This window comes from Novosphingobium sp. 18050, from assembly GCF_902706195.1.
GTDB lineage: Bacteria > Pseudomonadota > Alphaproteobacteria > Sphingomonadales > Sphingomonadaceae > Novosphingobium.
Genome location: NZ_CACSJO010000019.1, coordinates 51,999 through 101,001, shown reverse-complemented (window position 1 = coordinate 101,001; position 49,003 = coordinate 51,999). Strand labels below are relative to the sequence as shown.

General features: G+C 66.5%; 42 protein-coding genes (1 of these 42 running past the window's edge). 24 read left to right on the top strand and 18 right to left on the bottom strand.

The window, feature by feature from the left end:
- The 5 genes from ssb to GVL61_RS17670 all read right to left on the bottom strand — a co-directional run.
- Positions 1-429, bottom strand: a 429-nt coding sequence (gene ssb, locus GVL61_RS17690; RefSeq protein ID WP_159981979.1) for a single-stranded DNA-binding protein, incomplete at its 3' end; no start/stop codon positions are given.
- 81 nt (positions 430-510) lie between these two features.
- The gene (locus GVL61_RS17685) at positions 511-2,355 is read right to left on the bottom strand and encodes a ferrous iron transporter B (protein ID WP_159981978.1); all 1,845 of its coding nucleotides are present in this window, start codon (positions 2,353-2,355) and stop codon (positions 511-513) included.
- The gene (locus tag GVL61_RS17680) at positions 2,352-2,606 is read right to left on the bottom strand and encodes a FeoA family protein (protein WP_159981977.1); all 255 of its coding nucleotides are present in this window, start codon (positions 2,604-2,606) and stop codon (positions 2,352-2,354) included. The genes GVL61_RS17685 and GVL61_RS17680 overlap by 4 nt, the downstream gene beginning before the upstream one ends.
- Positions 2,607-2,797: 191 nt before the next feature.
- Positions 2,798-3,454 (bottom strand): COQ9 family protein, encoded by a 657-nt coding sequence (locus GVL61_RS17675; RefSeq protein ID WP_159981976.1) that lies wholly within the window; start codon positions 3,452-3,454, stop codon positions 2,798-2,800.
- Between the two features lie 10 nt (positions 3,455-3,464).
- Positions 3,465-4,106, bottom strand: coding sequence for an ankyrin repeat domain-containing protein (locus GVL61_RS17670; RefSeq protein WP_159981975.1), 642 nt, complete (start codon positions 4,104-4,106; stop codon positions 3,465-3,467).
- Positions 4,107-4,198: 92 nt separating this feature from the next.
- On the opposite strand from GVL61_RS17670, the gene GVL61_RS17665 reads away from it, so the two are divergent.
- From GVL61_RS17665 to GVL61_RS17635, 7 genes are all read left to right on the top strand, one after another.
- Entirely contained in the window at positions 4,199-4,801 is a 603-nt protein-coding gene (locus GVL61_RS17665) for an SCO family protein (protein ID WP_235037767.1), read from the top strand.
- Positions 4,798-5,322, top strand: coding sequence for a YcgN family cysteine cluster protein (locus GVL61_RS17660; protein WP_159981973.1), 525 nt, complete (start codon positions 4,798-4,800; stop codon positions 5,320-5,322). The genes GVL61_RS17665 and GVL61_RS17660 overlap by 4 nt, the downstream gene beginning before the upstream one ends.
- 5 nt (positions 5,323-5,327) lie before the next feature.
- Complete coding sequence (locus GVL61_RS17655; RefSeq protein ID WP_159981972.1) at positions 5,328-6,053, top strand: M48 family metallopeptidase; 726 nt, start codon at positions 5,328-5,330, stop codon at positions 6,051-6,053.
- A gap of 32 nt (positions 6,054-6,085) precedes the next feature.
- The gene (locus tag GVL61_RS17650; RefSeq protein WP_159981971.1) at positions 6,086-6,577 is read left to right on the top strand and encodes a hypothetical protein; all 492 of its coding nucleotides are present in this window, start codon (positions 6,086-6,088) and stop codon (positions 6,575-6,577) included.
- A complete protein-coding gene (gene ribD, locus GVL61_RS17645; RefSeq protein WP_159981970.1) occupies positions 6,574-7,560 on the top strand; it encodes a bifunctional diaminohydroxyphosphoribosylaminopyrimidine deaminase/5-amino-6-(5-phosphoribosylamino)uracil reductase RibD in 987 nt (328 codons plus the stop codon). Before GVL61_RS17650 ends, ribD begins: the two co-directional genes overlap by 4 nt.
- Before the next feature lie 4 nt (positions 7,561-7,564).
- Positions 7,565-8,182 carry a riboflavin synthase gene (locus GVL61_RS17640; protein WP_159981969.1) on the top strand — a complete coding sequence of 206 codons (618 nt, stop codon included), beginning with the start codon at positions 7,565-7,567 and terminating at the stop codon, positions 8,180-8,182.
- Between the two features lie 153 nt (positions 8,183-8,335).
- Positions 8,336-9,436: an acyltransferase gene (locus GVL61_RS17635; RefSeq protein WP_159981968.1), complete on the top strand. Its 1,101-nt coding sequence runs from the start codon at positions 8,336-8,338 to the stop codon at positions 9,434-9,436.
- Between the two features lie 6 nt (positions 9,437-9,442).
- Here the strand turns inward: GVL61_RS17635 and GVL61_RS17630 are convergent, their stop codons facing one another.
- Both GVL61_RS17630 and GVL61_RS17625 read right to left on the bottom strand, forming a co-directional pair.
- A complete protein-coding gene (locus tag GVL61_RS17630) occupies positions 9,443-10,231 on the bottom strand; it encodes a sulfite exporter TauE/SafE family protein (protein WP_159981967.1) in 789 nt (262 codons plus the stop codon).
- Positions 10,228-11,610, bottom strand: coding sequence for a RimK family alpha-L-glutamate ligase (locus GVL61_RS17625; protein ID WP_159981966.1), 1,383 nt, complete (start codon positions 11,608-11,610; stop codon positions 10,228-10,230). The genes GVL61_RS17630 and GVL61_RS17625 overlap by 4 nt, the downstream gene beginning before the upstream one ends.
- A gap of 237 nt (positions 11,611-11,847) precedes the next feature.
- Here GVL61_RS17625 and GVL61_RS17620 point away from each other — a divergent pair, with 237 nt between their 5' ends.
- From GVL61_RS17620 to GVL61_RS17605, 4 genes are all read left to right on the top strand, one after another.
- Positions 11,848-12,777, top strand: a complete 930-nt coding sequence (locus GVL61_RS17620; protein WP_159981986.1) for a formylglycine-generating enzyme family protein — start codon at positions 11,848-11,850, stop codon at positions 12,775-12,777.
- Between the two features lie 103 nt (positions 12,778-12,880).
- A complete protein-coding gene (locus GVL61_RS17615; protein ID WP_159981965.1) occupies positions 12,881-14,062 on the top strand; it encodes a GGDEF domain-containing protein in 1,182 nt (393 codons plus the stop codon).
- A 151-nt stretch (positions 14,063-14,213) separates the two neighbouring features.
- Positions 14,214-17,858: a PAS domain S-box protein gene (locus GVL61_RS17610; RefSeq protein WP_159981964.1), complete on the top strand. Its 3,645-nt coding sequence runs from the start codon at positions 14,214-14,216 to the stop codon at positions 17,856-17,858.
- Between the two features lie 82 nt (positions 17,859-17,940).
- A complete protein-coding gene (locus GVL61_RS17605; RefSeq protein WP_159981963.1) occupies positions 17,941-18,324 on the top strand; it encodes a response regulator in 384 nt (127 codons plus the stop codon).
- Positions 18,325-18,383: 59 nt separating this feature from the next.
- Here GVL61_RS17605 and GVL61_RS17600 read toward each other — a convergent pair whose 3' ends face one another.
- On the bottom strand, positions 18,384-19,202 hold the full coding sequence (locus GVL61_RS17600) for an energy transducer TonB (protein WP_159981962.1): 819 nt from the start codon (positions 19,200-19,202) through the stop codon (positions 18,384-18,386).
- Between the two features lie 232 nt (positions 19,203-19,434).
- Here GVL61_RS17600 and GVL61_RS17595 point away from each other — a divergent pair, with 232 nt between their 5' ends.
- The 6 genes from GVL61_RS17595 (at position 19,435) to GVL61_RS17570 (ending at position 24,497) form a co-directional block, all read left to right on the top strand.
- Positions 19,435-20,094, top strand: coding sequence for a PepSY-associated TM helix domain-containing protein (locus GVL61_RS17595; RefSeq protein ID WP_159981985.1), 660 nt, complete (start codon positions 19,435-19,437; stop codon positions 20,092-20,094).
- A 14-nt stretch (positions 20,095-20,108) separates the two neighbouring features.
- Positions 20,109-20,597 (top strand): DUF2271 domain-containing protein, encoded by a 489-nt coding sequence (locus GVL61_RS17590; RefSeq protein WP_159981961.1) that lies wholly within the window; start codon positions 20,109-20,111, stop codon positions 20,595-20,597.
- Positions 20,598-20,675: 78 nt separating this feature from the next.
- Positions 20,676-21,587 carry a DUF4198 domain-containing protein gene (locus tag GVL61_RS17585; RefSeq protein ID WP_159981960.1) on the top strand — a complete coding sequence of 304 codons (912 nt, stop codon included), beginning with the start codon at positions 20,676-20,678 and terminating at the stop codon, positions 21,585-21,587.
- 20 nt (positions 21,588-21,607) lie between these two features.
- Positions 21,608-22,594 (top strand): FAD:protein FMN transferase, encoded by a 987-nt coding sequence (locus GVL61_RS17580; protein WP_200844851.1) that lies wholly within the window; start codon positions 21,608-21,610, stop codon positions 22,592-22,594.
- Positions 22,595-22,698: 104 nt separating this feature from the next.
- Entirely contained in the window at positions 22,699-23,379 is a 681-nt protein-coding gene (locus GVL61_RS17575; RefSeq protein ID WP_159981959.1) for a Fe2+-dependent dioxygenase, read from the top strand.
- Positions 23,376-24,497, top strand: coding sequence for an alpha-hydroxy acid oxidase (locus GVL61_RS17570; protein ID WP_235037766.1), 1,122 nt, complete (start codon positions 23,376-23,378; stop codon positions 24,495-24,497). Before GVL61_RS17575 ends, GVL61_RS17570 begins: the two co-directional genes overlap by 4 nt.
- Here the strand turns inward: GVL61_RS17570 and GVL61_RS17565 are convergent.
- On the bottom strand, positions 24,494-26,920 hold the full coding sequence (locus GVL61_RS17565; protein ID WP_235037765.1) for a hypothetical protein: 2,427 nt from the start codon (positions 26,918-26,920) through the stop codon (positions 24,494-24,496). The two genes, GVL61_RS17570 and GVL61_RS17565, sit on opposite strands and share 4 nt — an antisense overlap.
- Positions 26,921-27,236: 316 nt before the next feature.
- On the opposite strand from GVL61_RS17565, the gene GVL61_RS17560 reads away from it, so the two are divergent.
- Positions 27,237-27,653 carry a hypothetical protein gene (locus GVL61_RS17560; protein WP_159981957.1) on the top strand — a complete coding sequence of 139 codons (417 nt, stop codon included), beginning with the start codon at positions 27,237-27,239 and terminating at the stop codon, positions 27,651-27,653.
- Positions 27,654-27,669: 16 nt separating this feature from the next.
- Here the strand turns inward: GVL61_RS17560 and GVL61_RS17555 are convergent, their stop codons facing one another.
- The 7 genes from GVL61_RS17555 to GVL61_RS17525 form a co-directional block, all read right to left on the bottom strand.
- Positions 27,670-28,821, bottom strand: coding sequence for a glycosyltransferase family 4 protein (locus GVL61_RS17555; protein WP_159981956.1), 1,152 nt, complete (start codon positions 28,819-28,821; stop codon positions 27,670-27,672).
- The gene (locus GVL61_RS17550) at positions 28,814-30,043 is read right to left on the bottom strand and encodes a CDP-glycerol glycerophosphotransferase family protein (protein WP_235037764.1); all 1,230 of its coding nucleotides are present in this window, start codon (positions 30,041-30,043) and stop codon (positions 28,814-28,816) included. Before GVL61_RS17550 ends, GVL61_RS17555 begins: the two co-directional genes overlap by 8 nt.
- A 247-nt stretch (positions 30,044-30,290) precedes the next feature.
- On the bottom strand, positions 30,291-31,466 hold the full coding sequence (locus GVL61_RS17545) for an ATP-binding protein (protein ID WP_368667130.1): 1,176 nt from the start codon (positions 31,464-31,466) through the stop codon (positions 30,291-30,293).
- A gap of 5 nt (positions 31,467-31,471) precedes the next feature.
- On the bottom strand, positions 31,472-32,065 hold the full coding sequence (locus GVL61_RS17540; protein WP_235037763.1) for a chemotaxis protein CheB: 594 nt from the start codon (positions 32,063-32,065) through the stop codon (positions 31,472-31,474).
- Positions 32,062-32,889 (bottom strand): protein-glutamate O-methyltransferase CheR, encoded by an 828-nt coding sequence (locus GVL61_RS17535; protein WP_159981954.1) that lies wholly within the window; start codon positions 32,887-32,889, stop codon positions 32,062-32,064. Before GVL61_RS17535 ends, GVL61_RS17540 begins: the two co-directional genes overlap by 4 nt.
- Positions 32,890-32,902: 13 nt before the next feature.
- Positions 32,903-36,322, bottom strand: a complete 3,420-nt coding sequence (locus tag GVL61_RS17530; protein WP_159981953.1) for a response regulator — start codon at positions 36,320-36,322, stop codon at positions 32,903-32,905.
- 106 nt (positions 36,323-36,428) lie between these two features.
- Positions 36,429-36,896: an Lrp/AsnC family transcriptional regulator gene (locus GVL61_RS17525; RefSeq protein WP_159981952.1), complete on the bottom strand. Its 468-nt coding sequence runs from the start codon at positions 36,894-36,896 to the stop codon at positions 36,429-36,431.
- A 140-nt stretch (positions 36,897-37,036) separates the two neighbouring features.
- On the opposite strand from GVL61_RS17525, the gene alr reads away from it, so the two are divergent.
- From alr to GVL61_RS17505, 4 genes are all read left to right on the top strand, one after another.
- Positions 37,037-38,167 (top strand): alanine racemase, encoded by a 1,131-nt coding sequence (gene alr, locus GVL61_RS17520; RefSeq protein ID WP_159981951.1) that lies wholly within the window; start codon positions 37,037-37,039, stop codon positions 38,165-38,167.
- A complete protein-coding gene (locus GVL61_RS17515) occupies positions 38,164-39,426 on the top strand; it encodes a D-amino acid dehydrogenase (RefSeq protein ID WP_159981950.1) in 1,263 nt (420 codons plus the stop codon). The genes alr and GVL61_RS17515 overlap by 4 nt, the downstream gene beginning before the upstream one ends.
- A gap of 42 nt (positions 39,427-39,468) precedes the next feature.
- On the top strand, positions 39,469-39,816 hold the full coding sequence (locus GVL61_RS17510; protein ID WP_043976798.1) for a RidA family protein: 348 nt from the start codon (positions 39,469-39,471) through the stop codon (positions 39,814-39,816).
- Between the two features lie 515 nt (positions 39,817-40,331).
- Complete coding sequence (locus tag GVL61_RS17505) at positions 40,332-40,733, top strand: MerC domain-containing protein (protein ID WP_159981949.1); 402 nt, start codon at positions 40,332-40,334, stop codon at positions 40,731-40,733.
- Between the two features lie 10 nt (positions 40,734-40,743).
- On the opposite strand, the gene GVL61_RS17500 is transcribed toward GVL61_RS17505, so the two are convergent.
- On the bottom strand, positions 40,744-42,906 hold the full coding sequence (locus GVL61_RS17500; protein WP_159981948.1) for a TonB-dependent receptor: 2,163 nt from the start codon (positions 42,904-42,906) through the stop codon (positions 40,744-40,746).
- 218 nt (positions 42,907-43,124) lie between these two features.
- Between GVL61_RS17500 and GVL61_RS17495 the strand changes: the two genes are divergently transcribed.
- Positions 43,125-44,435 (top strand): Hsp70 family protein, encoded by a 1,311-nt coding sequence (locus GVL61_RS17495; RefSeq protein ID WP_159981947.1) that lies wholly within the window; start codon positions 43,125-43,127, stop codon positions 44,433-44,435.
- A 192-nt stretch (positions 44,436-44,627) separates the two neighbouring features.
- A complete protein-coding gene (locus GVL61_RS17490) occupies positions 44,628-46,907 on the top strand; it encodes an NADP-dependent malic enzyme (protein WP_159981946.1) in 2,280 nt (759 codons plus the stop codon).
- A gap of 95 nt (positions 46,908-47,002) precedes the next feature.
- Here the strand turns inward: GVL61_RS17490 and GVL61_RS17485 are convergent, their stop codons facing one another.
- Positions 47,003-49,003 carry the 3' portion of a TonB-dependent receptor gene (locus GVL61_RS17485; RefSeq protein WP_159981945.1) on the bottom strand. It continues 561 nt past the right edge of the window, so 2,001 of the gene's 2,562 nt are visible here — the last part of the coding sequence; the start codon falls outside the window, past its right edge; the stop codon is at positions 47,003-47,005.

Below are 49,003 nucleotides of genomic sequence, written 5' to 3'. Positions count from 1 at the left end.
GCCCCCGCCCGAGGAACCACCCTCGTTCCAGCCGCCGCCACCGCCGCTGCGCTGGCCGCCACCACCGCCGCCGCCCTGGGCGCCGTCGAGCATGGTCAGCACGCCGCCGATACCGCCCACCGAGACTTCGGTGGTGTAGCGGTCGTTGCCGTTCTGATCCTGCCACTTGCGGGTACGCAGCTGGCCTTCGATGTAGACCTTGGAGCCCTTCTTCAGGAAACGCTCGGCGACGCCGACGAGACCGTCGGACTGGAGCACGACCGAATGCCACTCGGTACGCTCCTTGCGCTCTCCGGTGGCCTTGTCCTTCCAGGTTTCCGACGTGGCGATGCGCAAGTTGGCGATGCGCCCGCCGTTCTGGAACGACTTGACCTCGGGGTCGGCCCCCAGGTTGCCCACGATGATGACCTTGTTGACGCTGCCTGCCATGGGTGAATCGCTTTCGTATCTGAATTTGGCGAACGGGGTAGCGAAAGGCGGTGGCCGGAGCGAGTCAGCGGCGCCGGTTGTCTACAGCCCTGCCGCCACCGCGACCCAATAGGTCACGCCTGCCGATATATAGGCCAGCACGAAGAGGTAGACGAGCATGAACGTCGGCCACTTCCAGCCATTGGTCTCGCGCCGGGTCACCGCAATCGTCGACATGCACTGCGGAGCGAAGACGAACCAAGCCAGGAACGCCAGCGCCATCGGCAGGGTCCAGCGGGCCTTGAGCTGGTCCCCCAGCTCCGCCGCCTGCTCGTCCTCGTTGTCACCGGCGTCGACCGCATAAGTCGTCGCCAGCGAGGAAACCGCAACCTCGCGCGCGGCCATCGCCGGGATCAAGGCCAGGGCCATGTCGCGGTTGAAGCCGATCGGCTCCACTACCACGGCCAACGCGCTGGCGACTTTACCCGCGATCGAGGCATCGACCTGGCTTTCGCCCGGCCCGGCCTTCGGGAAGTTGAGCATCAGCCACAGCACCACGGTGACCATGAAGATGATCGTGCCGGCGCGCCGCAGGAAGATCCAGGCACGCTGCCACAGACCGATCGCCATGTCCTTGAGGCGGGGCATCTGATACTTCGGCATTTCCATGATGAAGCCGGAGGCTGCACCCTTGGTCATCGAACTGCGCATCAGCAGTGCTACCGCCATCGCCCCCAGCACACCAGCAAGGTACAGCACCAGAAGCACCAGCCCCTGAAGGCCGACACCGCCGCCGACATTTTTGTTGGGAATGAAGGCGGCGATGATCACCGCGTAGACCGGCAGGCGCGCCGAACAGGTCATCATCGGCGCGATCAGGATCGTCGTCAGCCGGTCCTTGGGATCGGTGATCGAACGGGTCGCCATGATGCCGGGAATGGCGCAGGCGAAGCTGGACAGCAGCGGAATGAAGCTGCGCCCCGAAAGGCCTACGCCCGCCATCATCCGGTCCATCAGGAAGGCTGCACGGGCCATGTAGCCCGAGGCTTCCATCGCCAGGATGAAGGCGAAGAGAATGACGATCTGCGGCAGGAACACGATCACCGAACCTACGCCGGAAATCACGCCGTCGGTCAGGAGGTCGCGCAGCAGGCTTTCGGGCAGGGTCGCTTTAACCGTGTCGTGCAGCCAGCCTACACCGGCCTCGAGCGCATCGGCGAAGGGCGTCGCCCAGGCGAACACCGCCTGGAACACCACGAACAGGATGCCCAGCAGGAGTAGCGGGCCGAGCCATGGATTGAGCAGCAGGCGGTCGAGGCTGGCATGCAGCCGGTACTGCCGGGATTCGGACAGGATCGCAGCGCCCGCCATGGCATGGGCGGCGACGCGCCGTTCGGTCTGCGTCAGATCGGTAAGGCCGGGGCCGGCATGGCGCTCCCCCGCGTTGGCGATCGCCTCGCCCAGTTCGGCCAGGCCGCGTCGGCGCACCGCCACGGTCGAGACCACGGGTACGCCCAGTTCCTCGGCCAGCACGGCGGGGTCCAGCACCAGCCCGTCCCGCTCGGCAAGGTCGACCATGTTGAGCGCGATGACGCTGGGCTTGCCGAGCGCCAGCACTTCCTGCGCGAAGACGAGGTGCTGCTCAAGGTTCGAGGCATCGAGCACGATCACCAGCACATCGGGGGCCGCCTCGCCCGCGAAGGCGCCGCGAATGACCTTGGAGGTCACTTCTTCGTCAGGGCTGGTCGGGTCGAGCCCGTAGGCGCCCGGAAGGTCGGTCATCTCCACCGGTTCGCCGGTGGGCAGCACGAAGCGGCCCGACTTGCGCTCTACAGTGACCCCCGGATAGTTGGCGATCTTCTGGCGAGCGCCGGTCAGGGCATTGAACAGCGCGCTTTTACCGGCATTGGGATTGCCGACCAGTGCGACTTTGCGTTGACGGCTCATTTACCAGTGCTTTCCAGGACTTCGACTTCCATGGTGGCCGCATGGGCGCGGCGCACGGCCACGGTCATGCGGCCCACGGTGATGGCGATGGGATCGCGGCCGCCCAGGATTCCCCGGTGCGCGATGGAAACACGGGCCCCTTCCTCAAGCCCGAGCGCGCGCAGGCGCCGGGCTTCTTCCTGAACGAGAGCGGACCAGTCGACAGCGACAATGCGCGCGCCCTGGCCGATGGGAAGCAGGTCTAAGGTCATGCCGATGCGCTGCCAGATAACGCCGCCGTTTGCAACTGGATCGCATTAGCTGAAACGTGAGCTTGTGGCATCGCAAGATTCGGGAAACATGGCCGGCACGGCGCGCGATCGCCCCAGGTTCACATTCTACCCGGCGCGGCTGAGGACAGCCGGGCGGCCCGCCTGCACGGTAGCAGGCGGAACCGGCCGAATTACCGCGCCGGGTAGCGCATCCTGCCCAGCAGGCGGGTCACGCTGAAACGCTCGTCCGGCTTGCGCAGTAGCTGCGACTTGGCCTTTTCGAAGCGCATGATGCCCTGGATGCGGCGGTCGAGGAAGGCGCGGGTCTCGGCCTTGTCCTCGCTCTTGTCGCGGGCGAAGACGTGGAGCGTGGCGGCGTAGATGCTGCCCAGAATCGCGCGCTTGGTATAGTGATTGTAATCGGTGGCCTTGTCACCGGCCAGCCGCCACATCGAATCCGCACTACGCCAGCCCAGCCGCGTCGAAGCGGCAAGGTTCTGCGGCATCGCCATGATCGTGAGCGCGCGGATCAACGCTTCCTCGCGCCCGGCGACGGCTTCGAGCCGCGCCCAGACCAGCCGGCGGATACGTTCGCGGATCGGCTGGTTGGACAGGGCGGCAGGCGTCACCGCGCCGACCATGGTCCAGTCGACATGGTCGATCCATGCCGTGATCATCGACATGGCGCCGTCCCGAAAGGCGAAGGCGGCCAGTTCGGGGTCGATTCCACTTGCGACAGCCGCCTGCTTCACCGCTTGCGCCGACCAGCCATCGAACACCGCCGCATCGGCAATGGCAGGTGCCACACGGCGGCGCAGTTCATCGAGAGTGGTAGAGTCTTGCGTCATGACCAAAGCCTCAGAATGTCGGTCCGTAGACGGGCTTGGCCGACTTGACGTTCTTCTTCGCATAAGTGTCGATCGTGGTGAGCAGGTTCTGGCCGCCCCCTTCGAGCTTGGCATAATCCCGCGCGCTGCGGCCGGAATTGTCCGAACGGTCGGGATTGGCCCCGGCGTCGAGCAGCGCCTTCATCATGTTCGCATCCTTGCGGTGGACAGCGAAGATCAGCGGCGTTTCGCCCGCGTCGTTCGAGGGGTCCGGCGATGCCTTCTGTTCCAGCAGAACCGTCGCACCTTCGCGCCAGCCCAGGTTCACCGCGAGTTCGAGCGCAGTGCGGCCACGGTCGTCGGCGCCATTGACGTTGGCGCCCTTGGCGATGAGATAATTGAGCCAGGTCAGGTCGCGGCGGGCGGTGACGATGTGCAGGGCGGTTTCGCCCGTGGTCACGTCCTTGGCATTGACGATCTGGGAGGATTTCATCAGCGCCTCCTCGACCTTGTCGCCTTCCTTCTTCTTCACCGCTTCGAGGAACTTGTAGCCTTCCGAGAAATCGGCCCGCGCGGGGCTGGCGATCAGCAGGCTGGCCGCGAAAACCGGAATGGCAACCTTCAGGATCGCGCGTGAGAGGCCTACCACACCGCGGATCGAAATCTTCAACACCTTGAATTTCCTCCAAGCACAGGATTTTCAGACACGGCCCCGCCACCCGCGCCTTGCATGCCGGCGTTTAGCAGGTCATGAACCGGCGCGCCATGACCTACCTTTTCCGCCGCTTCGCTTTCCTTGCACTCGGGCTTGCGCTCGCCGTGCCCCTTGCCGCCTGCCAGCAGCAGTCTTCGGCAGAGGCGCCGCCGCTGGAGGGCGCCGCCATCGGCGGGCCCTTCACGCTCGTCGACAAGGACGGCAAAACCGTGACCTGGGACCAGTTCAAGGGCCGCTGGCGGATCGTCTACTTCGGCTATACCTTCTGCCCCGATGCCTGCCCGCTCGACGTGCAGGCGATGATGCGCGGCTTCTCGCTGTTCGAAAAGGCCCACGCAGCACAGGCCGCCAAGGTCCAGCCGATCTTCATCACGATCGATCCCGCGCGCGATACGCCGCAGGTGGTCGGCGAATGGACCGCCGCCTTCGGGCCGCGCCTGCTCGGCCTCACCGGCAGCCCGGCGCAGGTAGACAAGGCGGCCAAGGCCTTCGCCTCCTATTACAAGAAGGGCGAGGAAACGCCCGGCGGATACCTGATGGACCACAGCCGCATCGCCTTCCTGATGGACCCAGACGGCAAGCCCATCGCCATGCTGCCGATCGACAAGGGCCCCGAGGACGTCTCGGCCGAACTCGCCAAGTGGGTTAAGTGAACGCGCCGAAACCCTCCGCCCGGCCCTTCTGGGAGCGCCCTCTCGACCAGCTCACCCGCGACGAGTGGGAAGCGCTGTGCGACGGCTGCGGCCAGTGCTGCCTGCACAAGGTGGAAGACGAGGACACCGGCGAGATCTACCACACCAACGTCGCCTGCAAGCTGCTCAACCTCAAGACCGCGCAGTGCAGCGACTATCCCAACCGCCGCAAGTTCGTGCCCGACTGCATGAAGCTGACGCCGGAGACGGCAGGCTCGCTCGCCTGGCTCCCGCCCAGCTGCGCCTACCGTCTGCGCGCCGACGGCGACCCGCTGCCGGAATGGCACTACCTTGTGAGCGGGGACCGCGATGCGGTGCACCGCGCCGGCATGTCGGTGGCCGGAAAGGTCATCTCAGAGAACGTGGCCGGTCCGCTGGAGAACCACATCGTCTGGCCCTACGGCGATGACGGCGACTTCGACGACGACGGTGATGAGGGCAACGCCCCCTGGGCGGTCCTGCCTCCGGGGCGGAAGGACTAGCCGCAATGCTCGACTGGCTGCGGCGCGACCCCAAGGAGGAGCCGGTCGTCGAAGTCGCGGGGCGGCATTTGCCGGTGGTGATTCGCCGGCTGGAACGCGCACGCCGCATGACCATGCGCCTCGCCCCCGATGGCAGCGAAGTGCGCATCTCGATCCCGCACTGGACCCGTACCGCAGAGGCCCTCACATTCGCGCAAAGCCGCCGCGACTGGCTGGTCCGGCAGCTTGAAGCTCTGCCCAGCGCCAATCCGGTGGCAGACGGCGCGACGCTGGTCTTTCGGGGAGAAACGCTGGCCATCGTCCATGACCCGCTTGCCCCGCGCCGCCCGGTCGTGGCTCCGGGAGAGCTGCGCGTAGGCGGCCCGCCCGATTCGCTCAGCCAGCGCCTCGCCCGCTGGCTCCAGGCCGAGGGGCGCGTACTGCTCGCCGCCGATCTCGCCGAATATTGCGAGCGTGCCCAACAGCCCTGCCCGGCCCTGGGCCTGTCGAGCGCGCAGCGCCGCTGGGGGTCTTGCGCGCATGACGGCTCGATCCGCATCAACTGGCGACTGGTCATGGCACCGGACATGGTGCGCCGATCGGTGGTCGCGCACGAGGTCGCGCATCTCGTCCATTTCGATCACTCGCCGGCGTTCCACCACTGTCTCAAGACGATCTTCGAAGGCTCGGTGCATGAGGCCAATCGCTGGCTGAAGGCGCACGGCCGCACGCTCTATGTGCCGTTCGGGTAGATTTAGGTGCGGTTAGGGACTAGATAGCGCCCATGTCCCCGTTCAAACGCTCCGGAATCTGGAAAGACGTCAACCCCACCGGCATGGTTGGGGATTTCGTGCAAGTGTGGAAGCAGGCGGGCGCCAACCGCTGGCGCATCGCCGCCGTTTCCGCGGCCTGCACATTCGGCGTGTTCTACCTGATGAGCACGCAGGAAGGCAAAGCCCCGCACCTGCCGCCCAAGGTCACCTATATCTCCGTGTTCAAGGCGCACCGCACGGATGCGCAGATCATGGAAGAGAACCTCGCCAACCAGAAGAACAAGGAAGCCTGGGCCCGCGAGATGGCTCGCCGCGACAAGGACGTGCGCGAGATGTACAAGACCATCGGGCGCATGTCCGGCATCGACGTCGACAAGATCGCCCGCGAAGCCGATGCCGAAGACGCCGCAAGGGACAAGGCCGAGCGCGAACGCGTCGAGGCTACCCTCAAGCGCTCGGGCATCGCCAATCCGAAACTTTCGCCGGAACCTGCCGGCCAGTGAGGGAAGACGCGCGCTGGCTCGCGGCGGCCGCCGCGCTGGCCGCACGCGCACGCCCGCTCAGCCGGCCCAATCCGGGCGTCGGCGCGATCGTGGTCCGGGGTGGCCGCGTCGTGGCGCGCGGCTGGACGCAGGCAGGCGGACGCCCTCATGCCGAAGCCATGGCGCTGGCTGCCGCCGGTGAAGCCGCCAGGGGCGCGACGCTTTACGTTACGCTGGAGCCCTGCGCCCACCGCTCGGCGCGCGGGCCCGCCTGCGCCGACCTGGTAAGCGCGTCAGGCCTTGCCCGCGTCGTCATCGGCTGCATGGACCCCGATCCGCGCACTTCGGGCGCCGGTATCGCGCGTATCCGCGAGGCCGGGGTCGCCGCCGATTTCCTGCCCTCATCCGCCTGCGCGCGCAGCCTTTCCGGCTACCTTACCTCCAAGCGGCTGGCGCGGCCCGAGGTCACCCTGAAACTCGCTCTATCGCTCGACGGCTGCATCGCCCTGGCGAGCGGCGAGAGCCAGTGGATCACCGGAGCGCAGGCCCGCGCCCATACCCATGCGATGCGCGCCCGTTCGGATGCGATTCTTGTCGGCGGCGGCACCCTGCGCGCCGACAATCCCCGCCTCGACGTGCGCCTGCCGGGGCTGGAAGACCGCAGCCCGCAGCGCTGGGTCCTGACACGCGGCCCGGTGCCCGAGGGCTGGCACGCCCTGTCCTCTCCCGAGGACATCTCACGGATGGAGGGCGTGCTGCACCTTTTCGTCGAAGGCGGGGCGAAGACGGCGACTGCCTTCCTTGCCGCCGGACTTGTCCACCGGCTGCTGATCTACCGTGCCCCGGTCCTGCTGGGCGGCCGCCCTGCGCTGGGCGACTTCGGCCTGTCCGCACTGGCCCACGCCCATGGCCAATGGCGCCTTACCGAGCGCCGCCAGCTTGGCAGCGACACGCTCGAAGTCTACGACGCGCGAAATTCCACCGACAGCCCCTCGGAAAGCTAGACCCATGTTCACCGGAATCGTCACTGCCGTCGGCACCATTCGCGAAGCCCGCCAAGCCGGCGACCTGCGCGCCGTCATTGCCTGCCCGTTCGATCCGGCGGGCATCGCCATGGGCGCCTCGATCGCCTGCTCGGGCGTGTGCCTCACCGTTGTCGACAAGGGCGGCACGGCCGGCGATGCATGGTTCGCGGTCGACATCTCGGGCGAATCGGTCGCCCGCACGGTGCCGGCGCGCTGGCAGCAGGGCCGCCACCTCAACCTCGAACCCGCACTGAAGCTGGGCGACGAGCTGGGCGGTCACATCGTCACCGGCCATGTCGACGGCGTGGGCGCCGTGGTGAGCATCGAACCCGTGGGCGATTCGCACCGCTTCGTGATCGCCGCGCCGAAGGAACTGGCGCCTTACCTCGCCCCCAAAGGCTCGATCACCGTGGACGGCATCTCGCTGACGGTGAACGAAGTGAGCGACGAGGCCGACGGCACCTGCCATTTTACGCTAAACATCATCCCGCACACCGCCGAAGTCACCACCATCGGCGCGATGCGCGAAGGTGACGGGGTGAACCTGGAGATCGACGTGCTGGCCCGCTACCTCCAGCGGATGCAGTCGCTGCGCGCGTGAGGTAAGTCGGAATTTCATTTCCTTTCAGGCGCATTCTCCAACCATCCCGTCGCGCCTACCGTCCGTTTCATGGCAGAGGCGTGGCAACCCCGGCGAACTTCGGGTGTTGCGAAGAGATAACTGGAAGAGGGAAAATAATGCGCGGGATACCGCTTGCCTGAACCGATGAGCGCCGAAGCGCGCCGCCGATCCGATGCGATCCGCGTTGCCCGTGTCATCTGCATAACCGGTGTCGTCTACGTCCATGCCTGGACTGGCCTCGACGGATACAGTCTCGAACTGGCCCGGGGCACCCCTCAGGAAATATTGCGCTGGGTGCTGATGGAAGTGTTCGGCCGCAGCGCCGTGCCCTTGCTGGGCCTCATTTCCGGCTGGCTGGTCGCAGGATCGAGCCGTACCCAGGACTGGCGCTCGCACATCCCCCGCAAGGCCCGCACTATCCTGCTGCCGATGGCGCTGTGGAATGTGCTGGCGATTATCCTCGTATCGGGCGCGGCGTGGCTTCTGGGCCTGGCTGCGCCCGTGCCGCAATCGCTGCGCTGGGTGGTGGAGGAGACGCTGATCCTCACCCGCCCGCCGGACATCGACGTGCAGATGCCGTTCCTGCGCGACCTCTTCGTCTGCATGGTGCTGGCCCCGCTGTTGATACGCCTGCCGACATGGGCGCTGGCGCTGCTGGCGCTCGCCGCAGGGGCCTGCCATATCGCCGGCATAGGTCCGCCGGTGATGCTGCGCCCCTCGATCCTGATGTTCTTCACCATCGGCGTCATCGCCCGCCGCAACGGCCTTGCCGAGCGTATCGCCTTCGCGCCGCTGGTGCTGGCCGCCCTGCCCTTCGCGGTGCTGATGCCGCTGCATCTGTACGTTTCGCTCGGCGATGCGCGGCCCTTCGATGATGGCTCGACCGCCGCACTGGACCTTGCCACGCGCGTCGCTGCCTCGATCGCCGTCTGGCGCCTTGCCTGGGAACTGGCCGCAAGCCGCGCGGCGCCGGTCCTCCAGCGGATCGAGCCCTACATGTTCTTCTACTTCTGCGCTCACCTCATCCTGCTGTGGCTGTTCGGACCGCTGGTCGGCAAGCTGACCGGAAAGCTCGGCTCGCCGCTTTATCCGGTCTACCTGCTGGCCCAGCCGTTCCTGATCCTGGCCGCCGTGATCGCGATTGCGCAGGGCCTGATCCGGGTAGCCCCGGGCGCGACGAAAGTGCTGAGCGGAGGCAGGTTGACCCGCATCACCCCAACCACCGCAGCCTGACGCCGATCACATACGGAAGAACAGCGGCCCCGGCGCAAGCGTCAGCGAGATGAGGCCCCAAAGCGCGACCACGATCAGAACGCCGCCGACCCACTGCGTCATGTTTCTGCTCGAGGCGCGGCGCGTCACCAGCGCTCCCAGCGGCGCGGCGACCACGCCGCCGATCAGTAGCCCCGCAGCGGCAAGCGCAAAGGACTGCAGGCCCAGCGAACCGATGAAGGCCGAAAGCACGGTAACCGAGACGAAGAACTCGGCGGCGTTGACCGTGCCCACCGCCATGCGGGGGGTCATCCCCTGCGCGATCAAACTGCCTGTCGTCACCGGCCCCCAGGCCCCCCCGAACGAATCGAGGAAGCCCGCCACCAGCCCCAGCGGGCCGACCATGCGCATCCGCCGATAGGCCTGCGCCCGCCGTGCCCCGCGCCAGATGAGATAAATCCCCACTGCCGCCAGATAGACCAGCACTACCGGGCGTACGAAATCGAGATGCAGGTGCGTCAGCGCCCATACCCCGGTCAGGCCGCCGGCAATGCCGGGGACGACGAGACGCGCGAACAGTGGCCAGTCGACGTTGCGCTGCAGCGCGTGGGAAATGCCCGAGACGCCGCTGGTGAAACTTTCCACGGTATGGGTGACCGAGGACGCCGTCGCCGGCGGCAGGCCGAGCACCACCAGCAGCGAATTGGCTATTACCCCGAAGGCCATGCCCAGTGCGCTGTCGACCAGCTGGGCCAGAAACCCCGCGATGATGAAGGGGGCAAGGTCCGCCCAGGGGATCGCCGAAAGATCGATCATGCCCCGCCTCCCTTGCGCGCGCCGGTCCTTCGCCGCGACTTGCCGAAACGGCCCGCCGGCGCTGTCAGCAGGAACAGGACCGGGAAGCTCAGCGCCAGCACCGAGAGGACCCCGCTGACGATGGCTTCGGCGCCGACCAGCCAGGGCAGCACCGCCGCCCAGATCGCCACGGCCAGCACGACCATGAGCGTGCGCTCCTGCGCGCGGTCGTCGAGGTGGTTGAGTTCGGAAGCCACGCGCCCCTCGAACAGCGAGCGAAGGCCGATTCCCACCGGGCTGCGGCGATCCACCAACATCCGCGGGAAGCTGGCCTGCACCAGCGCGCCGATCCCCGTCGCGACCATGCGCAGCCCCACGGCGCTGGCAAACCGGCGGAACTCGGTATTGCGATCGGTCAGCGCGCGCAGGCCTGCGCGGCCACCGAAGACCATGTCGGACAGTGCAGTGCTTTCCGCCGGTAGCGGCTCACGCTCGCGCGCGGCGTCCTGTGTCGAGACCACCCATTCGAGAATGGCGGTCGGCACGTCCATGCCGGTCGCCCGTTCCAGGCCCTGAAATCCGGGGGCGGAATTGGCCTCGCAGATACGGTAGCCGTCCTCGTCGAACAGAATGTCGATGCCGGTTATGTCCAGTTCCAGCACGTCGGCGGCCTGTACTGCCAGTTCGGCCATCTCCTGCGGCGGGTTGTAGGCGACCCCGACTCCGCCCAGAGAGACGTTCGATTTGAAGCCGCCCGTCAGCGAGCGCCGCTCCATCGCGGCCACCACCCGGCCGCCCACCACCAGCACGCGCACGTCACGGCCGTGGCTGGCGCGCACGTAATGCTGGAGGATGAAGTCCGCCTTGGCCTCTGCGCTTTCAAGCAGGCCGGCGAGATCCTCGAACTGGCTGCGATCCTCGCACTTGAGGACACCGGCCCCGCGCGTGCCCTTCAGTGTCTTGACGATCACCGGGAAGCCCAGTTCCCGCTCGACCAGATCGATGTCGATCGGGAAGGTGCCCAGGATCGTGCGGGGGATCGGCAGACCCGCGCGGTTAAGGGTCTGCAAGGTATGCAGTTTATCCGCCACCGTCTCGATCGTCGCCGGGCCGTTGACCAGACGCACCCCGCGCCGCTCGATATGGCGCAGCAGGGCCAGCGTGAAATAGTCGGTCTCGGCGCCGGTACGGCAGATCACGAAGTCGGGCCGCGCCACCGGCTGGCCCTGATACTTCATCGACCAGTCGCCCCCGGTGCCGACCACCAGTTCGAAGCGGTGCGGCTGGAAGACGTGCAGTTCGATACCCATCGCCCCCGCCGCTTCCTGGAAACGGAACACCTCGGGCACTTCCGGGATCGCCGGGTCGAGTTCATGCTGAAAGAGAATCCAGCCGCGCAAAGCGATACGTCCCCCGATAGACTGTTGTCATGGTGCGAAAAACGAGTTCGCCTCCGCGCGTACGGTAGGCAGGCCCTTCAGCCGTAAATCTTGCGGCAGTCGCCGGTTTCAGGCTGATGCTGCCTGTTGTCCCGCCTTGCCGTGCGCCCTAGGTAAGGCGCAATCACGGGGCAGGAAAGGCCTTATCGCTTGCAGACCACCGACGACGCACCCGATACCGCAGATACGCCCGCCGACATGATCGCGGTTCCCGGCGGCACCTTCACGATGGGATCGGAGCGCTTCTATCCCGAGGAAGCGCCCCTGCGCCGGGTTTCGGTGGACGCCTTCCTGATCGACCGGACGCCGGTGACCAACCGCCAGTTCGCCGCCTTCGTGGAGGCGACCGGCCATGTGACCGGAGCCGAAATCGCGCCGGACCCCAAAGACTACCCAGACATGCTGCCCGGCATGGACCGCCCCGGATCGCTGGTCTTCCACAAGAGCGCCGCTCCGGTCGACACATCGAACCCGGCCAACTGGTGGCGCTTCGAATTCGGTGCCTGGTGGCGCCAGCCGCTTGGCCCCGGCAGCGATATCGAGAGCCTGGACCTGTGGGACCACCCGGTCGTCCAGATCGCTTACAGCGATGCCGAGGCCTATGCGAAATGGGCGGGCAAGGACCTCCCCACAGAAGCCGAATTCGAATTTGCCGCGCGCGGCGGACTGGAAGGCAAGGACTACGCCTGGGGCGACGAACTTTCGCCCGGCGGGACGATGATGGCGAATACCTGGCAGGGCCTGTTCCCCTTCGCCAACCAGATGCTGGACGGTTGGGAGCGGACTTCGCCGGTCGGCACTTATGCGCCGAACGGCTACGGCCTCGTCGATATGATCGGCAATACCTGGGAATGGACCAGCGACTGGTGGAGTGAGAAACCTGAAACCCCGAAGAAAACGGCGGGCAAGTCATGCTGCACCCTCAGCAATCCGCGCGGCGGTAAGCTGAAGGACAGTCTCGACCCCGCGCAGCCGGGCGTGCGCATCGGGCGGAAAGTGCTGAAGGGCGGCTCGCACCTTTGCGCCCCCAACTACTGCCAGCGCTACCGGCCCGCAGCCCGCCACCCCGAAATGATCGACACCTCCACTTCGCACATCGGCTTTCGCTGCGTGGTGCGCAAAGGCTGATCGCTACCCGCCCTCAACGAAATGAAATGAACGCTTTGTTTAGGATAATCGCGTAAGCGAACCCTACGCGAGACGGGGCTCGTGCGACGGGGTTCAAGGTTACATGGCGGTTGATGCGCAAACGATGATGTGGCTGACGGATGGCATTGCCTTCGTCGCCGCGACATTCCTATTCATCGAGTGGCGGACGCTGCACGAACGCTTTCTGCTGAGCTTCGCGCTGGGTTTCCTGTGCATCGTCGTAGGCTGCTCGCTGGCGCCGCTGCGGGAGGCGGGATCGTTCTACATCGGCATCTGGCTCTCCAATTCGATGCTGCCGCTGGCGCACCTGTGCTTTCTGCACGGCACCGCCGCCTTCGTTGGCCACCGGCTCGCGCGTGCCTGGTTCTTCGTTCCGGCCCTTTGTTCCGGGCTGATGGCGATGCCGCATATGGACGCCCAGACGCTCTCGCTATTCAACGCCGGCTGCGTCGCCGTGCTCTCGCTGAGCACTGCGGGCGTGCTGCTCGGCGAAAGGCGCACGAACGGCTCGGAAACGCAGATGCTGCTCTGCACTTTCCTGTTCCACGGCGGGTTCTACGCAGTGAAGGCCCTGTCCGCCTTCGCTCCCGGCGCTTTCGTCAACCTTTACCACTACAGCGGCACCATGATCGTGATTTCGCTATTCGAGGGCGTGCTGGTGGAGGTCGCGCTGGCGATGTCTATCGCGGGCGCCCTGCGCCGCCGCCGCGAACACCGCGTCACCCGGCTGGCCGAAAGCGATCCGCTCACCGGCCTCCTCAACCGCCGCGGCTTCGAGGCACAGGCCAAGTCCCTGCTTGCCAAGGCCGGGAAAGGCGGCGGCGCCCTGCTGTTGATCGACGTCGACCATTTCAAGACCGTCAATGACAGCTTCGGCCACCAGGAAGGCGACCGCCTGCTGGTCGCCCTCGCCCGCTATCTGCAGCTCGAAACTCCGGTCGATGCCGTGATCGGCAGGCTTGGCGGAGACGAATTCGCCGTCATCCTGCCCCGGCTCGACGAAGCTGCCGCCCTGCAGTTCGCCCAAGGCTTGTGCTCGGGCTTCGGCCGCCGCGTGGGCCCGCAGCACTGCGGCACTCTCAGCATCGGCTGTGCCTCGTTCGGCGCGGGCACCGGCAACCTGTCCGAAGTTCACCTGCAAGCCGACCGGGGCCTCTACGACGCCAAGAGCAAGGGCCGCAATCGCCCCGGACTCGGACCGCAAAACCTGCGCGGCTACGAGGACGAAGGCCCCTTCTTCTTCCCCTTCGCGGCGGCCGGCTGATCCCACCGCCAAGACCTCCTGCCGCCTTCCTTTCGGGCCGTCATGCAAATCACCGATTGACCGGGAACCCCCTGAAGGAAGAAGTGTTTTTCACGTACGAATGGCGTACGAGCAAAGCGCCGGACGGGGCGCGAAGGGACACTCAAGGCGAATGATGCGCAGCGAAGAGAACGACGCCGGGTTCATGGGACTCGCTGGCGATCTCGCGCGCCGTATCGCCGCGCATGATTGGGCCTCGACGCCGATCGGCCCCATCGCGGGCTGGCCGGTCAGCCTGCGCCATACCGTGAGCATGATGCTGCCTTCCCCGGTGCCGCTGGTCTTACTGTGGGGCCCTGAAGGCGTGATGCTCTACAACGACGCCTATTCCACATTCGCGGGCGGTCGCGACAGCCGCCTGCTCGGCTCCCATGTGCTCGATGGCTGGGACGAAGTCGCCGACTTCAACGAGAACGTGATGCGCGTCGGCCTGGCCGGGGGCTCGCTGAGCTACCGCGACCATGCGCTTACCCTCTACAGGGACGGGCGGCCCGAGGAGCTGCGACTGAACCTCGACTATTCGCCGGTGCCGGGCGACGATGGCAAACCCGCCGGCGTGATCGCGGTCGTGGTCGAAACCACACAGGCCCACCGCGCCCGCGAAGTTCTGGAGGAAAGCGAGACCCGCCTGCGCTTCCTGGACACCCTTTCGCGCGCCGTGGCCGATTGCCGGGGCGCGGACCAGATCCTGGAGATCACCACCCGCCTCACCGCCCAGCACCTCAGCCTGTCCAACTGCGCTTATGCCGATATGGATGAGGCCGGAGACGGCTTCACCATCCGCGGCAACTGGTATGCGCCCGGCTCGCCTTCGATCGTCGGGCATTATCACCTTTCCGACTTCGGCACCTTGGCGGTCCGCGAACTGACAGCCGGACAGGCGTTGGTGATCGGCGATAACGCCGCAGAACTGCCGCCCGAGGAAGCCGGGGCGTTCCAGGCCATCGGCGTCGCCGCCACGATCTGCATGCCGCTGGTCAAGGAAGGCCGGCTGACCGCGCTCATGGCCATCCACGACAGCAGCCCACGCCGCTGGAGCGCCGCCGAACTGAGCGTTATCCGCGAGGTCACCGAACGGTCCTGGGCGCACATCCAGCGCGCGGGCGCGGAAGTGCTGCTGCGCGAGCGCGAAGAGTACAACCGCCAGATCCTGGACGGCGCGACAGACTACGGCATCGTCGCCACCGATCTGGGCGGCAACATCACTCTTTGGAACGCCGGAGCGGCAGCGATGCTCGGCTGGACCGAGGCGGAAGTGCTGGGCCAGCCGATCGAGCTGCTGTTCACGCCCGAGGACCGCGCCTCCGGGCGCCCCGCCGCCAAGCGGCAAGAGGCGCTCGAAACCGGCCGCGCCCACGACGCGCGCTGGCACGTCCGCAAATCGGGCGAACGCTTCTGGGGGCTGGGGGAAATGACCCCGCTGCACGGCGACGGCGGCGCCGCGACCGGCTTCGTCAAGCTGCTGCGAGACCGCACCCACGAATACGAGGCACAGGAAGCGCTGCGCCTGAGCGAAGACCAGCTGCGCCGCGCGCAAGTGGCCGGCGGCGTCGGCCTGTTCTCGGTCGATATCGCCGCCAATACGATCACCGGCACCGACGAATTCTGCCGCATTTTCGGCGTCGAGCAGCGGGGTTCCGTCGCGCCGGAGATATTCGAGAGCCTGGTCGTCCCCGAAGACCGCGAGCGAACCTCCAACCTGTCGAAGCGAAATGGCGGCGCCGCCACGCTGGACATCGAATACCGCATCCACCGCGCCGATACCGGCGAGGAACGTGCCATCGCCCGCAAGGCCGATTTCGAATTGGACGCGGCCGGCAATCCCGTGCGCATGGTTGGCATTGTACAGGACGTCACAGACCGGCATCGTACCAAGCTGGCCCTCGAAAAGAGCGAGGCGCAGTTCAGCACTCTGGCGCAGAACATGCCCACGCAGGTCTGGACCGCCCGCGCCGATGGCCGGATGGACTGGTTCAACGACCGTGCCTACGCCTATGCCGGCAAGCAGCGCGGCACTTTCGATGAGAATGGCTGGACCCAGATCGTCCATCCCGAAGACCGCGACGGCGTGCTCGAACGCTGGGCGCAGTCGGTTGCCAGCGGCGAGGTCTACGATACCGAAATGCGGCTGCGCGATGCCGCTGGTCACTACCGCTGGCACCTCGCGCGCGCGCTGCCGCTCACCGATGCGCGCGGCACCATCGCTGCATGGGTCGGCACCAATACCGAAATCGAAGCGCAGAAGCAGGCCGAGGCCGCCTTTGCGCAGGACCGCGACCGGCTGTGGACGATAACCCGCGACCTTATGCTGGTTTGCGATTTCACCGGCACCATCACGGCGGTCAACCCTTCTGCCGAACGCCTGCTGGGCTGGCACGAAGGCGAGATGCTGGGCCGCCGCATCGCCAGCTTCATCCATCCCGAGGATCTTGAGGCGACCGGTGCCGAAGTCGCCAAACTCTCCACCGGCAAGCGCACCGTCGCTTTCGAGAACCGCTACCGCACCCGGGACGGCGATTATCGCCTGCTGGCCTGGACTGCAGTGCCCGACGAACATCGCATCCACGCCATCGGCCGCGACATCACCGACCAGCGCGCGGTCGAGGACGCCCTGCGCCAGAGCCAGAAGATGGAAGCGGTTGGCCAGCTTACCGGCGGCATTGCCCATGATTTCAACAACCTGCTGCAGGGCATCACCGGCAGTCTCGACGTCATGCACAACCGCCTGGCGCAGGGGCGCACCGGCGATCTCGAGCGCTGGCTGACCGGCGCGCGCACCTCGGCGGAGCGGGCGGCGGCATTGACGCACCGCCTGCTCGCCTTCTCGCGCCGCCAGCCGCTCGATCCCCGTCCAGTGCGAACCAATCCGCTGGTCGCCTCGATGGAGGACATGCTGCGCCGCACGCTGGGCGAGCATATCGAGCTGGAATTCGTACTGGCCGGCGGCCTCTGGCTGACCCGGTGCGACCCCAACCAGCTGGAAAGCGCGATCCTCAACCTGGTCATCAACGCGCGCGATGCCATGCCCCGCGGCGGCAGGCTGACGATAGAGACCTGCAACGCCCACCTCGACGCCCACTACGTGGCACGCCAGCGCGACGTGAAGCCGGGCCAGTACGTGTGTATCTCCATCACCGACACCGGCGTGGGCATGAGCACGGAAACCGCCGCGCGCGCTTTCGAGCCGTTCTTCACCACCAAACCGATGGGCCAGGGCACCGGGCTCGGCCTCTCGATGATCTACGGCTTCGCGCGCCAGTCCGAAGGCTATGCCCGGATCTATTCCGAGGAAGGCATCGGCAGCACGGTCAAACTCTATCTGCCCCGGCACCACGGCGCCGAGGGCATCCCCGACGAAACCGGCCTCCAGGACAATCCCCCGACCGCCAGGCAAGGCGAAGTGGTGCTGGTGGTAGAGGACGAGCCGGTCGTGCGCGGACTCATCCTCGAGGTGCTGGACGAACTGGGCTACCAGGCGATCGAGGCGTCGGACGGTCCTTCGGGACTCGCGATCCTGCAATCGGAGCGCCGCATCGACCTGCTCATTACCGACATCGGCCTGCCCGGCCTCAACGGCCGCCAGGTCGCCGATGGCGCCCGCGCTTCGCGTCCCGCGCTCAAAGTACTTTTCATGACCGGCTATGCCGAGAATGCGGCGATGGCCTCCGGCTTCCTTGAACCCGGCATGGCGATGATAACAAAGCCCTTCGCCATCGACATGCTGGCGGGGCGGATACGGGAGATCATAGAAGGCTAAATGGCGGCTTGCCGAATTCCGAGAGCGCTGCCAAGACTTCGACACAATTCGATGCGCTTCGTGCATCTTCAAAGGTCGGACGATGTCTGGGGATACATCCAACTTCAACGGAATGCGTGTGCTGGTGGCCGAAGACGAATTTCTCGTCTCAATGCTGCTGGAGGAAATGCTGGCCGATCTGGGCTGCGAAGTCGTCGGCCCTTATGCCACGCTTTCGGCCGCGCTGGACGGCGCCCGTAACCAGGCATTCGACGTCGCCGTGATCGACCTTAACCTCGGCGGCGAAAAAGCCGACCCGATCATCGCCGAAGTTGCGGCACGGGCAATCCCGCTGGCCATCGCCAGCGGCGGCTATGACGCTTCAAGCGGTCACCGCCCGACCGTGCTGCTCGACAAGCCCTACAGCTCCGCCCAGCTGGAGCGGGCAATGCAGGTCCTGCGCGAGGCGCTCGGCGCCGCCCGGTAGTTGGAGCGTCGCTGCAATCCCGTGCATCCTCCCGAATCAGGTCCGGGATGCAGTTCGGATCAGGCCGCTACCAGCACGAACGGTATCGTCACATAGCCGCGTACCGACATCGCCGTGCCGCCGTTCATCGTCGGCGACCAGCGCCAGCGCTTCACCGCCTGCAGGGCCGCGCGGTCGAGCCGCTGGCTGCCGCTGCTGGCCGCGACCTGGATATCCCTGACGGTGCCGTCGGTGCCCACCAGGACCAGCAGCTTCACGATGCCCTGCTCATGTGAGCGCCGTGCCTCGGTCGGATACGTCGGCGGCTTGGCGAACAGCACCTTGCTCGAAAGGTCCCCGCCTTCCATCGTCGTGGAAGCGGCCGGGGCCACGGCCGGGGCGGCGCTTGTCTTCACGCCTTCGCTGGTGACCGTCGGCGGGGCCGGCGGCGGCGGCGCGTCGACCATGACCTGCACCGGGCCCGGCGAGGGAAGTTCGATCATCGGCCGGGGCGCTACGGTCTGGGTCATCGCCGCTTCGGGCGTTTCCAGCTTAGTCGGCTCGGGCGGGGGCGGCGGGGTCACGTCGAGATCGCGCACGTCAACGGTGGTCAGACGCACGCGTTCCTGGTGGGTGGCGACCATATTGAGCGTAGCCATCGCTGCCGCGATCGCCAGAATCGCGCCCGCAGATGCGAGGAACGCTACGGGCCGGGCCCGGCTTGAGGCCTGATAGCCCGATCGTTCATACGCGGCGACATACCCAGTCGCACCCATTGCCGCCGATTCGCCCGCAGGGTGCCGAAGCCCTCCCGCGAACTCTGCGGAAGGGTTACTGATCACGTCCGAGGTCGGAATACGGGCGAACTCATCCAGTTCGGGGACTGCGAGTGTCGCCAATTGTAATCTCCTGCCAACCACTATTGCGAGCGATTTGCATATACATTAAGCACCGGGTCGTCCAGAGGGAAGACGGCTTTCAGGCACTTGCAATGCCGCAGGACTGCCGATTTCTAACCCCTCCCCCGGAAGACAAGGATGTGACACGTTGGAAGCTGCCGATGCCCTTGAACAACGCGCCGACAATCCGCGCGTGACGGGTGCTCCGGCCGGCGGCGAACCCGCGCAGCCCATGCCCGCCCCGCCCCGCGCAAAAACCGCGACGCCGGGCGCGAAGAAGAAAAAGAAGGTCCGCGCCTTCTGGCTCAAGCAACTCCACACCTGGCACTGGGTCAGCGCGGCGATCTCGCTGGCGGCGATGTTCCTGTTTTCGGTTACCGGCATCACCCTTAACCATGCCGCCTCGATCGGCGCGGAGCCGGTGGTGACCAAGAGCGAGGGCAAGCTGCCCGCCGCCCTGCTGACAAAGCTCCGCGCCCCCGGCGATGCGACCGATCCGCTGCCCGCCGACGTGGCAAAAGCCGTGGCCGGCGCAGTGCCGCTGAACCCTGCCGGACGCGCGGCCGACTGGTCCGCCGACGACGAAGTGTACATCGCCATGCCCGGCCCCGGGCGCGATGCCTGGGTCAGCATCGACCGCACCACCGGCCAGGTCGCGGCCGAAGTGACCGACCGCGGCTGGATTTCCTACCTCAACGACCTCCACAAGGGCCGCAATACCGGCGACGCGTGGTTCTGGTTCATCGACCTGTTCGCAGGCGCCTGCGTGCTGTTCACGCTGACCGGCCTGCTCCTGCTGCAACTTCATGCCAAGCACCGGCCGATGACCTGGCCGCTGGTGATCCTCAGCCTCATTGCGCCGGTGCTGCTGGCGCTCCTGTTCATCCACTGACGAGAAAGCCCGTGATGTCACCATCCAAAATCCTGCCCGCGCTGCCGCTGCTGGTCGCCGGAACGATTGCCACCCCCGCGATGGCCGCGTCGGTGACGATCACCATCCCGCAGATCAAGGTGGCCGAATACCACCGCCCCTACGTCGCCGGTTGGGTGGAGCCTGTCGCAGGCGGCAACGCGCGCACGATCTTCGTCTGGTACGACGTCAAGAAGGCTGGCCGCGAACCGGGCACCAAGTGGCTGGCAGACCTGCGCACCTGGTGGCGCAAGGGCGGCAGCTCGATGAAGATGCCGGCGGACGGCCTCACCGGCGCCACGCGCGCACCCGGCAGCTACACCGTGGCGATTCCCGCGAACCTCCCCGCCGGACAGTATGTCCTCAAGGTAGAAGCTGCGCGCGAAACCGGCGGACGCGAACTGGTCTCGGTGCCGTTCTCGGTCCCGGCCAAGGGCGGCACCGCATCGGGCAAGACCGAACTGGGCACCATCACCATCCGCTGAGCCGGATCTTCTCGCTGAGCCGAGTGGGCACCGCTCGCTTACTTCACGACATTTTTCTTGCAAACATGGGGAATTGAAATGCGTTTCCGCACCATCATGATCGCCGCCGCCGTATCTTCGGCGCTGGCAACGCCGGCCCTTGCCCATCGCATGTGGCTGCTGCCTTCGACCACCACGCTGGCCGGCACGAACGAATATGTCACCGTCGACGCCGCCGTGTCGAACGACCTGTTCTACCCCGACCACATGCCCATGGACCCTGCGCAGGTGTCGGTCTGGGCCCCCGACGGCAGCGAAGGCAAACTCGAGAACGCATCCAAGGGCCGGTATCGCGGTACGTTCGACGTTGCGATCAACAAGCCGGGCACGTGGAAGATCGGCATGAACCGCTCCTCCATCGGCGGCACCTTCAAGGTGGGTACCGAGGAATGGCGTGTGGGCGGACGCGGCCGTCCCGCCGGCCCTCCGGGCGCCCCCGGAGCGGGTGGCCCGGGCGCAGGTGGTCCGGGCGCAGGTGGCCCCGGCGGTGCAGGCGGACAGCCCCCGCGCATGGTCGCCACGGTCGCCGATATCCCGGCCAATGCAACCGCCATCAAGCTCAGCGAATCGCAGACCTCCTACGCCATCTACGTATCGTCCGACGCGCCGACCAAGGGCGTACTGACACCGACCGGCAAGGGCCTGGAGTTCGATCCGATCACTCACCCCGACGCGCTCGTCTCGGATGAGGAGGCGCAGTTCCGCTTCCTCATCGACGGCAAGCCCGCTGCCGGCGTCAAGGTTACCGTGATCCCCGGCGGCAAGAAGTACCGCGAGGCGGAAGACGCGCAGGAACTGACCACCGGCGCGGACGGCGTGCTGCGTATCAAGTGGCCTGTCGCCGGCATGTACTGGATGAGCGCCAGCGCCGAGGACAACAAGCCCAGCGACAAGCGCGCGCAGACCCGCCGCATGTCCTTCACCAGCACGCTGGAAGTCGTGGCACCCTGATCGCCTGACTCCCGAACCCCATGCGTTTCGCCGTCCCGCTAGAGATCGACCCGACCTGCTTCGCCACCTGGCGGCAGGACAATCCGGTCGCCTCGATGGACGGCGAGACCATGGGCACTACCTGGCACGTCAAGCTCTCCGCTCCGGCGGGCTTCGACCGCAAGGCTCTGTCGGCGGCGATCGAGGCCCGGCTGGAAACGATCCTCGCGCAGATGAGCCATTGGCGCGAGGACTCCGCATTGGGCCGCTTCAACCGCGCGACCGGTGGTACGTGGCACGCCCTGCCCCCCGACTTCGCGCTGGTGATGGACACGGCGCTCACTATCGCGGAACGATCCGCCGGAGCTTTCGACCCGGCGATCGGCGCGCTCGTCGACATCTGGGGGCACGGCCCCGTCCAAGTCACGCGCCCGCCAGACCAGACCGAAATCGAACAGGCTCTGGCCGTTTCCGGCTTCACCCGCCTCGCCCATGACCGCGAAGCACAGCGACTGCGCCAGCCGGGCGCGCTGCGGCTGGACCTGTCCGGCATCGCCAAGGGCTTTGCGGTGGACGCACTGGCCCGGCTGCTGCGCGAAAGGGGCTTTCACCATGCCCTTGTCGAGATCGGCGGCGAACTGGTCGGGCTCGGCCTCAGGCCCGATGGCGACCCATGGTGGGTGGACCTCGAAACGCCCGCCAACGGCGTCACTCCCTTGCGCCTTGCCTTGCACCAGCTCGCCGTGGCGACCTCGGGCGACTATGTGCGCGGCCGCCACACCATCGACCCCCGCAGCGGCCAGCCGGTCGAACACGCCATGGCCGTCAGCGTGATCCACTCCTCCGCGATGCTGGCCGACGTCTGGGCGACGGCCCTGAGCGTCCACGCACAAGGCGCCATGCAGGCCCTCGCCACGCGCGAGAAGCTGGCCGTGCGCGCGCTGGTCCGCAGCGGCGAATCGATCACCGAATGGATCAGCCCGGTCCTCCATTCGATGCTGGAGCCGGAGGACGAGCCGCGAGGCTGACCCCTCATGGCTGCGCGGCAGCCACCTGCCGAGTACACCCGCCGGGCCTTCGCCCCTTGATCACGATCATTGTCACGCCCCGAATATTGGGCAAGAGAGTCTGCATGGTCATCGAAATTCCCGAGCTTTTCGACGCGTCCGAAGTGCGCGAAATCCGCAGTGCCCTCGAAAACGCAGACTGGGCTGACGGACGCGCCACCGCCGGCCACCGCGCCGTCCGCGTGAAGGAGAACGAGCAGCTCGCGCTCGACCATCCGCTGGCGCGGCAACTGGCGGACCGCGTCCTTGCCCGCCTTGCCCAGACACCGCTGTTCATCGCCGCCGCCCTGCCCGCGCGCGTGCTGCAGCCGCGCTTCTCGCGCTATGACGGGCGCGGCCACTACGGCAACCATGTCGACAACGCGATATTCCCCATCCCCGGCACCGGCGATCACTTGCGCTCCGACGTGTCGAGCACCCTGTTCCTCAGCGACCCCGAGGAATACGACGGCGGCGAACTTGTCATCGAGGACATGTTCGGCACCCACAGCGCCAAGCTGCCCGCCGGCCACATGATCGTCTATCCCGGCTCCAGCCTGCACCGGGTCATGCCGGTGACACGAGGTACGCGCTTCGTCTCGTTCTTCTGGACCCAGAGCTTCGTCGCCTCACCCGAAAGGCGGCGACTGATGTTCGAACTGGACGGCGCGATCCAGTCGGTCGCCACCGACCATCCCGAACATGCCTCGGTAGACACTCTGACGCAGGTCTACCACAACCTCCTGCGCCAGTGGTCGGCCACGTGAGCGAAGTCCCGCTGCCGCCGCTGACCACGATTCCCGCCGACCTGCGCAGCCTGACCGACTACGAGGCCCGCGCCCCGCTGCACATGACGGATCAGGTCTGGCACCACATCCGGGAAGGTGCCGGCAGGGAAGTCACCTTGCGCGAAAACCGCGCGGCCTTCGACCGCATCGGCCTGCTGCCGCGCGCCATGGCCGACCTCGACGGCGACACCCGGATCGACCTTTTCGGTCGCTCCCACGCATCCCCGATCCTGCTCGCGCCGCTGGCCTATATGCGCCTCGCCCACCCGGAGGGCGAACTGGCAGCCGTGCGCGCCGCTGCCGCGCTGGATACCGGGATGGTGGTCAGCACCCTCGCCAGCGCATCGCTGGAGGACATCGCCGCCGCTGGCCGCGCGCTGACCGAAGAACTCGGCAGGAAGCCCGCCCCGCTATGGTTCCAGCTCTACCTCCAGCCCGAGCGTGAACATAGCCTGCAACTGCTGCGCCGAGCCGAGGCTGCCGGCTACGAAGCAATCGTGCTGACCATTGACGCGGGGCTGAAACCTGCGGGCATGACCCTGCCGCCGGGGGTAGACGCGGTGAACCTCGCCGGAATGCCGCGTCCGCGTCAGACCTCGCTGCCCGGTGGACGCATTCTCCTGGGCACTCCGCTGACCGACGCGGCGCCCAAGTGGGCCGATCTCGCCTGGCTGCGCAGCGCCACGAGCTTACCGATCCTCGTCAAAGGTCTGGTTCTGGGCGACGACGCCCGCCGAACCGTGGACGAAGGCGCGGACGGCCTGATCGTTTCAAACCACGGCGGCCGCGTGCTGGACGGTCTGCCCAGCGCGCTGGACCTGCTTCAGGCAGTGGCCGAAGCGACGCGGGGACACGTGCCGCTGCTGCTCGACGGCGGTGTTCGGCAAGGTACGGACGTGGTCAAGGCGCTGGCTCTGGGGGCCAGCGCCGTGCTGATAGGCCGCCCGCAAATGCACGGGCTGGCGGTAGCCGGAATGCCCGGCCTCGCCCATGTGATCCACCTTTTGCGTACCGAACTGGAAGCCGCGATGGCGCAGCTGGGCTGTCCCCGCGTGGCCCTGCTCGGCGCGGAGCGTCTGGTGGCGCTGGGCGCCTAGCCGACCGGCAGCTTCACCGGCGTACCGGGCGCATCCCTGAGGCGCAGATAGAGCACTCCGTCCGCAGGCTTCGGCACCTTCAGCGCGGAGCCGGTATAACCCGGCGGCACCGTGGCGGCTTTCGCAAACCCGGCATCCGCGCCCACCGCGTCTACGAGGAACAGCGAGCGCGCGGTGATCGTGCACTCCTCTGCCTCGCATACCACATCCTCGATGCCCGGCAGGCGCACCAGCGTTGCCAATGGCTGCCAGTCACCCGCCGTAGCGCCGCCGCGCAGCAACCGGAAGCGCAAGGGGCCAAAGGTGCCCGCGGGAATATCCGCGCCCTTGAGGCGGGCCACCAGCACTTCAGGGCCTTCCAGCGTCAGGCCCTTGCCCGCTCCCAGCCGCACGACGCTTTCACCATCGGCCGCCGCGATCTCCACCGTGTCCAGCGCCCCCAGCTTCATGCCGCCCCCGGCCTTGACCGAGAACACCAGCTCGCCGGTATCCGGCAGCAGATCCCCGGCCGCGCCGAGGTCCAGCGCGCGCGCGCCCTTGGCGACGGCGGCGGGATTGACGGTGCGGTTCAGCAGCGAGACTTGCGGACGCGGCGGGGCAACGCGGACCTGCATGGGCAGGCTGCGCCCATCCTCCAGCTTGACGATTGCCTTGGCCGCATCGCCCTGATCGGGGGCATGTCCGGTGCCTTGAGCGGTCAGCCGCAGCCGGTCGACCGCGCCTTCACGGGTCAGCCCATCGGGGCGAAACTCGACATTGCCCACCATGAGCGTGCGGACCTGATCGAGCCGCTGCCCGGTCAGGCTGGCATGGGTATCCCCGGCATGCAGTTCCAGCGCATCCAGCCGGCTTGCCTCGGCGCGGGCCCTGAGAGTGACGGCCGCCGGTTCCTTCGCGCCCTGATAGCGCACCTCGATGCGCATATCCCCCGGACGCGCGCCTTCCAGCGGCACCGTCAAGGCAAGGCGGTTGTCCTGAACGGCCCGCCACTTGAGCGGCATGGCAGCGCCATTACCCTGACGCAGCGTGACTTCCTCGACGCAGGACGGGGCGCTGCCTTCCAGGGCCACTTCGTTGTCGCGGCCCACGATCATGCCGTCGGCGGCATCCTGGCCCGCCACTTTCCAGGCGCCGCCATCGGGCCGCTGGAGCACGAAGTCCGGCCCCTCAAACCCGGCAAACCCCCATAGGCCATGCAGGTGCGCCCGCACGGTGCCGGTAAAGGCAGCGGGCAGGCTTTCGGCAGCGAGTTGATAGCCGCCCTTGTCGGCGCGCGGCGTCGCCGCCACTTCCAGCACTTGTCCCGATGCCGAAGTAAGGCGGACCTGCATGGCGTGGGCGAACTGGGTCGAGAACACCAGCGGCGCCCCTTCTACCGGCAGCACCGCGCCTGTCTCCGCGGCGCAGATGGGCGCTTTGGCAGTGCCGCGCAGCTGCGGGGGAATGTCCGCCTCGATCGCCGGGAGCGCAGTGACCATGACCGACTTGGGCTTCTGAAACGAAGGCGCAGCATTGAGGAGCAGCGACATCGTCTCATCGTTGCGCACGCTCAGCGTCGGCAGGTAATTGAAGGAAGGGTTGCTGAACGCGCCGAAGATGCGCGCGATGTCGCGGGCGACACCGATGTAGGCGCTGTAATAGCCCGCCCCGGCCTCCCGCGTGGCGCTAAGCTGCAGGGCAAGGTCGGTCGGCGTGCCGGTGAGCGTATCGGCGATCGAACTGGAATGCACGTCGCTGAGCACCAGCGATTCGCGGTTCTGCACCAGACACGATGCCTGCTGTTCGATCACCTTTGACAGGCAGTCTGCCTGAAGCTTGATCGACAGGCTGTTCGCCAGTGTCGGCGCCACGGTACGCAGGTATTCTGGCCCGTTGTCATCCTGCGCACGGACCGCGGCCATGAAGGCGATCAGGCGCGAATGGTCGAGGCTGGCCTGGTTGAGGTCCTGACTGGCACGCACGAATTCGCCGGGCTTGCCGCGCACCGCGTCGACCAGCGCGCCTTCAGCACCGCCGGTTTCCGGCACCATCAGCAGCACCAGCTGGCGCGCGCCCTTGGGGACGGTCAAGGTTAGCGCCTTGTCCTTGTCCTTGGACTTCCAGGTGCGGGCAATGTCGATCCAGTCTTTGGGCGGCGGATTGGTAGCGCCGCGCAGGAAGGCGGAAACCAGCACGAAATTCGCGCCCTGATCCTCGGAGAATGCCCCCCGGACGACCACCTTGTCACCCGCCGCAAGGCTGGGGACCTTGGCGATCGGCAGGGTCTTTTCCCCCCGCGTGACCTCGATCTGCAAGTCCGGCCCGGTCAGCTCGAACGGCGCCGGATCGGCGGCAGCGGTCATCGGGATCACGCAAGTGGCAGCGGCCAGCAAAGGTGGCAGCAGGGGCCGGAAGGCCGGGCGGTTCGTCAAATCGTTCGGCAAGGAGCGAAAATTCCCGTCATTTGTCCTGACACTGCGCCCCCGCAGCCCCCTTTAGCCGCATCCACCGGCTGCGTACATGCCCATCGTAATCCGGCAATCGGCCCGGATGTTCCCGAAAATGCGGCGCCGTCCTGTCCTGCAACCCCGATCCCGAAACGAACTGACAGCAATTGTTACAATTCTTTATATTGAGAATCATTCGCAATTATTCTACAAAACAATCAAGGATCAGGGGATGAGGACAAAGGAGATCACGCGCCATGGCGCAACGACAGTCCCTATCATCGATCGCCGCCCTGTGCCCGGGGAGGAAGTCATGATGATGCATTCCGCCATCGCCCGTGCCGCCGCCCCGGCCCGCAGGCCGGTTTCTCCATCCGCTCTCGTGACTTCCGTCGCCCGCCGCTGGCGCTCCGCCCGCGATCATGGACTGCCCGTGCAGGCGCGGCTCTATGCCCTGCTTTCGCCGCGCCACTGGGAAATGATGACCCCTGCCTTCGACAGCCTCATGGCCCTGTGCGAAAGCGCGCTGAGCCGCCCATTTGCCACCGGAACCGGCAGGGACCTCAGCCGCGACGAAGCGATGCTGATCGGCCTGCTCGACGGTTCGGTCCCGCAGGAAGATTGCATCGATTGCCCTACCGGAACGGCGCGCGCACTCGACAGCGCGATACGCTCGACCCGGATCATGATGGTGCTGGTAATGAGCGGACCGGTCGGAACGCAGCCCTGACCGGCCCGCCGCATGCTCAGGCGGTGGCCGCTTCCTGAAAAGGAAGCCCAGCGTCCTGAGCCTCAGGTATCACGCCTGCAACCGCCAGTCGGCAGTGCCGGTCCCAACAGAAGTTCTGAACGGCGAAGGCCCGCGCGTTCTCGCCCAGCTTGCGGCGGTAGACCGGATCGCGGGCAAGAAGCGCTACTGCAGCGCGGATTTCCGCCGGCGTGCGTCCATCAACGACCAGTCCGTCGACACCGTCCCGAACCAGTTCGCCCGGCCCGCCATCGCGCCCGACGATGCAGGGAATACCCTGCGCCATCGCGTCCGCCACGCTCAGGCCGAAGCCTTCCATCTCGGCCCCGCCCTCCAGCGCGATCTGTGGGTGGAGGAAGATGTCGGCAGTGCAGTAGCGCTGCGCGAGTTCCTCGTCGCTGACATAGCCGGTCATGGCGAGGCCGCCGGGCCCGGCTATGACCGCGCCATCCGCGACGGCTTCGCGCACCGCCGGTTCGTCCTCGCCCCGGCCGATCACGGCATAGGCGATGGCGATACCCCCGGCGCGGCAGTCCGACACCGCGCGCACGGCGGCGGCGACGTTCTTGCGCGCCACCAGCCGGCACACGGTGATGATACGCGGCACGGCATTGCCGGTTTCGGGCCGCTGAGGAGGAACCACCACGCCGTTCCATGCCGCCACGCAGCGGTCGGCCAGCGCGGGCAGGCGTGAGAGCGTCAACGTCCGCGTCGCATCGCTAACGGCCACGACCCGCGCCGCACGCGAAAGCACGCCGCTCATCAGGCGAAAGGCGACGCCGCCGGGCCGTCCGATCTCGCGGCCGTGGACGGTCACGATCAGCGGACGGCGAAACGGCAACGCCGGGATAGCGGCGCGCCAGGTGCAGGCATGGATAGCTTCGGGCCGCTCGCCCCCAGCCCATGCCCGCGCCATGGCACCGGCCAGCCGTGCATAGACGCGCAGTTGCGAAGCAGGCCCGACGTCGATCAGGGTGACATGCCCGTCCACCACGCGGCGCGGTCCCACCGAAGACTTGGCGAAGACGGTTACCTCCCGGCCCGCGCGCGCATAGCCCTGCGCCACTTGCGCAACGTAAGTCTGCACGCCGCCCTCGTCAGGCCCATGGACCCGCGCGACGACCCAGATGCGGGAGCGGCGCTCACTCATGAACGAGGACATTGCGGCCGGGGCGCTCCGTTGACGGCAGGCGCCCTGCACCGCGAGCAGCCTCACGGCGGGCGAGGAAATCGCCCACCGCCCTGGCTGCGCGCGCAGAGGAACGCCCCGCCTCGCGGTCGAAGGTCTCGGCCACGCCCTCCCGCTGGGTGGGGGCATAAACGTCGTGATCGGCCATGGCGGTCGCCACCTTGTCGACGATCCCCGCGCTGCTACGGTGGACGGGGCCATATTGCCAGTGGCGGTAGTTGGGGTTGCCCTCCCACTGCACATCTTGGGCGTCGAGAAACAGGCAAGGGCGCGGGCGCACCACGAATTCGTAGACCTGGCTGCTGACGTCGCCAAGGTAGACCGAAGCCGCGCGGGTATAGCGCATATCCACGCTCGCCGGGCTTCCCAGATCGACATGGATGTTCGGCAGACTGGCGAATTCGGCAAGCTGCCGCTCCATCCGCGCGCGGCGGCGGCGGTTGTCGTAAAGACGGATATGCGGCGCAACGATCAGGTTGAAGCGATCGTCCCGTGCGAACTGGCGGATCACGTCGAGGCCCATCTCCCGCCACGACGAAAGTCGCTTCGAAAAATGCGGGTTGTAGAGCACGATCGGCCGGTCGTCGGGAAACAAGCGGTCAGGCAGCCCGCGTTCGGTCAGGTCGAACTTGCCATAGCCAACGACGGCATAGTGTCCTTCGCGGATCAGGCGCTTCTCCAGCATTCGCCGGCGCTGCTTCTCGCCCGCCAGCAGCACGAAATCGAACTGGCGGATACGGCGGTCATAGCCGACCGCGCGGTCTCCGGCGCCGTGGCAGGTATGGATGAACGCCGTGCGGTGCAGCCCCGCGAAGCGCAGCAGCAGCGAAGTCCGCTCCGGCACGACGATCGCGTCGTAGCCCGTCAGCAGCGACCGTGCCGACGCCAACGCCGGCAACTTGGGCGGCGTGGCGCCGCCCGTCAGACCGGTGATCGCGGACAGCAGCGGGCTACCCACGCGCAGGATATCGAGGTTGCCGGCGCCGTGGCGCGCGGCAATATCCTTTGCCAGCGTGACGTGATCCTCGGTCATCGCGATGATATCGACCGCGAAACGCGGATCGCGCGACATCTCGACTGCCAGGGGCATAGCGTGGAAAACATGGTGCAGCTGCGCGTTGAAAAAGAAGCAGACCTTCTGCGGCGCTGCCAGATCGGCGCGAAGCTCGATCGGTCGAAGCATGGCCTTCTCCGTTCCTAGCCTTGGTATATTGCGGCTATCCCCACCCCGTTGCCTGCGAATTTCAGCGTGTCTCAGCCTCCCTGACGCGATGCAACAATCGCGCGGCAGCCTGCCCTGCGCACCGGGCAGGCGGGACGGGCAGGCGGGATCGGCACGGGGCTCCTACGGGGCGGCAAGGGTATTGAAAGGGCGGGCCGGGTCAGCAACGCCCGATCAGGTCGGAGAAGCCGTTCTTTGGCCCGAGGCGCTATCCCTTGGGCACCGCGGGCGCCTGCTCGATGTCTTCGCCCTGCCCGCGCATGGTCGGCAGCCGCACCGTGAACGTGCTGCCCTTGCCCTGCCCCTCACTGGCGACCGAGATGCTGCCGCCGTGCAGCAAGACCAGTCGCCGCACCAGCGCAAGGCCGATGCCAAGGCCGCCCTGCGCGCGGGCACGGTGGTTTTCGACCTGTGTGAATATCTCGAAGATGCGCGCCTGCATGTCCGCCGGAATACCCACGCCATTGTCCGAGACGCGGATTTCGACCCAGTTCTCGTCCGCTGCCGCGAACAGGCCGATGTCCCCGCCTGCGGGCGTGTACTTGGCGGCATTGTTCAGCAGGTTGGCCACGACCTGCGCCAGCCGGGTATAATCGACCTCCAGCCATACGGCGCTGCTCGGCATATCGACGTTGAGCCGGTGCCCGGCGGCGTCGATATTGTGCCGGCTGGCCTCGATGGCCGAAAGCAGGACATCCTTCAGTTCGATCCGCCCGGTCTTGAGGGAAATCTTGCCCTCGCTGATCCGCGACACGTCGAGCAGGTCCTCGACCAGCCGGGCGAGGTGGAACAGCATCCGTTCCATCTGACCGCGGATCATCTCTGCCTGTTCGGGCGCGCGCTGACGGTTCAGCAGGTCCAGCCCGCTCATCAGGGCGGCCACTGGATTGCGCAGTTCGTGGGCCAGGACGGCAAGGAACTGGTCCTTGGCGCGGTCCGCGTCACGCAGCGCAACCGCCGAAGCCGCCAGTTCGTCGCACTGGGTCGCGATCTGGCGGCGCTGGCAATAGAGGTCGAAGAAGACGTCCGCCTTGCTGCGCAGGACGTGCGGCTCGATCGGCTTGGCGATGAAGTCCACCGCCCCCGCCTCGTAGCCCCGAAAACGCCTCTGACGGTCAGAGCTGCCGGCCGTCACGAAGATGATCGGGACGTGGCGCGTGCGTTCGGACCCACGCATGATTTCCGCCAGCTCGAAGCCATCCATGCCCGGCATCTGTACGTCCAGCAGGGCCAGTGCCACATCGTTCTGCAGCAGCAGTTCCAGCGCTTCCTCGCCCGACTGCGCCTTGAGCAGAACGAGGTCGTCGCGCTGCAACAGGCCTTCCAGCGCGAGCAGGTTGGCGGGCAGGTCGTCTACCAGCAGCACGGGAACAGGTGCGTTCATCGACATCACCGCGTCCCCGCCGCAAGCAGGGCCGCGACGATCCCGTCGAGCGACATCCTGCGCGCCGCGCGGCACGCTTTCAGCGCAGCCTCAGGCATCGCGCGCGCATAAGCACTCGCCGGATCCTGCACGAGCGTCATCCCTCCCGCCTGTGCCACGGCGGCGAGACCCTGCGCCCCGTCCTCGTTGGCTCCCGTCAGCACCACACCGACGAGACCCGGACCATAGGCGTCCGCAGCGCTTTCGAACAGGACATCGATGGAGGGCCGCGAGAAGAGCACCTGTTCATCGCGCGAGAGCGAAATCGTCCCGCCCGGCTCGACCAGCATATGATAATCGGGCGGTGCGAACGTCACCGTTCCGGGCAGGATCGGCTCCTTGTCCTCCCCTTCGCCCACCGGCAGGCGGCACTTGGCCGCGAACAGCATCGTCAACTCGCTGCGCCGCCCCGGAGGAACATGGACGACGATCAGCACCGGCAGCGCATAGTCTTCCGGTAGTGCGGGCAGGATGTGCAGCAGCGCCTGGATCGCCCCGGCAGAGGCGCCGATGACCACCGCATCCGGCGTCCTGCGCGCGCTCACCCCCGGTTCGCTCAAGCCTTGCGCCTCTGGTAAATCTTCTCCTCGCGCACGAATTCGGAGAAGGCGTCGACATGCTCGGAAAAACGCAGGGTCTCCTTCGAGCCGAGGCCCAGGAAGCCGCCCCGCCCCAGCGAATCGCGGAACAGGCCCACAGCACGGTCCTGAAGCTGGCGATCAAAGTAGATCATCACGTTGCGGCAGGATATCAGCTGCATCTCGGAAAAGACCGCATCGGTGACCAGACTGTGGTCTGAAAACAGCACCCGTTCGCGCAGCGACTTGTCGAACACCGCGCCCCCGTAGCCGGTGCTGTAGTAATCCGAAAGCGATGCCCGACCGCCCGAGAGGCGGTAGTTTTCAGTAAAAGCCTTCATCCGGTCCAGCGGGTAGATGCCGCGCGAGGCGGCCTCCAGCGCGTCCTGATTGATGTCGGTGGCATAGAAAAGCGTGCGCTCCTCCAGCCCTTCTTCGCGGAACAGGATGGCAAGGGAGTGGAGTTCCTCGCCCGCACTGCAGCCCGCGATCCACACCTTGAGCGAAGGATAAGTCTTGAGGTGCGGCACCACTTTCTCGCGGATCGCCTTGAAGTACGAGGGATCGCGGAAGAAATCGCTGACCTGCACGGTCAGGAAGCGCAGCACCCTTGCGGCGGCGGCGGGATCGTGGAGCAACTTGTCCTGAAGCGCGGAGTAAGTCGCCACGCCCTGACGCTCGCGCGCCTGGCGCAGCCGGCGCTTGATCGAAGCCTGCGCGTAATTGCGGAAGTCGTAGTGATAACGCCGGTAGAGCGCCTCCAGCAGGAGGCGGATCTCGATGTCCTCGATCTTCTCGTCTTCCATGGTGCCCGCAGCCTTAGCGCGGCATCCAGACGCGGACCAGCGAGAGCAGCTTGTCCACGTCCAGAGGCTTGGCCATGTAGTCGTTCGCACCGGATTCGATGCAGCGTTCCTGATCGTCGGGCATGGCCTTGGCGGTCAGTGCGATGACCGGCAGCTTGGTCCAGCGCGGGTCCTTTCGAATCGCGCGCGTGGCGGTCAGCCCGTCCATCACCGGCATCATCACATCCATCAGCACAAGGTCGATCCGCCGGGCATCGTCGTCCGATGCGCTTTCGAGCGCGTCGAGCGCTTCCTGCCCGTTGCGCGCGATTTCCACCACGGCACCCTGCGGCTCGAGGATGTTGGTCAGCGAGAAGACGTTGCGCACATCGTCCTCCACCACGAGGATGCGGCGCCCTTCGAGAATGGCGTCGCGGTTGCGCGCGGCGCGGATCATCGTCTGCTGTTCGGGCGGCAGTTCGGTGACGACCTGGTGCAGGAACAGCGAAACCTCGTCGAGCAGGCGCTCGGGCGAACGCGCGCCCTTGATGATGATCGAATCCGAATAGCGGCGCAGGCGCTGCTCGTCCTCGGTGGTCAGGTCGTGGCCGGTGTAGACGATCACCGGCGGGAACGAATAGGCGTTCTCCTTGGAGAGCGTCTCCAGCAGCGAGAAGCCGCTGGCATCGGGCAGGTTGAGGTCCAGCACCATGCAGTCGAACGTCTGTGTCTTGAGGGCCTCCAGGCACTCGGCGGCCGTGGCGACGCCGACCGTCTCCACCTCACCCGTAGCGAGCAGCCTGCCCACCGCATCGCGCTGCACGTCATCGTCCTCGACGATGAGCACGCGGCGCGCATCCGAAGCCAGCTTGGCGGCCAGTGCATCGAGCACGTCGGCCAGTTCCTCGCGCTTCACCGGCTTGATGAGATAGCCGATCGCGCCGAGCGACAGCGCGGTCTGCGTATGGTCGCTGCCCGAGACGACATGGACCGGGATATGCCGCGTCTCGACGTCGCGCTTGAGGCGGTCGAGCAGGGCAAGGCCGGACTGGTCGGGCAGGCCCACGTCCAGCACCACGGCGTGGGGCTTGAAGGTGCGGGCAAGATGCAGCGCTTCCTCAGCGGTGCCGGTAACCAGGCACTGGAAACCCATCTCGCGCGAAATGTCGCGCACGATGCCCGCGAAAGAAGCGTCGTCCTCCACCACCAGCAGCACGCGCTGGGTGGAGGTGAGCGCGTCGCGGTCGTCCTCTACCTGCCGTTGCAACGGTACGGGACGCGGTTTGGCGGCCGGGGCAGCCATCCGTGCAGTCTGGCTTGCCGCTGCCGGTTCCACAGGTTCCACACGCGCCGCCACCTCGCCGGGATCATAGGCGACCGGCAGCGACAGGGCAAAGCGGCTGCCCTGCCCGGCCACGCTGGTGAGCGAGATCGAACCACCAAGCAGGCGCGCCAGCTCACGCGAGATCGACAGGCCAAGGCCGGTGCCGCCGTACTTGCGGCTGACGGTTCCGTCGGCCTGGCGAAACGCCTCGAAGATCGCCTGCTGCTGTTCTTCGGGAATGCCGATGCCGGTATCGGTGACGGAAATCAGGATGCGGTCGTCCCCGTCCGGCCCCACTTCCAGCCGCACGCTGCCCGTCTCGGTGAACTTGAACGCATTCGACAGAAGGTTCTTGAGGATCTGCTCGATACGCTGGCGATCGGTCTCGATCGTGCTTGCCGAGCCAGGCGCGATCGCGATCTCGAAGGCCAGCTTGCGGTTCGTGGCAATGGGCTGGAAAACCTGCCGAAGATCGCCCGCAAGACGTTCGACCAACACCGATTCCGGCCTGATCTGAAGATGCCCTGCCTCGATCTTCGACAGGTCGAGGATGTCGTTGATGAGCGCCAGCAGATCGTTGCCGGCGGATTCGATCGTGCGTGCGTACTGGACCTGCTCGCCGGTCAGGTTCTCGCCCCGGTTGTCGCCCAGCAGCTTGGAGAGGATCAGCAGCGAATTGAGCGGCGTGCGCAGTTCGTGGCTCATGTTGGCGAGGAAGTCGGACTTGTAGCGGCTCGCCTGTTCCAGCTCGCGCGCCTTCAGTTCGACGACGGAGTTGGAGCGCGCGAGGTCGTCTCGCTGGGCTTCCAGCAACTGCGCCTGTTCCTCAAGCTGCGAATTGGTCTGCTCCAGCTCGACCTGCTGCTGTTCGAGGTTCGCGGCCGATTCCTTGAGCGCACGGCCCTGCTCCTCCAGCTCCTCGTTGGAGACGCGCAGTTCCTCGCTCTGGACCTGCAGTTCCTCTGCATGGTGCTGCAACTGCGCGCGGTAGCGGGCCGAACGCAGGGCCACGCCCACCGCGCCGGAAATCTCGGACAGGAATGCCAGGATCTGTCCGTCCACCGGCTGCAGGAAGCCCAGCTCGATCACGCCCTGTACCGCCTTGTCGGCAAAGACCGGCGCGATCAGCAGGTGGCGCGGCTTGTCGCTGCCGAAGGTGGAGCCAATGGTCAGGTAGCCGTCGGGAATATCGGCCAGCAGCACCGGCTCGCCGTCCGCCGCGACCTGCCCCAGCAGGCCCTGCCGCAGCGAAAAACGCTCCACCAGCTGCGCGTCGACCGGCACGCCGTAGGATGCGACGCGGCGATAATGCCCGCCCTCGGCCGCGAAGAGCGCCCCGGCCTGCGCGCCTGTGAACCGCACGAGGAAGGCCAATACGCTATCACCCAGCTGCTCGCTGTTCTGATCACCCAGCATGACCGCGCCAAGATCGACCTGCCCGGCCTGAAGCCACTGCTGGCGATCCGCGGTAACTGCGGCGCGGCGAATCAGCAGGCCGATCGCCAGCGTCAGCACGATCCCCAGCGCGCAGGACAACACGCCGCTGATCCAGGCGGAGCGATAGGCCTGCGCCATCTCGGCCTGCTGCTGGAGGCGCCACCGCGCTTCTTCCACGTGCATGACTTCGAGCTGCGCGCGCACTTCGTCCATCTCGATCTTGCCGCGATCGGTTTCGACGACGGCCAGTGCGGCGCCGATGCCGACCTTCTTGCGCAGGTCGACGGTTTCCTTCAGCTCCGCCAGCTTGCCGTCGATATGGCGGCGCAGCGGTTGCAGCCGGGCCTGCTGCTCGGAATTCTCACGCGTCAGGGCGGCGATGGCGGCGAAGCGCTCGTCGACGTCGGCCACAGCGCGGCTATAGGGAACAAGGTAGCTGTCCTTGCCGGTGAGCAGGTAGCCGCGCTGGCCGGTCTCGGCGTCCTGCAAGGAGGACAACAGCGCGTTCACCGCCACGATCACCTCGTGCGAATGGGCGATCTTCTGCGCATCGTCGCGCAGTACGCGCACATTGAAATAAGCGACCGTCCCGCTGACGAGGAAGAACAGCAGCGCCACTACAAGGCCGAATGCGGAGCGGGGATCGAAGCCGCGTTTCGAAGGGGAACCAACGCGATGGGACGTAACTTGCATTTACCTGCCAGAATGGGGTCACCGGAAGCTGAGGCTTGCGGGGATTCCGAGGCAAGATCAAGGTAATCCGATCATGCCCGCGCCGGACCAGAGCCTTGTGCCCGCCTTATCGCCGCTGCCGCCGGGGTCTAAGGGCGTCCCGCATTGCGAAGCTGGAACTGATGCGCGTCACCCCCGGCAGGCGCGAGAGGACTTCGCCGTGGATTGCCTCGTAAGCGGCCACATTTTCAGTGCGCAGCCGCAGCCAGTAATCGACGTCGCCGGTCATCAGGAAGCATTCACGAACTTCGGGGCATTGACGCACCGCATGTTCGAAGCGCGAAAGATAGTCCTCGGTCTGCCGGTCGAGCGTGACCTGGACCAGAATGTCCACGCCGCGCTCATCGTCCTCGTGGGGGCCGGTAATGACAGTGTAACCCCGGATCACGCCGCGATCCTCGAGGATCTTGATCCGGCGCAGACAGGCCGAGGGCGACAGGCCAACTTCCTGCGCGATCTCGGAATTCGGACGGCGCCCGTCCACGCGCAGCAGGCGAAGGATGGCACGATCGATGTTGTCGGGCGTCCATGACATGGTATTGCGCACGCCTCGCATAAAGTTGCAGAACTGCGCTTCTTATAGCGGATCATGCTGCTGTCTGGCAGAAAATTCGGTGAAATATGCGATATGATGATACGTCCGGCCAGCGCCGGCAAAACAACGCGGGGGCTTTCGTGACGGCCGGTGCAGTCCTGACCATCGATTTCGAGGCTCTGGCAGCGAACTATCGCTTGCTCTGCCGGCAGGTCGCGCCCGCGCAGGTCGCCGGCGTGGTCAAGGCAGACGGCTATGGCCTGGGCGCCGCGAAGGTCGCCCACACACTGATCGACGCAGGCTGCCGCCACCTCTTCGTTGCGCTGCTGGGCGAGGCGCAGGCCCTGAAACCCGATCTGCTCGGCGACATTCCGCTCTACGTCCTCAACGGCCTGATGCCCGGCGCCGAAGCCCAGTGCCTGGCGATCGGCGCGATCCCGGTGCTCAATTCGCTCGACCAGATAGAACGCTGGGCGGCGCTGGCGGCAGCGCAAGGGCGCGTGCTGCCCGGTGTGCTGCAGGTCGATACCGGCATGTCGCGCATGGGTCTGCCGGCGGATGAGATCGACGCGCTGCTGGCCGCGCCTGCCCTTCTTGAGAACATCGACCTGCGCCTCATCATGAGCCACCTGGCTTGCGCCGACGAACCTGCCGACGCCGCCAACGCCGCGCAGGCCAGCCGCTTCGAGGCGATCACCGCGCGGTTCCCGCATGTACCCCGCGCGCTCGACAACAGCGGCGGCGCGTTCCTTGCCCGCGGTCATTTCGACATCGTGCGGGCCGGCATCGCGATGTACGGCGGCGCGCCCTCCGACGGGCCGAACCCGATGCGGGCCGTCGTCGCTCTCGAAGCGCGCGTTGCCCAGCTGCGGACGATCCCGGCAGGCACCGGCGTCGGTTACGGGCTGACCCACCACGTCACCCGCGAAAGCCGCATCGCCACGATCCCGGTGGGCTATGCCGATGGCTGGCCGCGCTGCCTGGGCAACCGGGGGAGCGGCTTCATCGCGGGCATCCGAGTGCCGGTGGTCGGCCGGGTGTCGATGGACAGCATCACCCTGGACGTGACCGACGTTCCCGCCGAACACCTGTACCCCGGCGCCGCGGTGGAACTGATCGGCCCGCACCAGACCCTCGACACGGTAGCTGCGGACGCGGGCACCATCTCCTACGAAATCCTCACCCAGCTCAGCCGCCGGTACGAACGGGTTCATCTGCCCGCCCTCGCCCCCGCGCACGACACCATGCACGACCGGAGCAGCGCACCATGAAGATCGCGATTCTCGGCAGCGGCGTCATCGGCGTGACCTCGGCGTGGTATCTGGCGCAGGCGGGGCACGAGGTCGTCGTCGTCGACCGTCAGAGCGGCCCGGCGCTGGAAACCAGCTTTGCCAATGCGGGTGAGATCTCGCCCGGATACGCCTCCCCCTGGGCCGCGCCGGGCATTCCTATGAAGGCCGTGCGCTGGCTGATGATGCGCCACGCCCCGCTGATCCTGCGCCCCCATGCGGATATGGCGATGATGCGCTGGCTGGCGGCGATGCTGGGCAACTGCAATGCCCGCGACTATGCCATCAACAAGAGCCGCATGGTGCGCCTCGCCGAATTCAGCCGCGACCGTCTGATCGAGCTGCGCGGGGCTACCGGCATCCGCTATGACGAGCGTAGCCAGGGCACGCTCCAGCTGTTCCGCGAGCAGAAGCAGCTCGACGGCGTGGGCAAGGATATCGCCGTGCTCAAGGCCGACGGCGTGCCGTTCGAGGTTCTCGACCCCACCGGATGCGTGGCCGCCGAACCCGGCCTCGCCAATAGCGAGGTGCCGCTCGCGGGCGGTCTGCGCCTGCCGCACGACGAAACCGGCGACTGCTTCAAGTTCACCAATGCCCTTGCACAAATGGCGGCAACGCAGGGCGTGCGCTTCCTGAACGACACTGCGATCACCCGGCTTGCGGCCGAGGGCGGGCGGATTACCCATGTCGAGACGGATGCGGGCAACCTTGTCGCCGATGCCTATCTGGTGGCGATGGGCAGCTATTCGCCGCAGCTGGTGGCGCCGCTGGGCATTCGCCTGCCGGTCTATCCGGTGAAGGGCTATTCGATCACCGTGCCCATCGTGGACGAGGCGCGCGCGCCCGTCTCCACCCTGCTGGACGAAAGCTACAAGGTGGCGATCACCCGGCTGGGAGACCGTATTCGCGTTGGCGGCATGGCCGAAATTTCCGGCTTCACCAAGGACTTGCCGCCTGCCCGCCGGGCAACGCTGGAGCATTCGGCCGGCTCGCTGTTCCCCGGCGCGGGCGACATGGCGGCCGCATCGTTCTGGTGCGGACTGCGCCCGATGACGCCGGACAGCACGCCGGTGATCGGGGCCACCAAGGTCCCCAACCTCTTTCTCAACACCGGCCACGGCACGCTGGGCTGGACGATGGCCTGCGGATCGGCTCACGTCATCGCCGATATCATCGCCGGGCGCCCCCCCGCGATCGAGACGGCGGACCTGGCGATCAGCCGCTACCGGAACGCCGCCTAAACGCACCTAGCCGGACACGGCGACCACGCAAGAGGACCGACAATGACCATCACCCGCATCGACCAGGGCGCCCGCATGAGCGAGGCAGTGATCCACGGCGACACCATCTACCTCGCCGGTCAGGTGGGCGAGGAAGGCGCCAGCGTCACCGAGCAGACGAAGACCACCCTCGCCGAAATCGAGGCCCTGCTGGAGAAGACCGGCAGCAGCAAGGACCACCTGCTGATGGCCACGATCTGGCTGGCCGACATCGCCGACTTCGAGGAAATGAACGCCGTGTGGGATGCCTGGATCGCCGGCCACCCCGCCCCGGCCCGCGCCACCAGCGAAGGCAAGCTGGCCGCGCCCGGCTACAAGGTCGAAATCATCGTCACCGCCGCCAGGGCCTGATGCGAAAGCGCGCGCGGGGCCTGCCCGGCCGCGCGCGCCTTTCCCGAAGCGCTGACATTGACATTTATAACCATATAGGTTATATGCTGCGGCGTGACGGGTCGGGGGTGGGTAGCTGACACTCCATGCTCCCGAAGCGGTCGGCGTCCGGTGCGGACCGGACAAGCCGCAATTCATGGATGCGTGGATGAACTTGAGGGTGTGCCCTCAGGGAAGAGGGCAAGAGTGCGAACCCGCCCCCTCACCCCCATGCACCGCAGGGTCGAGCTGGAAGTCACACGAGGTCACGCCCCTTACCAGCCGTTCGCGATCAAAAGGCAGGGTCCAGCACTAGTCGCCTGATGCTGGCGACCAAACCCAGCGCCGGCCGCAGCCCGTCCGCTGAATTTCCCTGGCGTCATCCCGCGCTCGCCAGCGGGCGATGGCACGCGGCGAAATTCCTCGTTTCGTATGCCTTGAAAATAATGATACGTTATCACATATCTTAAATGCAGTTTCCCAATCGAAAGACCAATATGACCGTTCAGACCCCCGGCGCCCGCGTGGAAGGCATTCTCGACGGGTTTGCGGTCTGCGCCTCGTTCGCGTGCATGGTGCACTGCCTTGCCCTGCCGCTGGTGCTGGCGGCGCTGCCCGCAGTGGCGGACCGGATCGGCGTGGGTGAAGGCTTCCACGCGGCCGTCCTCCTGATCGCCCTGCCGACAAGCGCGCTGGCGCTGATCGGGGGCTGGCGCCGTCACCGGGCCTTCGGTCCGCTGGTGGTCGGAATTGCCGGATTGCTGCTGATGGGCTTCGGGCTGGTCTTTGCCGAATGGTATGCGATAGAAACCGGGCTGACGGTCGCCGGCAGCCTGTGCCTTGCGGCAGCCCACATCGCCAACTGGCGCCGCCGCAGCGCGGTGCGCTGCGGCGGTTGAACCGGCTCCTCTAGAAGTCCAGCTTGGCGGTCAGGCGAATATCGCGGCCGGAAAGCGGGGCGTAGTCCTTGAGGAACGAGGCCGCGCGGCGGGCCACCACATCAAAGATGTTGTTCGCCGAAAGCGCAAAGCTGATCGGCCGCTCGGTGCCCCAGGGACGCACGTTCACCTCGGCGTTGACCATGGTGTAACCGTCGGTCGGGGTCTCGAAGTCGGAGATCCGCTTCTGGTCGGTGACATGCTCCACTTCGCCGCGCAGGTCGAACTTCGGCGCCTGGAAGCTGAGGCCGCCCAGCACGCGCAGAGGCGGAATGCGCGGCGCCGGGCCGACGCTGACGATGTTGGCATGGACATAATCGCCCAGCGCATCGGCGACGATCTTCGAATCCCCGAACCGCGCCAGGGTCAGCGTGCCCTGCGCCTCGAAGCCGTAGTAGCGCGCATCGGCCTGGTACGACTGGAAGACCGGAAGGCCGTCCTCCAGCGCGCCCGTCTGCCCTTCGTAGATGAAGTTCGAGAACCACGTGTGATAGGCCGATGCCTCGAAGGTATAGTTCGTACCCTTGCCGCGCAGGATCGCCTCAACGCCCCAGGACTTTTCGAGCTTGAAGTCGGGATTGCCCACTTCGAACGCCTCGGTTCCGGCATGGGGTCCGTTGGCGAAGAGTTCTTCGCCCGAAGGTGCGCGCTCCGTGCGCGACAGGTTGAGGCCGACGCGCCAGTCATCCGACAGTGCGTAGGATGCGCCCAGCGAGCCCGAGAACGCATCGAAGGTGCGGCTGCCGTCGAAGAACTGCGACTGGTCAGCAAGCGGGTTGGCGCTGAGGTTGGTGTGCTCATAACGCGCGCCGGCTTCGAACTTGAGCGTGCCGTAATCCAGCTGCTGGAGGGTGAAGAGGCCGATCTGGCTGGTCGAATTCTTCGGCAGGAACGCCTCGTCGCCCACCACGTTGAAGTCGCGCGTGAACAGCTGCGCGCCGGTCACGCCGCGCCAGACGCCCTGCTTGGCCTGGGTGAATTCCAGGCGGCCTTCCATGCCCTTGTTGTAGAACGCCGTGCCGACCGAACCGTCTTCCTCCAGTTCGAAGTGCGAATAATCGGCATAGCCGAGCCGCATCGAGACCTTGTCGAGGAAGCCCGAGTTCACGTCGATCTCCGCGCGGGCGTCAACGCGGTCCTGCTTCAGCTTGAGGCGCGGTGCTTCCTGCTCTTCGCCCTGCTGCGTCGCATAGCGTACCGGCACACCGTATAGGCTGTCGTAATGGCCGTAGGAGATGCCGAAATTGCCGCTGTCGCCGATGTAGGCGATGCCGGCCCCGGCGGTCCATGTCTTGGCGGCGGTATTGGGCAGCTTGCCCTTGATGCCGGCATTGGCGGCGAAGTCGATCGGCTCCGCGTCGGCGGGGTCGGCAGGCTGGAGGCTGGAAGCCAGCGCCTGGGCCCGCAGCGCCGGGGTCAGCGCATGGCCGCCGATGCGCACGTCATCGCTCTTGAGGTAGCTGCCGTCGACATGGGCGACCCACTGCGAGGACAGCGGCACGTCCACCGCGCCCGAGAAGGAGCGTTCGTCGGCCGCCGAACCATAGCTTGCCAGCGCGCCGACGTGGACCGCTTCGGCCGGCACCTTGGTCGGGATACGCTTGTCGATGACGTTGACGACGCCGCCGATGGCCGACGAGCCATAGAGCAGCGACTGCGGCCCGCGCAGCACTTCGATACGCTCTGCCAGTAGCGGGTTGACGACGACCGCATGGTCCACCGAGGTGTTCGACACGTCGATGGAGCCGATGCCGTCGGTCAGGATGCGCACGCGCTCACCCTGAAGGCCGCGCAGAACCGGGCGCGAGGCGCTGGGACCGAACGAGGTGGCCGAAACGCCGGGCTGGTGCTGCAGGGTCTCGCCGATGGAGGGGCGAAGCGACTGCGTCAATTCGGTGCCCTGCACTACAGCGACGCTGGAAAGCATGTCCTGTCGGTTGGTCGGCAAAACGCCGGTGACGACGATCTCGCTGCCCTGACCGGCGTGGTAGGTATCGTCATTCTTGGAGGCGCCCCCCGTATCCGCAGCGGCGGGCGCCGCGGCGTTCGCAGTTGCATCACTTGTCTCGGCGTAGGCAGCGGCGGGGAGCAGGACGGCCGCGAGCGCGCAGCCGGAAAGCAATCGAAACCTCATGGGGAACCTCGAACGCAAGAGAATACAATATCGTTGTTGACGCAAGGGGGAGGACTTGCGCACCCCAGCTGCTACACTCTCCAATGATACGTTACAACATCGTTTCCACATTGTTGCCAAATTCGTGCTGCATCTGCGAGAACAGCCGTTACGGTTGCGCGATTTGCCATGCACTGTCATAGGCTCCGGCCGCTTGCGCTCAGAAGGAATTTCACGCCATGTCCGCCGTGCAGGCCATTGGTATCGACTTCGGCACCACCAACTCGGTAGCCGCCCTGGCGACAGCGGACGGCGAGGCCAGCCTTGTCGACTTCCGCGCCCCCGGCGGCTCCGCCTCGGTGTTCCGCACCGCGCTGTGCTTCTGGCAGGACCCCGACGTTCGCGGCGGCCTGATGTCGGGCATCGCGCATGAGGCCGGGCCCTGGGCGATCTCGGAATTCCTCGACTTTCCGCAGGGCAGCCGCTTCCTCCAGTCGTTCAAATCGGTAGCGGCCAACCCGCTGTTCGATCAGGCGACCATCTTCGAAAAGCGCCTGCGCTTCGAGGAACTGGGCCGGATATTCCTGGAACATCTGATTGCGCACGGCGGCGCGGCGCTGAAGACCCTGCCCGAACGCGTCGTCGTAGGCCGTCCGGTCCGCTACGTCGGCTCGCGCCCGGACGAAGCGCTGGCCCGCACCCGCTACGATGCGATGTTCGGGATGCTCGGGCGCGAGGTCCATTACGTCTACGAACCGCTCGGCGCCGCTTATGGCCACGCCTCGAAGCTGGAAGAGGCGGCGACCCTGCTGGTGGCCGATTTCGGCGGCGGCACCAGCGATTTCTCGATCGTGCGCGTCGATGCTCCGGGCGCGGCGCGGCGCTGCGTGCCGCTGGGCTCGGCGGGTATCGGCATCGCCGGCGACCGCTTCGACTTTCGCATCATGGACCGCCTCGTCTTGCCGATGCTGGGCAAGGGCAGCACCTATCGCTCGTTCGACAAGGTACTGGAGATTCCCGACGGCCACTTCACCGATTTCGGCGACTGGTCGCGCCTTGCCCTGATGCGCAACCGGCGCACGCTGGCGGAACTGGCGCGGTTGCAGCACAGCGCCACCGATCCCGCCACCATCGGGCGCATGATCGCCGTCGTCGAGAACGAGCTGGGCTATCCGCTTTACGAAGCGGTGGGCCGTCTCAAGCGCACCCTGTCGAGCGAGAGCCACGCCGCTTTCCGCTTCGAGAGCGACGACCTGACCATCGAGTCAGAAGTAAGCCGCGCCGAATTCGAAAGCTGGATCGCGCCGGACCTCGCGCAGATCGCAGAGACGCTCGACACCGCGCTCGCCAGCGCAGGCCTGCGCGCGGATGAGATCGACCGCGTGTTCCTGACCGGCGGCTCCTCGCTGATCCCGGCCGTGCGCGCCCTGTTCGAGCAGCGTTTCGGGGCAGACCGGATCGACAGCGGCAACGAATTGACCTCGATCGCCCACGGCCTCGCCCTGATCGGACAGGCCGACGAACTGGCCGAATGGACCGTCGCGGCCTGAGGATGAAGAGATATGCCGGCCCGGATCAGCTTTGGGACGGTGACAAGGCCCGGAATTGCTTCCCCCATGTGTCTGACGGGCGATTTTGCGCCCTCCCGGCTCGACAACGGCGGCGTAACCGTGTTTGGGGGCACAGCGCTGGCTAATCGCTACGGCGATGCGCCCCCGGACGACTGAGGACAGGACTGGATAATGGACGAGAACCTTCGCCGCGCGGCACTTGATTACCACCTCCACCCGCGCCCGGGTAAGCTGGCGATCGAGCCCACCAAGCGCATGGTCAACCAACGCGACCTCGCGCTGGCCTACTCGCCCGGCGTCGCCGCGCCCTGCATGGAGATCGCCGCCGATCCCGCCAAGGCGCTGGACTACACCGCCCGCGGCAACCTCGTGGCGGTCATCACCAACGGCACCGCCGTGCTGGGCCTTGGCGCGATCGGCGCGCTGGCCTCCAAGCCGGTGATGGAAGGCAAGGCCGTCCTGTTCAAGAAGTTCGCCGACATCGACGTCTTCGACATCGAGGTGGACACCACCGACCCCGAAAAGTTCATCGAGGCGGTGGCCCTGCTCGAACCCACGTTCGGCGGCATCAACCTCGAAGACATCAAGGCCCCGGAATGCTTCGCCATCGAGGCCGCGCTGAAAGAGCGCATGAACATCCCGGTGTTCCATGACGACCAGCATGGCACCGCCATCACCGTGGCCGCCGCCGTGCGCAACGCGCTGGTGCTGCAGGGCAAGACGCTGGCCGACGCGCGCCTCGTCACCTCGGGCGCGGGCGCGGCAGCGCTGGCCTGCGTCGACCTGCTGGTGACGATGGGCCTGCCGATCGAGAATATCACGCTGACCGACAAGGACGGCGTCATCCATTCCGGCCGCGAAGGCATGCTGCCCAACATGGCCCGCTATGCCCGCCACACCGACGCCCGCTCGCTGCCGGAAGTGCTGCCCGGTGCCAGCGTGTTCCTGGGCCTCTCCGCGCCCGGCGTACTCAAGCCCGAGTGGCTGCCGCTGCTGGCCCCCAATCCGCTGATCTTCGCGCTGGCCAACCCCGAGCCGGAAATCCGCCCCGAGATCGCCCGCGAGATTCGCCCCGACGCGATCGTCGCCACCGGCCGTTCGGACTATCCGAACCAGGTCAACAACGTCCTGTGCTTCCCCTACATCTTCCGCGGCGCGCTGGACGTGGGCGCAACGCAGATCAACGAGGCGATGAAGGCGGCCGCTGCCGAGGCGATCGCCGCCCTCGCCCGCGTGCCCGCCGATGACAGCGTGGCCCAGGCCTATGGCGGCCGCCGCCTGGTATTCGGCCCCGAATACATCATCCCCACCCCGTTCGACCCGCGCCTGATCGCCGAGATCGCGCCCGCCGTCGCCAAGGCGGCGATGGACAGCGGCGTCGCCACGCGCACGGTCGACCTGGCCGAATACAAGCGCTCGCTGGCCAGTCTCAACACACGCTCGGCGCAGGTCATGCTGCCGGTTTTCCAGGCCGCGCGCGGCGCAGGCAAGCGCGTTGCCTACGGCGAGGGTGAGGACGACCGCGTGCTGCGCGCGGTGCAGGACGCCCTGCACGAAGGCATGGTGCGCCCCACCCTGGTCGCCCGCCGCCGTATCCTTGAACAGAAGCTTCCCGAACTGGGCCTGCAGTTCCAGCTCGACGTCGACGTCGACGTGGTCGATCCCGAAACCGACCACGAGCTGATGAACGAGCTGGTCGAGGGCTACCGCGCCGTCGCCGCGCGCAAGGGCGTGCCGGCTGCCGAAATACTGCGCCACGCCTATCGCCGCCCGACCGTTACCGCCGCCATGCTGCTGCGCACGGGCCGGGTCGATGCGGCGCTGGTCGGCGGCAATTCGGAATACTGGGGCCAGGTCGAACACGTCCTGCGCATCATCGACCGCACCCAGCCGCACGGCCGCGTCTATGCGCTGTCGGGCCTGATCCTCGACGCCGGCGCGCTGTTCATCACCGACACCCACATGGTCCCCGATCCCACCACCGAACAGGTGGCGGAGATGACCGTGCTGGCCGCTGCCGCCGTGCGCCGCTTCGGACTTGAGCCGCGCGTAGCCCTGCTCTCGCACTCCAACTTCGGCTCCTCGCACAGCCCCAGCGCCCGCAAGATGCGCGCCGCAGCGGCGATGGTCCACGCTTCGGCGCCGAACCTGCTGGTGGACGGCGAGATGCATGCCGATGCCGCGCTCAGCCAGGCGCTGCGTGACAAGCTGGTGCCCGACAGCCGCTTCGAAGGCGCGGCCAACCTGCTGGTCATGCCTAACCTGGACGCTGCCAACATCACCCTGACGGCGCTCTCGGCTTCGTCCAGCTCTCCCACCATCGGGCCGATGCTGCTGGGCCTCGCGCAGCCGATCCACGTGCTGTCGCCGGGCGTCACCGCACGCGGCATCCTCAACCTGACCAGCATCGCGGTCAGCGGCGTGGACGAAGACGCCCATAACGGAAACTGAAACTATGAACGGGCGGACAGGGGTGCCCCTGCCCGCCCGTTCATGACGATACCGGGGCCTCCCGCGCATACCCGCGCGGGAGGCCCTTTTTTCGATCAGAACTGCATGTTGATCGAACCTGACATCGTGCGCGGTGCGCCGATATAGGCATAAATCGTCGAGGTCGGATTGATGCCCGCATCGTCGAACCCGCCGACATAGAACTTGTCGAACAGGTTGGTGACGTTGAACTGCAGGTAGGTCTTCTTGCCCAGTCCCAGGAACTCGGCATTCAGGCGCGCGTCGAGATTGACGAGGGTGTAGGCCGGGACCTTGGCACCGAACAGTTCCACGCCTGCGCTGCTGTACACCGCCGAGTTGGAATCGTTGTAATAGCGCGCGCCGGTGCGCTTGGCTTCGACGCCCACCGACAATGGACCGAACTCACCCGTAATACGGCCGCCCAGGGTGTAGTGCGGGACCGCACCTTCCATGTTGCCCTTGGTCGAGTAGTAATAGGTATCGCCTGCAACCGAGCAGCCGGAAGCGCCGATCGGATTGAGCGTGCCGGTGACCGCATTGGTGCTGCTGCCGCAGACACCGCCGGCGATGTCGTCCTTAATCTTCGACCACAGATACGAATAGAACACGTAGGCCGAGAAGTGGCTGTCCGGCTTTACCGCCAGGCTGGCATCGATGCCGTAGCGCTCGACCTTGCCGAGGTTGGTGTAGATCGAGGTCTGCGAATCCGGGTCATAGGCGGAGGACAGGCGGTCGGCGAAGTTGGTGTACCAACCGCCGAGCGAACCCTGGAGAATGCCGCTCTGGTAGCGCAGGCCGAGGTCGAAATTGTCGGTGGTTTCCGGTTTCGCCGCGTTCGCGCCGTCGAAGTAGAACGAGTTGTAGAGGTTGTCGGTGCCGGGCACCTGGATGCCCTTCGAGTAGTTCGCAAAGAGCGAGACCGCCGGCGTGAAATCATAGGTCACGCCGATGTTCGGCAGTGCGCGGGTCCATGAGAACGTCTTGTTCACGGGGCCTGCATAAGTGGTGAGGGTGGCTGCATATGCGGCTTCGTCGGCCGAATTGCTGCCAAAGCAGCTGACGCTGCCGCTGGCGCTGGTGGTAAGGCAGTTCTGCGTCAGATTGCGCTTGAAGTACTTGAGCGCCAGCCCGGCGTTGACGTGCAGGCTACCGAATTCGCCAGCATATTCGCCCGAAACCTGATGCAGGATCGCATAGGAAAGACGGTCGCGCTTTTGCAGGACGTTGCCGTCGACATCGCTGAGCGGATCATCGTTATTGAAGTACGAAGCGGCCATACCGTTCGCGGCGAGATAGCCCAGTTCGCCGGTCTGGCGGTGACGGCCGCGATCCCAGGCATAGGACACACGAAAGCGCTGGGTGTCACTGATGTCGTAGATCAGCGAGGCCAGCACACCCATGCGCCAGGTCTCGGTCTGGCTCGGCGCCGAAAGCGTCACGGTGTCGAGCGTATCCCCGTCCCCGTTGAGGTCGACGCCGCCGAAGTAGGGCGTGCCGCCGATGTACCCGGTCAGCCCGGTGCTGCTGCTGCCTTCCTTTGCCGATACCGTGCCGCCGCCGTTGGCGTTGGTGTACTGGAGGTAGGGATCGACGGTCAGGGTCAGGCGGTCGTTCAGCGTGAACTTCGAGTTCATGCGGATATTCCAGGTGCGCGACGGGTTGTAGCGCCACTCCCACGAGGTGCCGCAGCTGTCGGCCGCATCGGCATGGCCGTTGACGCCCGCCGACACTCCGCAGGGGCTGAGGCTGTAATCGTCACGCTCGTCCTTGCTGAGCGGGAAACGGCCCGAGCTGCTGGAATTGACGCCGGTGTTGCCCACGGCCGCATCGGTCACCAGGCGCACCGAGGGGAAGTAGTTGTTGTGGTTGACGTTGTAGTGGCCAGCCAGCGAGATAAAGTCGCCATTGTTGCCCAGCGGCTGGTAGATCTTGGCGTTGAACTGCGTCTTGTCGATCTTGCCGATGCCGCCATAGGCGACGTCGTAGGTATCTTTCGACCCCGAGAACCACGCCCGGGTGCCCGACGAATTCAGGTCGCCGGTATTGATCATGCCGAAGATGCGCATCTTGTTGTA

What these genes read in the sequence shown, in the direction of transcription:
- GVL61_RS17685 (WP_159981978.1), bottom strand. Translation starts at nt 2,355, where the DNA reads ATGAGCCGTCAACGCAAAGTCGCACTGGTCGGCAATCCCAATGCCGGT.
- GVL61_RS17680 (WP_159981977.1), bottom strand. Translation starts at nt 2,606, where the DNA reads ATGACCTTAGACCTGCTTCCCATCGGCCAGGGCGCGCGCATTGTCGCT.
- GVL61_RS17675 (WP_159981976.1), bottom strand. Translation starts at nt 3,454, where the DNA reads ATGACGCAAGACTCTACCACTCTCGATGAACTGCGCCGCCGTGTGGCA.
- GVL61_RS17665 (WP_235037767.1), top strand. Translation starts at nt 4,199, where the DNA reads ATGACCTACCTTTTCCGCCGCTTCGCTTTCCTTGCACTCGGGCTTGCG.
- GVL61_RS17655 (WP_159981972.1), top strand. Translation starts at nt 5,328, where the DNA reads ATGCTCGACTGGCTGCGGCGCGACCCCAAGGAGGAGCCGGTCGTCGAA.
- GVL61_RS17650 (WP_159981971.1), top strand. Translation starts at nt 6,086, where the DNA reads ATGTCCCCGTTCAAACGCTCCGGAATCTGGAAAGACGTCAACCCCACC.
- GVL61_RS17640 (WP_159981969.1), top strand. Translation starts at nt 7,565, where the DNA reads ATGTTCACCGGAATCGTCACTGCCGTCGGCACCATTCGCGAAGCCCGC.
- GVL61_RS17630 (WP_159981967.1), bottom strand. Translation starts at nt 10,231, where the DNA reads ATGATCGATCTTTCGGCGATCCCCTGGGCGGACCTTGCCCCCTTCATC.
- GVL61_RS17620 (WP_159981986.1), top strand. Translation starts at nt 11,848, where the DNA reads ATGATCGCGGTTCCCGGCGGCACCTTCACGATGGGATCGGAGCGCTTC.
- GVL61_RS17615 (WP_159981965.1), top strand. Translation starts at nt 12,881, where the DNA reads ATGGCGGTTGATGCGCAAACGATGATGTGGCTGACGGATGGCATTGCC.
- GVL61_RS17610 (WP_159981964.1), top strand. Translation starts at nt 14,214, where the DNA reads ATGATGCGCAGCGAAGAGAACGACGCCGGGTTCATGGGACTCGCTGGC.
- GVL61_RS17605 (WP_159981963.1), top strand. Translation starts at nt 17,941, where the DNA reads ATGTCTGGGGATACATCCAACTTCAACGGAATGCGTGTGCTGGTGGCC.
- GVL61_RS17595 (WP_159981985.1), top strand. Translation starts at nt 19,435, where the DNA reads ATGCCCGCCCCGCCCCGCGCAAAAACCGCGACGCCGGGCGCGAAGAAG.
- GVL61_RS17590 (WP_159981961.1), top strand. Translation starts at nt 20,109, where the DNA reads ATGTCACCATCCAAAATCCTGCCCGCGCTGCCGCTGCTGGTCGCCGGA.
- GVL61_RS17585 (WP_159981960.1), top strand. Translation starts at nt 20,676, where the DNA reads ATGCGTTTCCGCACCATCATGATCGCCGCCGCCGTATCTTCGGCGCTG.
- GVL61_RS17580 (WP_200844851.1), top strand. Translation starts at nt 21,608, where the DNA reads ATGCGTTTCGCCGTCCCGCTAGAGATCGACCCGACCTGCTTCGCCACC.
- GVL61_RS17575 (WP_159981959.1), top strand. Translation starts at nt 22,699, where the DNA reads ATGGTCATCGAAATTCCCGAGCTTTTCGACGCGTCCGAAGTGCGCGAA.
- GVL61_RS17560 (WP_159981957.1), top strand. Translation starts at nt 27,237, where the DNA reads ATGATGATGCATTCCGCCATCGCCCGTGCCGCCGCCCCGGCCCGCAGG.
- GVL61_RS17555 (WP_159981956.1), bottom strand. Translation starts at nt 28,821, where the DNA reads ATGAGTGAGCGCCGCTCCCGCATCTGGGTCGTCGCGCGGGTCCATGGG.
- GVL61_RS17550 (WP_235037764.1), bottom strand. Translation starts at nt 30,043, where the DNA reads ATGCTTCGACCGATCGAGCTTCGCGCCGATCTGGCAGCGCCGCAGAAG.
- GVL61_RS17545 (WP_368667130.1), bottom strand. Translation starts at nt 31,466, where the DNA reads ATGAACGCACCTGTTCCCGTGCTGCTGGTAGACGACCTGCCCGCCAAC.
- GVL61_RS17535 (WP_159981954.1), bottom strand. Translation starts at nt 32,889, where the DNA reads ATGGAAGACGAGAAGATCGAGGACATCGAGATCCGCCTCCTGCTGGAG.
- GVL61_RS17530 (WP_159981953.1), bottom strand. Translation starts at nt 36,322, where the DNA reads ATGCAAGTTACGTCCCATCGCGTTGGTTCCCCTTCGAAACGCGGCTTC.
- GVL61_RS17525 (WP_159981952.1), bottom strand. Translation starts at nt 36,896, where the DNA reads ATGTCATGGACGCCCGACAACATCGATCGTGCCATCCTTCGCCTGCTG.
- GVL61_RS17515 (WP_159981950.1), top strand. Translation starts at nt 38,164, where the DNA reads ATGAAGATCGCGATTCTCGGCAGCGGCGTCATCGGCGTGACCTCGGCG.
- GVL61_RS17510 (WP_043976798.1), top strand. Translation starts at nt 39,469, where the DNA reads ATGACCATCACCCGCATCGACCAGGGCGCCCGCATGAGCGAGGCAGTG.
- GVL61_RS17505 (WP_159981949.1), top strand. Translation starts at nt 40,332, where the DNA reads ATGACCGTTCAGACCCCCGGCGCCCGCGTGGAAGGCATTCTCGACGGG.
- GVL61_RS17500 (WP_159981948.1), bottom strand. Translation starts at nt 42,906, where the DNA reads ATGAGGTTTCGATTGCTTTCCGGCTGCGCGCTCGCGGCCGTCCTGCTC.
- GVL61_RS17495 (WP_159981947.1), top strand. Translation starts at nt 43,125, where the DNA reads ATGTCCGCCGTGCAGGCCATTGGTATCGACTTCGGCACCACCAACTCG.
- GVL61_RS17490 (WP_159981946.1), top strand. Translation starts at nt 44,628, where the DNA reads ATGGACGAGAACCTTCGCCGCGCGGCACTTGATTACCACCTCCACCCG.